This is a genomic window from Streptosporangium sp. NPDC004379 (assembly GCF_042873875.1).
In the GTDB taxonomy this organism is placed as follows: domain Bacteria; phylum Actinomycetota; class Actinomycetes; order Streptosporangiales; family Streptosporangiaceae; genus Streptosporangium.
In genome coordinates this window covers 305,259-362,443 of sequence record NZ_JBIAMC010000008.1, presented here as the reverse complement: position 1 = coordinate 362,443, position 57,185 = coordinate 305,259, and the positions used below count along the sequence as shown (strand labels likewise).

At 72.6% G+C, this 57,185-nt stretch carries 48 protein-coding genes (2 of these 48 cut by a window edge); 17 read left to right on the top strand and 31 right to left on the bottom strand.

Annotated elements, in window-relative coordinates:
- From ACFYSC_RS20140 to ACFYSC_RS20080, 13 genes are all read right to left on the bottom strand, one after another.
- Positions 1-34 carry the 5' end (the start) of a cytochrome P450 gene (locus ACFYSC_RS20140; RefSeq protein ID WP_389963541.1) on the bottom strand. It extends 1,412 nt beyond the left edge of the window, so 34 of the gene's 1,446 nt are visible here — the first part of the coding sequence; its start codon is at positions 32-34; its stop codon lies beyond the left edge, outside the window.
- The gene (locus tag ACFYSC_RS20135) at positions 31-570 is read right to left on the bottom strand and encodes a flavin reductase family protein (protein WP_389963538.1); all 540 of its coding nucleotides are present in this window, start codon (positions 568-570) and stop codon (positions 31-33) included. Before ACFYSC_RS20135 ends, ACFYSC_RS20140 begins: the two co-directional genes overlap by 4 nt.
- 21 nt (positions 571-591) lie before the next feature.
- Positions 592-1,026, bottom strand: a complete 435-nt coding sequence (locus tag ACFYSC_RS20130) for an acyl-CoA thioesterase (RefSeq protein WP_362941906.1) — start codon at positions 1,024-1,026, stop codon at positions 592-594.
- On the bottom strand, positions 1,023-6,881 hold the full coding sequence (locus ACFYSC_RS20125) for an SDR family NAD(P)-dependent oxidoreductase (RefSeq protein WP_389963535.1): 5,859 nt from the start codon (positions 6,879-6,881) through the stop codon (positions 1,023-1,025). The genes ACFYSC_RS20130 and ACFYSC_RS20125 overlap by 4 nt, the downstream gene beginning before the upstream one ends.
- Complete coding sequence (locus tag ACFYSC_RS20120; RefSeq protein ID WP_389963532.1) at positions 6,878-7,849, bottom strand: enediyne biosynthesis protein; 972 nt, start codon at positions 7,847-7,849, stop codon at positions 6,878-6,880. The genes ACFYSC_RS20125 and ACFYSC_RS20120 overlap by 4 nt, the downstream gene beginning before the upstream one ends.
- A gap of 4 nt (positions 7,850-7,853) precedes the next feature.
- Positions 7,854-9,812, bottom strand: a complete 1,959-nt coding sequence (locus ACFYSC_RS20115; protein WP_389963529.1) for a CRTAC1 family protein — start codon at positions 9,810-9,812, stop codon at positions 7,854-7,856.
- A complete protein-coding gene (locus ACFYSC_RS20110) occupies positions 9,809-10,780 on the bottom strand; it encodes a DUF1702 family protein (RefSeq protein WP_389963526.1) in 972 nt (323 codons plus the stop codon). The genes ACFYSC_RS20115 and ACFYSC_RS20110 overlap by 4 nt, the downstream gene beginning before the upstream one ends.
- A gap of 342 nt (positions 10,781-11,122) precedes the next feature.
- Entirely contained in the window at positions 11,123-12,112 is a 990-nt protein-coding gene (locus ACFYSC_RS20105; protein WP_389963523.1) for a DUF1702 family protein, read from the bottom strand.
- Between the two features lie 178 nt (positions 12,113-12,290).
- Positions 12,291-13,148, bottom strand: coding sequence for a hypothetical protein (locus ACFYSC_RS20100; RefSeq protein WP_389963520.1), 858 nt, complete (start codon positions 13,146-13,148; stop codon positions 12,291-12,293).
- Positions 13,149-13,305: 157 nt separating this feature from the next.
- A complete protein-coding gene (locus ACFYSC_RS20095) occupies positions 13,306-13,584 on the bottom strand; it encodes an acyl-CoA carboxylase epsilon subunit (RefSeq protein WP_389963517.1) in 279 nt (92 codons plus the stop codon).
- Between the two features lie 109 nt (positions 13,585-13,693).
- A complete protein-coding gene (locus tag ACFYSC_RS20090) occupies positions 13,694-16,477 on the bottom strand; it encodes an AAA family ATPase (protein ID WP_389963514.1) in 2,784 nt (927 codons plus the stop codon).
- Between the two features lie 85 nt (positions 16,478-16,562).
- Positions 16,563-18,434, bottom strand: coding sequence for a 2-isopropylmalate synthase (locus ACFYSC_RS20085; protein WP_389963511.1), 1,872 nt, complete (start codon positions 18,432-18,434; stop codon positions 16,563-16,565).
- Between the two features lie 54 nt (positions 18,435-18,488).
- Positions 18,489-18,827 (bottom strand): hydroxyisourate hydrolase, encoded by a 339-nt coding sequence (locus ACFYSC_RS20080; RefSeq protein ID WP_362941931.1) that lies wholly within the window; start codon positions 18,825-18,827, stop codon positions 18,489-18,491.
- Positions 18,828-19,136: 309 nt separating this feature from the next.
- Between ACFYSC_RS20080 and ACFYSC_RS20075 the strand changes: the two genes are divergently transcribed.
- The 3 genes from ACFYSC_RS20075 to ACFYSC_RS20065 all read left to right on the top strand — a co-directional run bounded on the left by ACFYSC_RS20075 (position 19,137) and on the right by ACFYSC_RS20065 (position 23,340).
- Entirely contained in the window at positions 19,137-19,406 is a 270-nt protein-coding gene (locus ACFYSC_RS20075) for a hypothetical protein (RefSeq protein ID WP_389963507.1), read from the top strand.
- Between the two features lie 365 nt (positions 19,407-19,771).
- The gene (locus ACFYSC_RS20070) at positions 19,772-22,855 is read left to right on the top strand and encodes a BTAD domain-containing putative transcriptional regulator (RefSeq protein ID WP_389963504.1); all 3,084 of its coding nucleotides are present in this window, start codon (positions 19,772-19,774) and stop codon (positions 22,853-22,855) included.
- A gap of 212 nt (positions 22,856-23,067) precedes the next feature.
- Positions 23,068-23,340, top strand: coding sequence for a phosphopantetheine-binding protein (locus tag ACFYSC_RS20065; protein ID WP_389963501.1), 273 nt, complete (start codon positions 23,068-23,070; stop codon positions 23,338-23,340).
- A 323-nt stretch (positions 23,341-23,663) separates the two neighbouring features.
- Here ACFYSC_RS20065 and ACFYSC_RS20060 read toward each other — a convergent pair whose 3' ends face one another.
- Together ACFYSC_RS20060 and ACFYSC_RS20055 are read right to left on the bottom strand one after the other, a co-directional pair.
- Positions 23,664-24,848, bottom strand: a complete 1,185-nt coding sequence (locus ACFYSC_RS20060; protein WP_389963498.1) for an acyl-CoA dehydrogenase family protein — start codon at positions 24,846-24,848, stop codon at positions 23,664-23,666.
- A 289-nt stretch (positions 24,849-25,137) separates the two neighbouring features.
- Complete coding sequence (locus ACFYSC_RS20055) at positions 25,138-26,139, bottom strand: prephenate dehydrogenase (RefSeq protein ID WP_389963495.1); 1,002 nt, start codon at positions 26,137-26,139, stop codon at positions 25,138-25,140.
- 554 nt (positions 26,140-26,693) lie between these two features.
- On the opposite strand from ACFYSC_RS20055, the gene ACFYSC_RS20050 reads away from it, so the two are divergent.
- Complete coding sequence (locus ACFYSC_RS20050) at positions 26,694-27,104, top strand: SgcJ/EcaC family oxidoreductase (RefSeq protein ID WP_362941950.1); 411 nt, start codon at positions 26,694-26,696, stop codon at positions 27,102-27,104.
- Positions 27,105-27,409: 305 nt separating this feature from the next.
- Here ACFYSC_RS20050 and ACFYSC_RS20045 read toward each other — a convergent pair whose 3' ends face one another.
- On the bottom strand, positions 27,410-28,435 hold the full coding sequence (locus ACFYSC_RS20045) for a glucose-1-phosphate thymidylyltransferase (RefSeq protein WP_389963490.1): 1,026 nt from the start codon (positions 28,433-28,435) through the stop codon (positions 27,410-27,412).
- Positions 28,436-28,628: 193 nt separating this feature from the next.
- Between ACFYSC_RS20045 and ACFYSC_RS20040 the strand changes: the two genes are divergently transcribed.
- Together ACFYSC_RS20040 and ACFYSC_RS20035 are read left to right on the top strand one after the other, a co-directional pair.
- Complete coding sequence (locus ACFYSC_RS20040; RefSeq protein ID WP_389963487.1) at positions 28,629-29,879, top strand: GNAT family N-acetyltransferase; 1,251 nt, start codon at positions 28,629-28,631, stop codon at positions 29,877-29,879.
- A gap of 542 nt (positions 29,880-30,421) precedes the next feature.
- Positions 30,422-31,228 (top strand): alpha/beta fold hydrolase, encoded by an 807-nt coding sequence (locus tag ACFYSC_RS20035; RefSeq protein WP_389963484.1) that lies wholly within the window; start codon positions 30,422-30,424, stop codon positions 31,226-31,228.
- Here the strand turns inward: ACFYSC_RS20035 and ACFYSC_RS20030 are convergent.
- A complete protein-coding gene (locus ACFYSC_RS20030; protein ID WP_389963481.1) occupies positions 31,211-32,446 on the bottom strand; it encodes an RNA-guided endonuclease InsQ/TnpB family protein in 1,236 nt (411 codons plus the stop codon). The two genes, ACFYSC_RS20035 and ACFYSC_RS20030, sit on opposite strands and share 18 nt — an antisense overlap.
- A 367-nt stretch (positions 32,447-32,813) precedes the next feature.
- On the opposite strand from ACFYSC_RS20030, the gene ACFYSC_RS20025 reads away from it, so the two are divergent.
- The 3 genes from ACFYSC_RS20025 to ACFYSC_RS20015 all read left to right on the top strand — a co-directional run bounded on the left by ACFYSC_RS20025 (position 32,814) and on the right by ACFYSC_RS20015 (position 35,828).
- On the top strand, positions 32,814-33,803 hold the full coding sequence (locus ACFYSC_RS20025; protein WP_389963478.1) for a CPBP family intramembrane glutamic endopeptidase: 990 nt from the start codon (positions 32,814-32,816) through the stop codon (positions 33,801-33,803).
- Between the two features lie 106 nt (positions 33,804-33,909).
- Positions 33,910-35,181: a sensor histidine kinase gene (locus tag ACFYSC_RS20020; RefSeq protein ID WP_389963475.1), complete on the top strand. Its 1,272-nt coding sequence runs from the start codon at positions 33,910-33,912 to the stop codon at positions 35,179-35,181.
- The gene (locus tag ACFYSC_RS20015; RefSeq protein WP_389963472.1) at positions 35,169-35,828 is read left to right on the top strand and encodes a response regulator; all 660 of its coding nucleotides are present in this window, start codon (positions 35,169-35,171) and stop codon (positions 35,826-35,828) included. Before ACFYSC_RS20020 ends, ACFYSC_RS20015 begins: the two co-directional genes overlap by 13 nt.
- A gap of 43 nt (positions 35,829-35,871) precedes the next feature.
- On the opposite strand, the gene ACFYSC_RS20010 is transcribed toward ACFYSC_RS20015, so the two are convergent.
- On the bottom strand, positions 35,872-36,705 hold the full coding sequence (locus ACFYSC_RS20010; RefSeq protein ID WP_389963470.1) for an MBL fold metallo-hydrolase: 834 nt from the start codon (positions 36,703-36,705) through the stop codon (positions 35,872-35,874).
- Positions 36,699-37,274 carry a dihydrofolate reductase family protein gene (locus ACFYSC_RS20005; protein WP_389963467.1) on the bottom strand — a complete coding sequence of 192 codons (576 nt, stop codon included), beginning with the start codon at positions 37,272-37,274 and terminating at the stop codon, positions 36,699-36,701. The genes ACFYSC_RS20010 and ACFYSC_RS20005 overlap by 7 nt, the downstream gene beginning before the upstream one ends.
- Positions 37,275-37,369: 95 nt before the next feature.
- Between ACFYSC_RS20005 and ACFYSC_RS20000 the strand changes: the two genes are divergently transcribed.
- The 3 genes from ACFYSC_RS20000 to ACFYSC_RS19990 all read left to right on the top strand — a co-directional run bounded on the left by ACFYSC_RS20000 (position 37,370) and on the right by ACFYSC_RS19990 (position 38,969).
- The gene (locus ACFYSC_RS20000; protein ID WP_389963464.1) at positions 37,370-37,885 is read left to right on the top strand and encodes a winged helix-turn-helix transcriptional regulator; all 516 of its coding nucleotides are present in this window, start codon (positions 37,370-37,372) and stop codon (positions 37,883-37,885) included.
- Positions 37,886-37,979: 94 nt separating this feature from the next.
- Entirely contained in the window at positions 37,980-38,420 is a 441-nt protein-coding gene (locus ACFYSC_RS19995; protein ID WP_389963461.1) for a GNAT family N-acetyltransferase, read from the top strand.
- Between the two features lie 261 nt (positions 38,421-38,681).
- Complete coding sequence (locus ACFYSC_RS19990; protein ID WP_389963458.1) at positions 38,682-38,969, top strand: DUF4287 domain-containing protein; 288 nt, start codon at positions 38,682-38,684, stop codon at positions 38,967-38,969.
- Positions 38,970-39,315: 346 nt separating this feature from the next.
- Here ACFYSC_RS19990 and ACFYSC_RS19985 read toward each other — a convergent pair whose 3' ends face one another.
- A complete protein-coding gene (locus ACFYSC_RS19985; protein ID WP_389963455.1) occupies positions 39,316-39,528 on the bottom strand; it encodes a DUF397 domain-containing protein in 213 nt (70 codons plus the stop codon).
- Positions 39,519-40,340 (bottom strand): Scr1 family TA system antitoxin-like transcriptional regulator, encoded by an 822-nt coding sequence (locus ACFYSC_RS19980; RefSeq protein ID WP_389963452.1) that lies wholly within the window; start codon positions 40,338-40,340, stop codon positions 39,519-39,521. Before ACFYSC_RS19980 ends, ACFYSC_RS19985 begins: the two co-directional genes overlap by 10 nt.
- A gap of 290 nt (positions 40,341-40,630) precedes the next feature.
- Between ACFYSC_RS19980 and ACFYSC_RS19975 the strand changes: the two genes are divergently transcribed.
- From ACFYSC_RS19975 to ACFYSC_RS19960, 4 genes are all read left to right on the top strand, one after another.
- The gene (locus tag ACFYSC_RS19975) at positions 40,631-41,530 is read left to right on the top strand and encodes an ATP-binding protein (protein ID WP_389963449.1); all 900 of its coding nucleotides are present in this window, start codon (positions 40,631-40,633) and stop codon (positions 41,528-41,530) included.
- A 246-nt stretch (positions 41,531-41,776) separates the two neighbouring features.
- Positions 41,777-42,196, top strand: a complete 420-nt coding sequence (locus tag ACFYSC_RS19970; RefSeq protein WP_389963446.1) for a hypothetical protein — start codon at positions 41,777-41,779, stop codon at positions 42,194-42,196.
- Between the two features lie 75 nt (positions 42,197-42,271).
- Complete coding sequence (locus ACFYSC_RS19965) at positions 42,272-42,598, top strand: VOC family protein (protein WP_389963443.1); 327 nt, start codon at positions 42,272-42,274, stop codon at positions 42,596-42,598.
- Between the two features lie 92 nt (positions 42,599-42,690).
- Entirely contained in the window at positions 42,691-43,491 is an 801-nt protein-coding gene (locus tag ACFYSC_RS19960) for a class I SAM-dependent methyltransferase (RefSeq protein ID WP_389963440.1), read from the top strand.
- Positions 43,492-43,568: 77 nt separating this feature from the next.
- Here the strand turns inward: ACFYSC_RS19960 and ACFYSC_RS19955 are convergent, their stop codons facing one another.
- The 4 genes from ACFYSC_RS19955 to ACFYSC_RS19940 form a co-directional block, all read right to left on the bottom strand.
- Complete coding sequence (locus ACFYSC_RS19955; RefSeq protein ID WP_389963437.1) at positions 43,569-44,099, bottom strand: GNAT family N-acetyltransferase; 531 nt, start codon at positions 44,097-44,099, stop codon at positions 43,569-43,571.
- A 272-nt stretch (positions 44,100-44,371) separates the two neighbouring features.
- A complete protein-coding gene (locus tag ACFYSC_RS19950; protein ID WP_389963434.1) occupies positions 44,372-45,748 on the bottom strand; it encodes a condensation domain-containing protein in 1,377 nt (458 codons plus the stop codon).
- Positions 45,745-47,523 (bottom strand): amino acid adenylation domain-containing protein, encoded by a 1,779-nt coding sequence (locus ACFYSC_RS19945; protein ID WP_389963431.1) that lies wholly within the window; start codon positions 47,521-47,523, stop codon positions 45,745-45,747. Before ACFYSC_RS19945 ends, ACFYSC_RS19950 begins: the two co-directional genes overlap by 4 nt.
- Positions 47,520-48,926, bottom strand: coding sequence for an FAD-dependent oxidoreductase (locus ACFYSC_RS19940; RefSeq protein ID WP_389963428.1), 1,407 nt, complete (start codon positions 48,924-48,926; stop codon positions 47,520-47,522). Before ACFYSC_RS19940 ends, ACFYSC_RS19945 begins: the two co-directional genes overlap by 4 nt.
- Positions 48,927-49,239: 313 nt before the next feature.
- Here ACFYSC_RS19940 and ACFYSC_RS19935 point away from each other — a divergent pair, with 313 nt between their 5' ends.
- Positions 49,240-49,992 (top strand): SDR family oxidoreductase, encoded by a 753-nt coding sequence (locus ACFYSC_RS19935; RefSeq protein WP_362940945.1) that lies wholly within the window; start codon positions 49,240-49,242, stop codon positions 49,990-49,992.
- 281 nt (positions 49,993-50,273) lie between these two features.
- Here ACFYSC_RS19935 and ACFYSC_RS19930 read toward each other — a convergent pair whose 3' ends face one another.
- The 6 genes in view from ACFYSC_RS19930 to ACFYSC_RS19905 are tightly spaced (each overlapping or abutting the next) and all read right to left on the bottom strand, a layout consistent with a single transcriptional unit that may run on beyond the window.
- Positions 50,274-51,491, bottom strand: coding sequence for an FAD-dependent monooxygenase (locus ACFYSC_RS19930; RefSeq protein WP_389963425.1), 1,218 nt, complete (start codon positions 51,489-51,491; stop codon positions 50,274-50,276).
- Positions 51,488-52,798 (bottom strand): acetyl-CoA carboxylase biotin carboxylase subunit family protein, encoded by a 1,311-nt coding sequence (locus ACFYSC_RS19925; RefSeq protein WP_389963422.1) that lies wholly within the window; start codon positions 52,796-52,798, stop codon positions 51,488-51,490. The genes ACFYSC_RS19930 and ACFYSC_RS19925 overlap by 4 nt, the downstream gene beginning before the upstream one ends.
- Positions 52,795-53,640: a hypothetical protein gene (locus tag ACFYSC_RS19920; protein ID WP_389963419.1), complete on the bottom strand. Its 846-nt coding sequence runs from the start codon at positions 53,638-53,640 to the stop codon at positions 52,795-52,797. Before ACFYSC_RS19920 ends, ACFYSC_RS19925 begins: the two co-directional genes overlap by 4 nt.
- On the bottom strand, positions 53,637-54,887 hold the full coding sequence (locus ACFYSC_RS19915) for an ATP-grasp domain-containing protein (protein WP_389963416.1): 1,251 nt from the start codon (positions 54,885-54,887) through the stop codon (positions 53,637-53,639). The genes ACFYSC_RS19920 and ACFYSC_RS19915 overlap by 4 nt, the downstream gene beginning before the upstream one ends.
- Complete coding sequence (locus ACFYSC_RS19910) at positions 54,884-56,464, bottom strand: MFS transporter (protein WP_389963413.1); 1,581 nt, start codon at positions 56,462-56,464, stop codon at positions 54,884-54,886. Before ACFYSC_RS19910 ends, ACFYSC_RS19915 begins: the two co-directional genes overlap by 4 nt.
- Positions 56,464-57,185, bottom strand: the final stretch of a protein-coding gene (locus tag ACFYSC_RS19905) for a dihydroorotase family protein (RefSeq protein WP_389963410.1). The gene runs 763 nt beyond the window's last position; only the last 722 of its 1,485 coding nucleotides appear in the window; its start codon lies off the right edge, out of view — the gene reads right to left on this strand; it ends in the stop codon at positions 56,464-56,466. The genes ACFYSC_RS19910 and ACFYSC_RS19905 overlap by 1 nt, the downstream gene beginning before the upstream one ends.

Below are 57,185 nucleotides of genomic sequence, written 5' to 3'. Positions count from 1 at the left end.
CGGCCGGCCGGGTGCGCTCCCCCAGCAGGCTCATGCCGGGACCTCCCGCCAGTAGGAGGTGACCTCCCGGAACTGGCCCCGGTAGACCAGCAGGCCGTCGCCGTCGGCCTGCTGCTCCATGCCCAGGACCTTCCCGATGAAGATCGTGTGATCGCCGCCGTCGTAGGAGCGCCACAGCTCGCACTCGAAGCGGGCGACCGTGCCGCCGATGAGCGGCACGCCGGTCAGCTCGCCGGGGAGCCACTCGACGGGGTCGAACTGCGCCATGCCCATCGGCCGGTAGCGGTTGGCGAAGTGCCGCGCCTCCTTCTCCTGGCGGGCGCCCAGCACCGAGACCCCGAAGACCCCCGTCATGCTGAGGCACTGGTGCATGACCGCTCCCCGGTCGATGCAGACCAGCACCAGCGGCGGGTCGAGCGAGACCGAGGTGAAGGAGTTGGCGGTCATGGCGTGCGGAACGGGCCCTCCCGTCGTCACCACGGTGACGCCGGTGGCGAAGGCTCCGAACGCCCGCCGCAACGCCTTGGCGTCATCCACCGTGGAAGACGTCGTAGATTGGTCGACTTTCACGCTGACCTCCTGGATCCGCGCCTAGTTGGCATACGGTTCGAGCGCCCGGACGAGCGGCTCGGGGACCCTGGCTGGTGCCGTGCGGGTGTTGGGCCCGCGCATGCAGGCCACCCGCTGCCTGCCGCGGGCGATGAGGGTCTCGCCCTCACCGTCGCCCTTGCCGAGCCGTACGTAGTCGAAGCCGAACTCCACCTGGGTCTGTCCCAGCTCCAGCAGGCGCATCCTGATGGACAGCTCGTCGAACGCGGTGATCTCGGCGAAGAACTCGCAGTCGACCTTGAGGGTGAACAGCTTCAGGTCGTCCTGCAGGTCGGCGAGGACCTCCGGGGCGCGTTCCTTGAGGAACATCTCCCGGCAGCGGCCCTGCCAGCGCAGGTAGTTGACGTAGTAGACGTTGCCCACGATGTTGGTCTCCTCGAAACCGACCGTGTGCAGGTATTCGTAGTACTTGCTCATTCCTGTGACCGCCCTTCTGGCTGCTCGCTCGCGACCGGCGTCCGTTCCGGGACGCAGATCGCGAAGACGACGGGGTCGGGGGCGTCCCGCAGGGTCGTGACGAGCGTCGCGACGCGCACGCCGTCGGCGGCGAACACGGCCCAGGCGCCGCTCCCCTCCCCCGTCAGGGTCAGGGACGACTCCTTCGGCAGGCCGGCCCGCGTCAGGGACGCGGCGGCCGCGGCGACGCGCGCGGCGGCGGTGTCGGGGCCGTCGCCGGTGACGGAGGCGACCCGTTCGGCGAGCGGGGTGTGCGGTCCCAGCAGGGCCGCCCACTCCGCGGGCGTCCGCGCGGCGGCCCCCGTGACGTCGCAGCCGAGCGTGCCGAGGGTGGCGACGCAGAGCGTCACGCCGGGACCGTGGGCGACGGAGACCGTCGCGCCGTCGATCTCGGCGCCGGCCTCGCCGCCGGTCCCCGGCGCGCCGGGTGCGACCGGACGGCCGAGCGCCCGGCCCAGCCCCACGGCCGCCCGCTCCCGGGCCGCCTCGCCGTCCTCCGCCCCGGCGGGACCGCCGGCGGCGTCGGCGGCGGTGAAGGGCTCGACGGCGACCGCGACCCGGACGCCGACGAGGTCCTCGACGGTCCGCTCCAGGTAGGAGCCGAGCAGCGGCGTCACCCAGGGGCCCCGCCCGTCCTTCTTCCGTACGGCCTGCAGCCGCAGGCCGTCCCAGCGCTCCACGACGTCGCCGGCCGGGGTGCGCACCGCGATGTCGTAGATGTACGTGTCGCCCTCGCGGCTGCGCTCGGTGGCGCAGTAGCGGAGCTCCCCGGCCTCGGCGAGCGCCGCGCCGCCGGCGTGCACCCGCTCGATCGCGGTGGGCAGCAGCGTGGCGTCCGGGACGCAGACCTGGTTGCCGTGCATGAGCGCGTCGCGCATGCCCGGGTCGCCCAGGAGCAGGTCCCCGGGGAGGTACCGGGCGAACCAGTCGCCGGACTCCAGCGCCGCGACGTCGGCGTCGACGTGGCGGGCCGCGGCCCGGTGGTAGCGGCGCAGCCGGTGGAAGCGCCGCCCCTGGAACAGCACGTCGCCGTACATCTCCGTCCCCGGGTCCAGCGGCACCGCGGGCAGGCCGTCGGCGACCTGTCCGGGCGGGCCCTGCGGCGCGGGCTCGCCGGTGTAGGCGAGCCGGGCGCGGAAGTGGTCCACGTCGAAGCCGGTCTCGGCGCTGCGGATCGTGACCGCGACGGTGTCGTCGTCGGTGACGGCCGCGGCGATCCGCAGCGTGGTGCTGCCGTCCGGCGGCACGATGATCGGCCGCAGGAACTCGGCGTGCTCGACGACCGGCGCGCCCTGCCGCCCGGTGGCGGCGTGGGCGACCTGGGCCATGGCCTCCATGCCGATCACCGCCGGGAACAGCAGGTTGCCGTCGAGGAGGTGGTCGGCGAGGTAGAGGTCGGTGCCGGGGTTGACCTCGACGTCGGTGACGAACTCGACGTCGTGGTAGCGGATCAGCGGCTTGCCGACGAAGCGCAGCAGCGGCAGCGGCGGCAGGTCGTAGCGGACGGTGTCGATGCCCTCGGTACGGCCGCTGATGACCACGACGGGCGGGACGTCGGGGTCGGCGACCAGGCGGCGCATGATCTGCACGCCCTGCTGCGGGGTGATCGGGGTGATGCCCTGGCGGGTCAGCCCCTCCACCACCGACAGCCGCTCGCCCATGCCGACGTCGGACCAGACCGACCACTCCATGCAGACGGCGCGGCAGCGGGGGTGCTTGTCGGCCACCTCCCTGGTGAGCTCGGCCAGCCACTCGTTGGCGGTGGCGTAGTGGGCCTCGCCGTGCAGCCCGGCGCGGCCGATGATGCTGCCGAAGGTGACGAGCAGGCGCAGCCCGGCGACGTCGACGGCGTCGAGCACGTTGCGCAGGCCGTCCACCTTGGGGGCGAAGGTGCGGGCGAAGGCGGCCATGTCGAGGCTGGTCAGCGCGGCCGGCTCGTTGCGGCCGGCGCCGTGCAGCACGGCGGTGACCGGCCCGAGCGCCGCCTGGGCCTCGGCGACGGCGCGGCGGACCTGCCCGGCGTCGGTGACGTCGGCGCGGGCGTAGTGGACGGCCACCCCGGCCTCGGTCATCCGGCGGAGGTTGGCCGCCAGCTCGGTGTCCTCCGCCGGGTCGGACCGGCCGAGCACGGCCAGCCTGGCGCCGCTGTCGGCGGCGACGGCCAGGGCGCACTCGGCGGTGATGCCCTTGCCGCCGCCGGTGACCAGCAGGACGTCCTCCGCGCCGAGCGGCTGCTCGGTGCGGGCCGGCCGTACCGGCAGGGCGCGCATGGTGGGCACCCGCCGCACGCCCGAGGCGTCGTAGTACGCCTCGGCGTAGCCGGTGGTGGCCGCGACCTCGTCTACCACCCAGCCGACGGCCTCGGCGGCCGCCGGTACGTGCACGATGGTGACGCGGAGCTGGGGGGTCTCCAGCTGGAGCGTCTTGGCCAGGCCGGCCGCGCCCCGGCCGTGCTGAACCAGCACGAACCGGGTGCCCGCGGGACCGGCGACGGCCGCCTTGGCGCCGAGCAGCGCCTGCTCCAGGTCTTCCCTCCGGCACTCCGGCGGTAGGCACACCAGGACACCTGATCCGACTCTCCCGTTCTCGAGGGCCTGGCGGAGCGGCTCGGCGATCGGGGAGCCGGCGCCGGCGAACAGCCGCCACTGGCCGCTCTCGCGCACCGCGGGCCGTTCCGGCAGCGGCATCTCGTCCAGGTCGAGCGCGAACGGCCGGGCCCACGCGGCGGCGCCGGCCACGATCTTCGCGGGCTGCGCCTGGGGGGCCTTGGCCAGGCCGTCGAGCGCCTCGCCCAGCTCCCGGAGGCTGGCGGTGGCGAGGTTCGTCGGGGCCTGCGCGGCGGGCACGCCCATCCGCTGGGTGGCCTGGTCGATGATGTGCATCACCGTGACCGAGCTGAGGTGCAGCTCGTCCAGCGGACGGCTGTCCTCGGTGACCATCTCCAGCGGCAGCTCGGCGCGCTCGGCGGCCAGGCGGCGCAGCAGGTCGATGGTCGTCTCGCCCTCCTGACCCGCCGCGGCGACGGACTGCCCGGCCTCGGCGGCCGGTGCGGCGGAGGGGGCGGCCTCCGTGACGCGGTGGGCCGCGCCGATCCCGATCTGCGGCGCCTGCTCGGTGGGGCTGGCGAAGAAGGAGAACTCCTCCCCCACCTCCAGCGGCCGGACGAGGCGGCCGTGGAACAGCTCCTCGTGCGCGATGGGCACGCCGGTGACGTAGGCGGCGCCGGCCACGCGGAGCAGCGAGGTCAGCGACTCGTCGTCGGTGTCCAGCGCGACCACCGGCACGTCGGTGATGTTCGCGGCCAGGCCGCTGAGCACCCGTCCCGGGCCGACCTCGACGAACAGGTCGACGCCGGGGGCGGCCTGCCGTACGGCCTGGGTGAACCGGACGGGCTCGGTGATCTGCCGCCGCAGCAGCGCCGGGACGTCGGTGTCCGGCGCCAGGTCCTCACCGGTGACGGTGGAGACGACGCGGCGGTCCGTCGGGGCGAAGTCCTCGTCCGCCAGGCGGGCGCCGAGGACCTCGGCCGCCGGGGCGACCAGCGGCGAGTGGAAGGCGTGCGACACCCGCAGCCGGGTCCAGGTCAGACCGGCCTCGGCGGCGCGGCGCCCGACCGTCTCGACCGCGTCGACGGGCCCGGCGACGACGGTCTGGCCGGGGCCGTTGTAGCCGGCGATGACGACGGGCAGGTCGCCGATCAGGCCGGTCACCGTGCCGGGGGTGGCGCGGACGCCGGCCATGGTGCCCGAGGCGCTGTGCTCGGTCATCGCCTGTCCCCGTACGGTCGCCACGCGCAGCAGGGTGTCCTCGTCCATCGCGCCGGCCCAGTGCAGGGCCGACAGCTCGCCCAGGCTGTGGCCGAGCGCGACGTCGGCGTCCACGCCCAGCAGGGCGAGGGCGCGCAGACCGGCCATGGAGCCGGTGACGATGCGCGGCTGGGCGACGGCGGTGGCCACCGTGTCGCCGCCCTCGGGCAGCGCGGCCCGCAGGTAGAGCTCCTCGACCTCGGCGAAGCGGCGGCGCAGCGCGCCCCCGCTGGTGCCGCGGCCCGACCCCTGGCCGGGGAAGAGGTAGCCGACCCTGGCCGGGCCGCCGGCCCGGCCGAGGAAGGCGCGGCCGTCCGGGGCGAGCACGGCGGTCTCGCCCGCCTCCAGCGCGGTGATCAGGCGCTGGAGCTGCCGCTCGGCGTCCTCCGGGGAGGTGACGACCACCGCGGCCCGGTACGGCAGGCCGCGCAGCTCCCGCTGGAGCGTCGCGGCCAGGTCGGCGAGCTGGGCGTAGGACACCTTCGGCACGAAGTCCGCCAGCTCGGTGAGCCGCTCGCGCAGCGCCTGCGGCGAGGCCGCGTCGGCCAGCAGCAGCTCGGCGTCCTGCAGCGAGGCGGCCAGGGCGCGGGCGCGGCCCGGCAGCGGGGAACGCCGCCGGGGGGCGGCGTTCTCCAGCACGACGTGCGTGTTGATGCCGCCGAAGCCCATGGCGGTGACGCCGGCCCGCAGCGGGGCGCCGTCCGGCCAGGGCTCGGCCTTGCGCAGCACGCGCAGGGCCGCCCCCTCCTCGGCCAGCACCGGGTGCGGGTCGACGCAGCCGACGGTGGGGGGCAGCATCTGCCCGTGCACCGCCATCACGGCCTTGATCAGGCCGGCCACGCCGGCCGCGGCCTTGGCGTGGCCGATCATGCCCTTGATCGAGCCGACCGCGGCGGGCGGCGCCGAGGGGTCGGCGGCGGAGCGGGCGCCCGACAGCGCCTTCAGCTCCGTCGCGTCGCCCAGGGCGGTGCCGGTGCCGTGGCCCTCGAACAGGGGGACGGTCTCGATGCCGAACCCGGCCCGCTCGTAGGCGCGGCGCAGGGCGAGCTGGTAGCCGCTGACCTCCGGCCGGGTCATGCCGCCCCGGCCGTCGGAGGAGATGCCCCAGCCGGCGACGGTGGCGTAGATCCGGTGCCCGGCGGCCAGCGCGTCGCTCTCCCGCATCAGCACGACCATGCCGCAGCCCTCGCCCGGCCAGAAGCCGTTGGAGTGGCGGTCGTAGAGGCGGAAGTCGTTCTTGGCCAGCGCCCCGGTCTTGGCGAACCCGACGATCTCGAACGGGTCGATGGACAGGTCCACCCCGCCGGCGACGGCGACGTCGATGTCGCCGTCGGCCAGCGCCTTGCCGGCGGTCACCACCGACAGCAGCGACGACGAGCAGGCGCCGTCCACGGTGTAGCCGCCGCCGTTGAGGTCGAAGTGGTTGCAGATCCGCCCGGCGATGGTGTTGGACAGGCCACCGGCGAGGGTGTCCTCGTCGATGGGCGGGAACGGGCTCTTGTAGGCGGCCTCGTAGTCGGCGAGGAACGCCTCCAGCCGCCCGTCGTCCCAGCCCTGCTCCTTCAGCGCCGCGGCGAGGGTCCGGCGCACGTACGGCCAGCGCAGCCGCAGCACGTTGGCCCGGGTGAACTCACCGGTGAGGGTGTTGCCCACCACCACGCCGGTGCGCTCGCGGGGCAGGCCCTCGGCGTCGGGGAAGCCGGCGTCGGCCAGCGCCCGGCCGGCCGTGTCGAGGGCGAGCCAGTGGGTCAGGTCGGTGGAGCGGTAGGTGCTGCCGGCGACGCGGTAGGCGAGCCGGTCGAACTCGTAGCCCTCGATGACCGCGGCGGTGCGGGCGTAGAAGCGGTCGGGGGCCGTGGGGTCGGGGTCCCAGTAGTCGTCGAGCCGCATCCGCACGTCGGGCAGCCGGCGGAAGGCCCGCCGCCCGGCGACGGCGTTCTCCCACAGCTCCCGCGGCGAGGTGGCATCCGGGTAACGGCATGCCATGCCGACGATGGCGAGCCTGGTCATACTTTCGCGACCTCTTTCCGGGCCGGGGCGAGGGCCTGCTCGGCCGCCGCGCTGACCTGGGCCGCGTCCCGCTCGCGGGCCTTGCCGACGATGTGCAGGGACCACAGGAAGGCGCCGCGGACCAGGCAGACGGTCGCGGTGGCGAAGAAGATGCCGTAGGGGATGCTCATGCCGGTCAGCAGGCCGTACACCAGGGCGACGCCGCCGCCGAAGGCGACCTGCGACAGCGGCTTGGACGGCGTGGTGCCCGGGTCGGTGATCATGTAGTTGGTGAACAGGACGAACGCCACGCCGGTCATCATGGCCAGGCCGCCGAGGAGGGCGACGTCGTCGAGGATGACGCTGCGCACGACGGCCTGCAGGGCGAAGCCGATCACCCAGGCGCCGATCAGCCACATGCGGTTGGTCAGCTTGGCGTTCAGCATGGTGCCGAAGACGATGATCACGCAGGGGATGATCCAGTCGATCGGGTTGGTGACGTTCTCGCTGAAGTGGTACGGCGGCGCGATGCTGGCCCACGGGAACAGCAGCAGGATGACGGCGATGCCGAAGTTGGAGGGGTTCATCACGTGGCGCAGCCGGCCGCGGACGGGGGCCCGGATGACCCACTTGGTGCCGACGGCGACGACGACGCCGAACATCATCACCAGGACCTGGTCGTTGACGTAGATCAGCATGTTCATCGCGATGCCGCTGATGTGCGCCGGGTAGAGGAACTCCATCACGCCGCGCGGGCCGTTGCCGCGGAAGCGCGGGGTGCGGCCCTCGACCCTGGCGCCGATCAGCTCCAGGACGATCTCGGTGGTGTAGGCGGTCGCCAGGGCGATGAGGGGCCACGTCCAGGGCTGCTCGAATCCGAGGACCGTGTAGCCGAGGATGTTGAAGACCGTGATCGAGAGGGCGAACCGGCGCAGGGCCGTGATGACCTTCGGGTCGTGCCGCGGAGGCGTCTTGGCTTTCTCGGCCATGTCGTCACTGCTCCTTCGCTTGCGAGCCGAGCTGCACGGTGTGCCGGCCCGGGGTCAGCTGAAGATCCTGCTCGTGGACCTGTCCGGTCCGGTCGCGCCAGGTCAGGTGCACCGGCAGCGGGCCGGTGACGTCCCGGCCGAGGCCGATGTGCACCTCGTGGCTGCGGCGGCCGGAGTGGCCGCTGCCGCCGTCGACCTTGCCGATGGCGACGCGGCCGCCGGGAAGGGTCACCTTCACCTCGGCGCCGATCGCGGGCGAGGCGGCGGACGGGGCGGCGCCGGCGGCGTTCTCGTGGTTCAGCCGCAGCTCCAGGAACGCGCCGGGGGACGGGCTCTGGTTGTGGTAGAAGACCGGGGCGTCCCACTGGCGGGCGACCGCGATGTCGAGCCGTCCGTCGCCGTCGGCGTCACCGGTGGCGATGCCGCGGGTGGGCACCGGGATGGCCATGCCGAGCTGCGGCGACAGGTCGGCGTAGCGGCCCGTCTTCGCGTCCTTGACGAAGAAGGCGAGCGTCTGGTTGCCGCCGATGTCGGCGCCCTCGTGGACGGTCGGCCAGGAGTGCGGGTTGCGCAGCACGCCGTCGTTGGCGGTGGCGAGCTCCTGCAGCTGCGGCCAGCGGTTGACGTCGCCCTTGACGAAGCCGGTGGCCTGGACGATCGCCGGGACACCGCCGTTGTCGAAGTCGTCGATCTTGACGTCCCAGCCCCAGCCGGACCACGCGGTGCGGCTCGGGGCGCTGCGGTCGGCGAACGGCGCGACGCCGCGCTTCAGCTCGGAGCCGACCTCGGCCCGGTCCTTGGCGGTGGACATGAACTGGAAGTTGCTCTCCTCGATGCCGAAGGAGGTCGTGATGTTGCTGACGAAGATGTCGTAGAGGCCGTCGCCGTCCAGGTCGCCGAAGTCGGAGCCCATGCCCTTGAACGAGTCGTGGCCCAGCACCTTGGACTTGGGCACGATCGGCGAGGACTTGCCCTCGACGAGGGAGAAGGCGATGCGGCCGGGGGTGGAGCGGTTGTACAGCAGCCGGTCCTTGCCGAAGTCGTTGTTCAGGAACAGCTCGGGCAGCTGGTCGCCGTCCAGGTCGGCGGTGCTGGCGCCGAGCTCCCAGCCCTTGGAGACGTTCACGGGCAGGACGTCGTCGAGCTTGGCGAAGCTGACCGTCGGCTGCTCGCCGGCGGTGGCGCCGGTCCAGCGGAAGAAGTAGTCCTCGCCGCCGTTGACGGCCGCCGACATGGAGTCGTTCATCTCCACGCCGCCGTTGACCTTCGGGTCCAGGACGGGGCCGTGGGGGAAGTAGTTGCCGATGAAGACGTCCAGGTGACCGTCGCCGTCGAAGTCGGCGGCGGTGGCGGTGTTGCTGTTCCACTGCGGCCCGGTGTACTTCGCCGTGCCGACGCCCGCCACCAGCTCGGTGGGCACGTAGGCGTCCGCGGAGAGCTGCGTGGCGCCGCTCTTGGCGAGGTAGACGATCGGCGTGCGGCCCCAGAAGTAGACCAGCAGGTCGGTGCGGCCGTCCTCGTTGTAGTCACCGGGCAGGCAGCCCATGGGCGCCATCGTGTCGCTCATCGGCAGCGAACCGGGGTTCAGCGCGAACGGCCGGTAGCGGTCGGCCTTCGCGCCGGGGGTGGGGGTCACCACGACCTGGTCGATCCGGGTGTCGGTGACGCACAGGTCGTTGGACAGGCCGTCCATGTCGAGGTCGTTCATGGCGATGCCGGCCCCGACCGAGGAGATCCAGGCGTCGATGTTGCTGTAGCGCTGGTTCACCTTGCGAACCGTCTTCTGCGTGTACCCGGCGGGCAGCGCGATGCTCATCGGCTCGAACGCGTAGGCGCTCGCCAGTCCGGCCTTCTCCTCCTCGGAGGCGAAGGACGGGCGGCCCGCCACGAAAAGGGCCGCCATCATGACGAGGGCGACGATTCCCGGCAGTTGCCTGCGCAGCCAGCCAGCTGTCGTGGTCACGGAGTAACACCTCCAGCAAATGCGAATTCATTGGCGATGCGGCGCCGCCACACCTCGTAGGCGGGCAGGTCGCCGGAGACGGGCCCGTCGGGGCGGGTCCGGCGGCTGGTCAGGGCGGCGTCCTCAGGCGTGGTGCCGCACAGCACCCGGGTCGCGACCTCGTTGTGCGGCACCAGCAGGCCGGCGCGGACCCGGGCCTCGGCCGCGAACGCGCTGCCCTGGGCGAGCTGCGGCCGGTGCGTCCCGGCCCGCTCGCGCAGCTCCAGCAGCTCGTCCTCGGGCGCGCCTCCCGCGTAGGTCGCGGCCAGGCCGACGCCGGCGTACAGGTCGGCCCGGCGCGAGGCGGGGAACCGCTCGACCAGCGAGACGACGTGTTCGACGTCGGTACCGCCGACGAACCACAGCGCGCGGCCGATGCCCTGGTCGATGGCGCGGGCGGCGTACGCCTCGGGCCCGCCGGCCGGCCAGGGGAAGCGCGTCTCGCGGTACTGCTCGTGCACGTACTTCCGGGTGTGGAAGTAGGCCTGGTGGAAGCCGTAGCCGTCGTGGACGAGCCACAGCAGCAGCGGGTCCAGCCCCCGGCTGTCCGGCCACAGGAAGCGCGGCAGCCGCGCCATGGCCCAGCCGATGCCGACGTAGATCATGTAGTTGTGGGCGTCACCCCGTCCGGCGAGGGAGTCGGCGGTACGGTGCCCGCCGCCCGGCGTCAGCCGGTCGAGGATCGCGAAGGCCATGCCCGCGCCCTCGTAGGCGAAGCCCCGGAAGCGCCGGGGGATCTCCTCCAGGCGTTCCTCGGCCTCGGCCGCGGAACGGGTCTCGGCCGCGAAGGCGTAGCCGGTGAGAAATGTCTCGCCGACCGTCTCCAGCAATTCCCGGGACGCGTCGTCCTTCACGTGGAAACCCCGGGTGGCAAGTTTCGTCTCTGATATGTCCGGCGTCAGGACACGACGCCTCAATGACCGGAACATGCTGGCCAACCCAACCCCTCCACCCCTCGTCAACAGGTGTCCTTTGATAGATTCACGCATATGCCGAGCTGGGCCCTCCACTTCGGAAGTGCTCATCCGGCACGCTTTCCGGCAGGGCGCGCGACATTTTCCGGCGATCGGAAAAACAGCCGGTCGGACCATTCATGAATGGCGCGATGAATTCACCGGGCGTCACGGCCGGGCGATGGGGCCCGGCGGACCGGCGCCCGGCGGCCGGGATCGCGGCGCCCCGGCGGTCCGGCGATCCCGGCCCGGTGGCCCGGATCCGGTGCTCCGGGCACGAGGGCCCGGGTGCGGTGCTCCGGGCCACCGGGCCCGGGTTCAGCGCCCGACGCGGTCCGGCGCGAAGCGGGCGTGGATCCGCCGCCGCCACACCTCGTACTGCGGAACCGGGCCGGAACCGTGGGGATCGACGGCGGTGTCGTCGGCGAGCGCGACGGCGTCGGCGACCGCCAGGCCGGTCAGCGCGGCGGTGGCGGCCGCGGTGTGCTCGGGGACGAACCCGGCGTGGTCCCGGGCCTTGACCGCGAAGACCGCGCCCAGGGCCAGCTCGGCCCGGTGCTCGCCGGCCTCCGCCCCCATCGCCGCCAGCGCCTCGGTCCCGCAGCCGCCGGCGAACGTCGCCGCCAGGCCGACGCCGCTCCACAGGTCGGCCTGGCGGCCGGCGGCGAAGCGGCGCACCGCGGCGGAGACGTCCGTCGTCCGCGCGCCGTGGATGAACCACAGGGCGCGGCCGATGCCCTGGTCGACGGCCCGGTTGAAGTAGCCGGGCGACCCCTCCCAGGCGTAGGGGGCGGGCACCCGCTGCTCGTCCACCCAGCGCCGGGTGTCGAAGTAGGCCCGGTCGAAGCCGTAGCCGTCCACCGCCAGCCAGCTCATCGTCGGGTGGTACGGCGTCTCGCCCAGGTCGGGGACGACCTTCTTCCACAGCGGCCGGGGCAGCCGCGCCATGGCGAAGCCGATGCCGATGTAGGTGAGGAAGATGTGCGGGCGGCCGGGCCCGAGCAGCAGGTCGCGGGTACGGTGGCCGCGGCCCCCGCCCATCGCGTCGAGGACGGTCAGCGCCATCGTGGCGCCCTCGTAGGCGAAACCGCGCAGCTCCACGTCGATCATGCCCAGCCGCCGCTCCACCTCCCACTGGTTCCGCGCGTCGATGCCCCACTCGAAGCCGCACACGACGGACTGCGGGATCGCCTCCAGCCGTTCGGCCGCCGGCGACGACGCGCCTGGGAAGCCGCGCACCGCGAACGTCACGTCCGCCAGGGACGGCGCCAGCAGCAACCGGCGGAACGAGCCGAAGAATGTCGACATGGCGCTCTCCTCAGACCACCCGGAGACCCGGGACCGCCGCCGCGGGCGTCCCGGCGTGCGGGGGAACGCCCCGCGCACACCACTCAGGATGCGACCGGCGGCCCGCTCGGGCTTTTCACAGAATGCGGGGCCCGCGGACGCGGGGACGGTCCGCACGGGCGGAGAAGGAGGAAGAGGGTCAGGAGGCGAGCATGTCGAGGATGCTCCCGGCGAAGAAGAGTGCGAAGGCCGCCTTCCGGAACCCGTGGAACGGCCGGGCGCTCCGCAGCGTGGCGGCGAGCCGCCGCAGCGCCCGCCCGAGGAACCACCGCCAGGCGGCGGCGACCGTCAGGCGCGACACGGTGGAGAGGGCGAGCAGGAGCAGGACGGCCGCGGTGAGCATCGCCGCGGCCGCCCACGGCACGGCCGCGGGGCTCGTCCTGAGGGCGACGACGACGGACACCAGCGTGACGAACACGGCGGCCAGGGCGGCCACGGCGCAGCCCTCGGCGCCGTCGGCCCGTTCCGCCTCGGCGAACAGCGCGCGGTCGGGGCCACCGAGGTGGTCCCCCAGGAACTCGGCGGCGCGGCGCTTCGCGTGCGTGTACTCGTTCTCGGTGTGGGCGGGCAGCTCGCCGATGACCGCGCGGTGGAAGCTTCGGTAGGTCTCCAGCGTGACGTCGAGTCCCTCGGGCACCCGGCCGGGAGGCGTGCGGTGGACGGAGAGGCCGCTGATCGGGCCGTTGATGTCGTCCGCCGACACCGACCACACGGTGACCATGTCCTCGGTGACGGCCTTGTGCAGCGCGGCCAGCCGTGCCACGTCGCGTCGGCGCCGGCCGCGGGCGAGGGTGCGCTCGGCGCGTTCTCCGCTCGCCTCGCCGCGCTCCCTGACCTTGTCGGGATCCAGCAGGTCCAGGCCGACGGAGAGTCCCGCGAGGAACAGGAGCCCCTTCCCGAACCGGCCGACCGCCAGCATCCTGATCCCGTACAGGTCCATGCCGGTGGTCGACTGCCCGTCCAGCCAGGCCGAGAGGACGGTCGCCAGATCGCTCATGGGGCGTATTCAACCGGAACGATCACAGATCGGACCGCGGATCGGGATTTTCCCATCGGAACGACCGGGCGCACCGGCCGGGGCCGCGGCAGCACGCGTGCATGGACCGACGTACGGGGACCGGCGTACGGGAGGACGGCGTACGAGGACCGGCGGGTCAGCGGGAGGCCGCGGCGGGCCGGACCGCCCCGGCGTTCCAGGCGGCCCAGACGCTCCAGGCGGAGCCGGCGTCCCAGATCGTCCCGGCGCTCCAGGCCGGTTCGGCGTTCCAGGCGCTCCGGGGACGGCCTGCCGTAGTGATCTCAGCGAGCTCGGCGAGCTCCGCGGCCGCCGCCGCCGCGGCCGCGGCCCGCGCGGTGAGGACCGCGACGACCACTGCGAGCTCCTCCGCCGTCGGGTTGCCCCGCACGACGGTCAGGACCGGGTTCTCCTCCACGGCACACCTCCGGCTACGACCGTCGCACCCGGCGACGGCGGCGCGCACCTTCGGGAGTGCCCTCCCGGGCCCGGCGGATTTCGGGGTCCGGACGGGCCCGGGAGGAGTCTCAGACGACGAGCTGGTCGCCGAACTCCAGGACGAGCGGCAGGTCGGCGCGGCGGCTGATGTTGAGCTTGCGGTAGGTGCGGGTGAGGTGCTGCTCGACCGTGCTGATCGTGATGTAGAGCTTCGCGGCGATCTCCCGGTTGGTGTATCCGGCCGCGGCCAGGGCGGCGACCCGCCGCTCGGCGTCGCTCAGCATGCCGATCATGTCCCCGGCGGGCAGGGCCGGCGGCGCGCCGGGGTCGTCGGCGCGCGACAGAGTCCTGGCCAGCGGCTGGGCGTGGCACTCCAGGGCCACGGCCCGCGCCCGCCCGGCGATCGTCTTGGCGCGGCGGTGCTCGCCGAGCGCCTCGTAGACCTCGACCAGGTCGAACAGCGCGCGGGCCAGCTCGTACCTGTCCCCCGCGGCCTGGAGGTACTCGGTCGCCTGGCGCAGCAGCGGGGGACGGCGGCGCAGCTCGGAGACGGCGGCCAGCAGCCGGAGCGCGGCGCCCCGGCCCCTGGTCGCGCCGGGGCCGCACAGGTCGAGCTGCGCCTGGACGAGCTGCCGGGCCTCGTCCGCCTGGCCCATCCGCAGGCACGCCTCGGCGGCGTCGGCCCGCCAGGGGATCAGGCCGGGCGTGTCGAGGTTCCAGGCGGCCATCAGGTCGCCGCACCGCTGGAAGTCGCGCAGCGCCAGCGCGAAGTAGTCGGTGGCCAGGCTGTGGCGGCCCCGGGCGTGCAGGTAGTGCAGGCCGTAGCGGGTCTGGAACATCGCCTCGGGCACCGGCCGGTCCAGGTACTCGCGCACCGCGTCGTACTTGCCCATCGCGGTGAGAGCGAGGATCAGGCTGCTCAGCGGCCCGCCGATGGCGACGCCCCAGCTGCTCACCGGGATGATGTCCAGGGCCAGGCGCGCGTGGTGCTCGGCGGCGGACATGTCGCCCTGGCGGACGGCGATCTCGGCGCGGATCGCGGCGAGGCGGGCCTGGCGGCTCGGCGCCTGCCGGGACGACGCCTCGACGCTGAACAGGTCGCACCAGGGGGCCACCCGCTCGCAGCGGCCCGCGTAGGTGAGGGCCAGCAGCGAGTTCTCGACGGTGTCGAGCGTCATCTCGTCCAGGCGGGAGTCCTCCAGGATCCGCTCGACGGCGTCCATGTCCTCCTCGCGCGGGCCCCGGGTGAGGACCTCGGCGAGCGCGAGCGCCGACTCCAGCCGCCGGCTGACCGACACCGAGACCATGGTCGCCAGGCCCCGGTCGCCGGCGAGGTGCCGCAGCCGGTCGAGGAAGGGCGGATGGGTGGCCCGCAGCCACAGCTGGCTCACCACCAGCTCGGCGACCGTCTCGGGGTCCGCCCCGGCGCCCGGCCGGTTGAGCTGTTCGAGCACGTCGCGCGCGTCGTCGAAGCGGCCGTACCACAGCAGCGCCCGGGCGAGCACGACGGCGTCGACGCCGCGCAGGCTGCCCCGGTTCATCGCCTCGGTCAGCTCGGCGAGATGCCCGGTCGGCGCGGCGGGGTTGATCCGCCACTCGGCGCGCACCAGCATCGTCATGATCTTCGCGCGCTGGGTCTCGTCGGCGCACTCGCGCCAGGCCATGCGCAGGTAGTCGACCGCCGTCTCCACCTGCCCGTTGCGCAGGGCGCTCCTGGCGGCCTCCTCCAGGATCGGCACGACCCAGGGGGCCTCGACCCGGCCGGCCAGCAGCAGGTGTCCCGCGATCACCGCCGGGGAGGAGCCCAGGTCGTAGCCCAGCTCCGCGGCCCGGCGGTGCAGGTCCGCCCGCTCCCGGGCGTCCGTCCCGGCGAGGACGGCCTCGCGGACGGCGTCGTGCCGGAACCTGCCGAGGGTGAGCAGCCCGGCGGCGCTCAGGGAGTGCAGTTCCCTGCCGACGTCGGGGCCGGGCAGGCCGAGCAGCCGGTCGAGCGTCTCGGGCTCACCGAGGATCGCCAGGCCCCGGGCCACCCGCATGGTCTGCTCGTGGCCGCGCTGCAGGCACGACAGCACGGCCTGGCCGTAGTGGTCGCCAGCGGTGATCCCGTCCGGCGGCTCCTCACCGGCGGACCGGGCGAGCTGCCGGTAGTCGTCGGCCAGGGCGGTGGTCAGCAGGGGGTTGCCGCCGCTGAGGGCGTACCACTCGTCGGCGAGCCGTTCGGCCGTCTCCCGGCCCGTCTCCTCCTCGACGAGGGCCGCCACCCCGGCCCGTGACAGCCGGGTGAGCTGGATGCGGCGGCAGTGCGGCTGGCGGACCAGCTCGGTCTGGAAGAAGCCGTCGGCCCAGCGGCCGTGGTCGGCGTGGCCGAACACCATCACGATGCGGGCGAGCCGTACCCGCCGCGCCAGGTACGCCAGGCAGAGCAGGGAGGCGCGGTCGGCGTGGTGCACGTCATCGACGATGATCATGAGCGGGTACCGCTCCGACAGCTCCAGCAGGACGGTGCACAGGACGTGGACGGTCTGGGCGTCGATCTGCCGGCCGCCGGTGTCCCCCGGCTCCTCCGCGAGCACGGTGCGCGCGCCCTCGCTCAGCAGCGCCAGCGCCCGGTCGCGCTCCTCGGGGACCAGCGGCGCGTCCTGGATGAGCTGGCCGAGCACGCCCAGGGGCAGGTCCCGCTCCATGCGGGAGCCCGTCGCGGTGACGGCCAGCGCGCCCCGCTCGATGGCCTGTTCGGCGAACACGTGCAGCAACGCGCTCTTGCCCGTCGCGACGGCGCCGCCGACCAGCGCCACCTTGCCCCTGCCCAGCACCGCGCTGTCGAGGAGGGCCTGCAGGCAGGCCAGCTCCTCCTCCCGCTCGACCAGTTTCATCTCCGTCTCCCTCCTCGTCTGAGCCCTCACCGGGGCTCTTGCGTCTCGTCGCGCCGTCATCCGGCCGGTCACCGCTCGCCGGTCGTCACCGTCCCGCCGTCGTCCGCGTGCTCCTCGCCCGCGTGCTCCTCGTCCGCGTGTTCCTCGTCCAGGTGAGCGTCGCCGCCTCCTCCGCGGGTGCCGCGGGTGTTGCGGGTGCCACGGCCTCCGGTGCGGGAGGCGCGGGAGGCGCGGCGGGGGACGCCGGGACCTCCGTACGGGACGCCCGTCCCCTCCGCGCCCTGGCGGCGGCGGAGGCGGCGGCCGACAGCGCGGCGGCCCGCAGGTCCGGTCCGGTCCCGGCCCCCCAGAAGACCGTCCCGCCCGCCTGGAGCTCGGCGTAGACCGTGACCCCGCCGACCCCGCCGGTCCCGCCCGCTGGACCGGTGTGGTGTACGGCGCGCACCCGCAGCCCCAGCCGGGCGAGCTCGGCGCGTACGGCCCGCACCGCGTCGGTCCGGTCCCGGCCGGCGTCGAACCCGCCGCCGTCGACGTGCAGGACGACGGCCGCCGGGACGCCGCCCGGGGCCGTGACGGAGACGGCGGCCCCGGCCGGGGCCGTCGCGCCGGGCCCGTCCGCCGCGCCGATGACGTACTCGCGCTCGAAGCACTCCCGCAGCCGGTCGGGGGCGATCTCCCCGCCCTCGGCGTCGGCCAGCGCCTGCACCGTCCGGGCGAACTCCACCCGCAGCCCGCGGGGCAGGTTCAGCCCGTGCCGGGCGCTCATGACGTAGGCCAGGCCGCCCTTGCCGGACTGGCTGTTGATCCGCACGATGGCCTCGTAGGTCCGCCCCACGTCCTGCGGGTCCAGCGGCAGGTACGGCAGGCGCCACGGCAGCCCGGCCGGCTCGGCGCCCGCCTCGGCGGCCTCCCGCTCCAGGGCGTCGAAGCCCTTGTTGATGGCGTCCTGGTGGGAGCCGGAGAAAGCGGTGTAGACGAGGTCGCCGCCGTAGGGGTGGCGGGGGTGGACCGGTATCCCGGTGCACCCCTCGACCGTGCGCCGGACGCGGTCGAGGTCGCGGAAGTCGACGCCGGGGTCGACGCCCTGGGTGAGCAGGTTCAGCCCGAGGGTCACCAGGCACACGTTGCCGGCCCGTTCCCCGTTGCCGAACAGGCAGCCCTCGATCCGCTGGGCCCCGGCCAGCACGGCCAGCTCGGCGGCGGCGACGCCGGTGCCCCGGTCGTTGTGCGGGTGGACCGAGAGGCACAGGTGCTCGCGCCGCGACAGGTTGCGGTGCATCCACTCGATCTGGTCGGCGAAGACGTTGGGGGTGGACCGCTCGACCGTCGTGGGGAAGTTCAGGATGATCTCCCGCCCCGGGCCGGGCTGCCACACGTCCATGACGGCCTCGCAGACCTCCAGCGAGAACTCCGGCTCGGTGTCGGCGAAGTGCTCGGGAGAGTACTGGAAGCCCAGGTCGCAGCCGTCCAGGAAGCGTTCGGCGTACTTCGTCACCAGCCGGGTGCCCCGTACGGCGAGGTCCTTGCACTCGTCGCGGTCCATGCCGAACACCCGGCTGCGGAACCACGGCGACGTCGCGTTGTAGAGGTGGACGGTGGCGCGCCGCGCCCCCGCCAGGCTCTCCGCGGTGCGTTCGATCAGCTCCTCGCGGGCCTGGACGAGCACCGAGACGCGGACGTCGTCGGGGACGAGGTCGTCCTCGATGAGCATCCGGACGAAGTCGTGGTCGTCGCGGCTGGCGGCGGGGAAGCCGACCTCGATCTCCTTGTATCCCATGCGCACCAGCAGGTCGAACATCGCCAGCTTGCGCGCCGGGGTCATGGGGGCCGCCAGCGCCTGGTTGCCGTCCCGCAGGTCGGTGGAGAGCCAGCGGGGCGCGGCGGTGACGGTGGCGTCCGGCCACCTGCGACCGTTCAGGGGAACCTGGGGGAATGCGGTGTATCGTCCGATATTCACTGTCGGAACCCTTACCTGCGTGAACCTGGTGTGCCTGGGGGGCGCTGACACCCGTCAGCCGGCCGAGCCGAAATACGCCGAATAGGAGTACGGCGAGAGCTGGACCTGGATCTGGTAGGAGTCGGTCTCGTCGTGCATGCGGAAGAGAACGACTATCTCCGAATAGGCGGCGGTGAGCCCGAGGCCGACGAAGTACCGGTCGCTTTCGAAGACGAGGCGGTAAACCCCGCGTTCGAAACGGCGGCCGCTCCAGTCCCGGATGCAGCCCTCGTGGTCGGTTTCGGCTTTGGCGTCGGGATTCCAGTGGCCGCCCTCGGAGCACTCCAGCCGGACCCTGACGCTGGCGGCCGGTCGGCCGTAGACACTGTCCAGTGTCTGAATAGCAATACCCATCTCACCGTCACCTGTCCAACGGGCCCGTCCACGGGCGGCCCGGTTCGGCGCTTTCGCCTTGGCCGCCCAGACGGCGCCGCTGCGAGCGCCGGCTCCGCCTGGGCTTCGTCCAAGATTCGCGGACCGCGCTATCGGTTCACCTTCGCCCGCTTATCGGCCCGTCATGCGTCCGCCATCCGCCCGCCATCCGGCCGCCGCGACTCCCGGCGGTGGATGGCCGGACCGGGGCCGGCCGGCAGCCCCGAACCGCTGACCCTAATCACCATTCGAGCACGCCGAAACCCCTTGAATACATCCTCAACTGGGGATATGCCTGACGCTAAGGGAAGCGATAGGGACTCGATGGCGGGCCGTGCGAGCGTCATCGGTGTCAGGAACGGCGTCTACGGCGACGCCGCCACGACCACGGAGGTAGAGATGAGCGGCAAGATCAGCAAGACCGTCGTGCGACTGGGTTTCTCGATCGTCATCGCCCTCGCGGGCGTCACCGTCACCGGCATGGCCGCGAACGCCTCCGACACCCCCGTCCCCCCGCCGCCCGTCACCCACCGCCCCCTGTGCTGCAACCCCTGGGGCTGACAGGCACACCATCTGACACGGAACGGCCGGGGACGCGAACCCCCGGCCGTTCCGTGTTTTTTCACCTGGTTGACAAGGGGAATTGCCGGAGAGCAGGCGGTTCGCCTGGCAACCTCCCATTCAGCGATGTACCATCCACTCACGAAACGGACAGAGCGTACAATCGCGAACAAGGTGGCGTTAGCGTGCCGATCTTGGAACACACCGCGCAGAACCCCTGGCGTTCCCGGACCATGCTTTACGTAAACTTCCTGTGACCAGGAAAGCCGGCCTCGGGAGGTCCGCCACTTCCCGTACTCCGCAAGGCGGTAAAGCGTGGAGGTTCCACCACGCCGGGGGACGGAAGTTTCTTCAAGGAGATGCGCGTGGAATTTCGCGTTCTGGGAGCGCTCGAAGTCACCGCCGGGGGGCGACGTGTGGACCTCGGTGGAGTCCGGCAGCAGACCGTTCTGGCGGTCCTCCTCCTGGACGCCAACCGTACGGTGGCCACGGGCCGGCTCATGGAGGCCATCTACGGGGACGACCCGCCCGCCACGTCACGGGCCCAGGTGCAGATCTGCATCTCGGCGCTGAGGCGGCTCTTCGCCGGCCACGGCGGCGAAGAGGTGATCGTGACGAGGTCGCAGGGGTACGCGCTGCGGGCCGACGACGAGCAGATAGACGCGTGCCGCTTCGAGAACCTCGTCCTGCGGGCCCGCCGCGCCCGTGACGACGGCGAGCCCGAGGAGGCCGTCAGGAACTACCGCGAGGCGCTCGCGCTGTGGCGGGGACCGGCTCTGGAGGGCATCGACAGCCGGCTGGTGCAGTCGGTCGCGACCCGCCTCGCCGAGCAGCGGATCACCTCCAACGAGGACTGCCTCCAGCTGGAGCTCGACCTCGGCCGCCACCACGAGCTGGTGGGCGAGCTCACCCGGCTCGTGGAGGAGTACCCGCTGCGCGAACGGCTCCTCGGCCAGCTCATGACGGCGCTGTACCGCTCGGGCCGGCAGGCCGAGGCGCTCCAGGTCTACCGCGACGCCCGGCGCACCATGATCGACGAGCTGGGCATCGAGCCCAACGAACGGCTGCAGCAGCTCGAACACGCGATCCTCACCTCCGACGAGAGCCTCGACGCCCCCCAGGCCCCCGTGCGGGCCACGGCCGAGCCGCAGGCCCCCGCCCCGGCGGTGCCGGGCATGCTCCCGGCCGGCATCGCCGACTTCGTCGGCCGCGCCGAGCAGGTGGAGGCCATCCGCAGGCGGCTGACCGTCGCCTCGGACGGCGCGGCGCGCTTCGCCGTACCCATCGTCGCGATCACCGGCCGGGCCGGGATCGGCAAGACCAGCGTCGCGGTCCACGCCGCGCACAGCGTCATGGAGCACTTCCCCGACGGCCAGCTCTTCGCCAACCTGCACAGCGGCGTGTCCCGCCCGGTCAGCCCGCTGCAGGTGCTCGAAAGGTTCCTGCGCGCCCTCGGCATACCCGGCACCGCCCTGCCCGACGGGCTGGAGGAGCGGGCCGAGACGTACCGGACGATGCTGGCCGACCGCAGGATGCTGATCGTGCTGGACGACGTGGGCAGCGAGAGCCAGGTCCTGCCGCTGCTGCCCGGCAACCCCGCGTCGGCCGTCATCATCACCAGCCGGAGCCGGCTCGCCGGGCTGGCCGGCGTCACCCACGTCGACGTGGACCTCTTCGACTCGGCCCATTCGGTGGACCTGCTCTCCCACGTGGCCGGGACCGACCGCGTGCGGTCCGAAGCCGACTCCGCCGCGGCGCTCGCCGAGCTGTGCGGGCACCTGCCGCTGGCGCTGCGCATCGCCGGCGCCCGCCTCGCCGCGCGCCCGCACTGGAGCGTCGGGCAGCTGGTGGGCCGGCTGCGTGACGAGACCCGCAGGCTCGACGAGCTGATGCACGGCGAGATGGGGATCCGCGCCAGCCTCTCCCTGACCTACGAGGGCATCAGCGAGGAGGCGCGCCGGCTGTTCCGGCGGCTGGCGATCCTCGACTCCCACGTCTTCTCGGGGTGGGCCGGCGCGGCCCTGCTGAAGCGGCCGCTCCTCGACGCGCAGGACCTGCTGGACGACCTGGCCGAGGCCCAGCTCGTCGAGGTCGTCGGCACCGGGCGGGGCGTGCACACCCAGTACCGCTTCCACGACCTCGTCCGGGTGTTCGCCCGGGAACGCCTCGCCGCCGAGGAGACGGCCGCCGAACGCAGCGCCGCCCTCGGCCGGCTGCTGAGCGGGCTGCTCCTCCTCGTCGACGCGGCCCGGTGCCGCGAGTTCGGGACCTGTCCGCTGATCTCCGACGAGACGGAGATCCCCCAGGTCCTGCCCGACGAGCTGGTCCGGCAGCTCGTCACCGAACCGATCGCGTGGTTCGAGCGCGAGCGCCCGCTCCTGGTGTACGGCATCCGCCAGGCGGCGCAGGCTGGTTTCGGGGAGCTGTGCTGGCGCATCGCGACGACCGCCGCCACGTTCTTCGAGTCGCGGGTCTACCTCGACGACTGGCGCGAGACCCACGAGATCGCCCTGGAGGCCGCCCGCGGCACCGGCGACAAGCGCGGCCAGGCGGAGATCCTGTACACCGCCGGCTCGCTGTCGTTCAACGAGCAGCGCTTCGGCGACGCGCGGCGCGAGTTCGAGGCGGCGGTCGAGCTCTTCCAGGCCGTCGGCGACGAGCGGCGGACCGCCCTGGCCGTCCGCAGCATCGCGACCATGGAACGTATGAACGGCCGCCTCGAGGCCGCCGAGGAGGACTACGAGAAGGCGCTGCAGATCTTCCGCTCCGTCGGCGACGACGCCGCCGCCGCGCAGACGATGCACAGCCTCGCCCAGATCCGCCTCGACTGCGACGACCCCGAGGGCGCGAAGAGGATGCTCGCCGAGGCCCTGACGCTCAGCAAGTCCGGGGGCGACCGCAGGGTGACCGCCCAGGTGCTGCACCGCATGGGCCTGGCCCACCTCCGGACGTCCGAGTTCGGCCTGGCGGCGGGCGCGTTCGAGGAGGCGCTGACGGTGGTGCGGGAGATCGGCGACTCCACGGGCGAGGCGTTCAGCCTGCACGGCCTGGGCATCGCCCGGCTGCGTCAGGGGCGCATCGCGGAGGCGGACGCCATGCTGAACCAGGCACTGGAACCGGCAGGCAGCTCCCGCCACCGGCTCGCCGAGGCGCAGGTGCTCGCCGGGCTGGGCGAGCTGGCCATGGTGGCCGGCGACCCGGAGCAGGCCGCCGTCCACCTGCGCAGGTCCGCCTCACTGTTCCGCGGGATGCAGATCCCCCTCCAGGAGGCCGAGGCGCTCGCCCTGCTGAGCGAGGCGTTGCGCGCCTCCGGCGCCGGCGTCGAGGCCGACGAGGCGCGGGCCAGGGCCCTGGAACTGGCCGAGCGGCTCGATGTGCCGGTCGGGCGGAGCATCCGCGAGCGACTGGGTGTGAAGCACCCGGGGGGCGCCGCGCGGACCCTCAGGTGATGCCGCCGGGCGTCTTCCCCGCTTCCCCGCTTTTCCGCTTCCCCGCTTTTCTCGTGACGCCGTCCGGGCCGTCTCGCTCGCATTCTCGGAGATGCGCCCGGATCGCCGCGCCGTGATGATGAGGAAACAGGAATCGACCTACGGACCTGCGCGGATCGCGGATCTGCTCACACGCCGCCATTGACGTTTGTCTGGCGATGGGAGGAACCCGGATGAATGGCAATCGTCCCGGCGAGCTCAGCCTCTCGGTCATCGAGGGCAGGGTCGCGGAGATCTGGAAGCACGTGCTCGACGTGCCGGACGGGATGGAGGACGCCACGTTCTTCGACCTCGAGGGGGAGTCGATCTCGGCGGTCCGCCTGGTGTCCCGGATCGAGGAGGAGCTCGGCGTCTCCGTCGACGTGGGCGACATCTTCGAGGAGGACCCCAACCTGGAGGCGCTGGTCCGGAAGGTCGCCGGCCAGGCCGAGGTCGCCGCGGTCTAGCGGTCCCGGGCACGGACACGGCGGAAGGCCGTTCCTTTCCGAGAACCCTTCGGAAAGGAACGGCCTTCGTCGTTCCCGGACTCACCGGTTCTCCGCCCGGTACGGGGAGCCGCTTCTCCCGTTTCCGGGGTTCTGCGGTTTCCCGGACGGGAGGCCGGCCGCGTTTCCCGGAATCCGGGATCCTCCGGCTCCCGGTTTTCCCGGCGAAGACCCCCGATTCCCTGGCGAGGCCCCTCGATTTCCCGGCGAGGGCCCCCGGACGCGGCGCGGCGCCCCGGCCCTGGGGCCGGGGCGCCGCGGACGAACCGGGGGCCGGACGTCTCTCAGATGTAGAAGGTGTCGGGCTCCAGGCCGCAGAGGATGCGGCCGTACAGCTCGGCGTTGGTGTTCGGGTGCATCAGGGCGTGCAGGTTCATGGCGCTGATGTCGCGGGCGATCCGCTGGATCGGCATGTGGCTGTAGATCGACGACCCTCCGCTGGCCGTGGCGTAGATGTCCACGGCCTCCTTGGCGAGGCGGCACACCGCCCCCATGTCCGCGCGGGCCTTGACCCGCTCCTCCAGCGTCCACTGCTCGCCGCTGACGCCCTTGCCGTCCACCAGGCCGGCCAGCCGGCCCGCGTGGAACTCGGCCTCGTCGACCTTCATGGCCGCCTCGGCGACCTGGAGGTGCGTCAGGGGCGCCTCACGCTGGCTGGCGTACCCGGTGTAGGTGATCTTCCGGTCGGGGAGCCGCTGGAAGAACGCCTCCTGGGCGGCCTTCGCCAGGCCGACCGCGGTGCCGACCGAGGAGGCCGAGGCGACCGGCAGCAGCGGGACGCGGTAGATCGGGGAGGCGGCGTTCAGCTCCGAGGCGTACTGCCCGGCGAGCACCGCGGGCAGGGGCAGGACGCGCTCGGCGGGAATGAAGACGTCCTTGGCGACGGTGCTGACGCTGCCGGTGCCCTTCAGGCCCGCGGTGTGCCAGTCGTCCACGATCTCCAGGTCCGACATCGGGACCAGCGCCATGATCGGCATCGGCTCGACGCCCGGACCGGCCTGGATGGCGACGATCTCCTGCCAGTGGCTGTGCAGGGCGCCGCTGACGAAGCCCCAGCGGCCGTTGACGACCACGCCGCCCTCCACCGGGGTGGCCATGGCGCTCGGGCTCAGCGTCCCGCACACCCGGACGTCGGGCGTGGAGAACACCTCGTCCTGGACCGCGTCGGGGAACATGCAGGTCATCCAGGTGGGGATCCAGTAGACGGACGCCGTCCACGCGGTGGAGCCGTCGGCCTTGGCCAGCTCGGCGGCGACCTCGACGAGGGTGCGGGTGTCGGCCTCGTAGCCGCCGTAGCGGGCGGGCACCCTCAGCTTGAAGACGCCGGCCTCGGCCAGGGCCTCGATCGACTCGTCGTGAAGCCGACGGTTCTCCTCCGACCAGGCCGCGTTCTTCCGCAGCACCGGCAGCAGTTCGGACGCGCGGCGAACGAGTTCTTCCCGCGCCGGGACATCGGTCGTCAGCACCATTTCCTCCTAGTCGTCGTCGACGAGCCCCGGAAGACCGCTCCCCGGCCTCCGGCTCGCGACGCGTACAAGGCCGGCACGCTCGTCCTGTCGTCCGGGAAGCTCCGGGAAACACGGACCGGGAGGCGCCCGCCGGTGATCTCCTCACGAATGTCGCATCCGCGTACGGCCGCGGCACCTTCATGAGTGCGGTTGTCGGCACCCGTGGAGCGAGGGGCGGTTCATCGGGTGGGATCACGGGAGCAGGGCCCCCTCCGGGAGGTGCGGAAATCGCGGGGAACAGGGAAACGGGTCAGGCCGCCGCCTTCGGCGCCGCGAGCTGCCTGCCCGCCGCCCCGGCCGGACGCGCGTCCGCGAGGAGGGCCCGGCCGCGGTTGCCCCGGACGAGCAGGTCGGCGAGCGCACCGGATATCCCGGGCGTACCGGATGCCATGATCACGCCGGATGTCCCGGATACACCGGACATCATGGTCGCATCGGACAGCTCCGGTGAGCCGGACGTCATGGCCGCGCCGGAGGACGCCTCCCGGAGCGCGGACGCGACCTCGGCCAGATCCCGGACCACCGCGTCGAGCACCTCGGCGATCGGTCCGGCGTTCTGCCGCAGGATGTCGCACCACAGGTCGGGGGAACCGCCCGCGATCCGGGTGACGTCCCGCAGGCCCTGGCCCGCCAGCGCGAGCGTGGTCTCGTCGGCCCCCGCGAACCTCGCCGCCAGCGCCGACGCCATCAGGTGCGGCACGTGGGAGACCGCGGCGGTGACCCGGTCGTGGGCGTCCGGGCGGATCAGCCGGTGCTCGGCCCCGCACAGCGCCACCATCTCCGTCACCAGGCGCACCGCCTCCGGCCGCGTCGCCGGATGCGGGCACAGCGCCCACCGGCGGCCGGCGAACAGGTCGGCGCGCGCCGCCCCCGGCCCCGACGACTCCCCGCCCGCCATCGGATGCCCCGGCACGTAGACGGAGACGTCGCAGCCGGCGGCCTCGGCCTCGGCGAGGATCCCGGCCTTCGTGCTCGCGACGTCGGTGTAGACCCGGCCCAGCCCGCGGTCCTGGGCCTCGCGCAGCACGCCGGGGACCGTGGACGGCGGGGTGGCGATGATCACCACGTCGGCGGGGCGGTCACCGTGGGCCGACGCCGTTCCCGCGCCCATCCGCTCGGCCTTGCGCACCGCGTACGGGTCGCGGTCGGACAGGGTGACGTGGACCCCCGTACGGCGCAGCGCGAGCGCCACCGATGCTCCGATCAGGCCGCAGCCGAGAACCGCGGCACGGCCGATCTCCGTCGAGATCATCAATCCTCCATGGGGTGCGCTCCGGCGCGGGGGCGGCCGGGATCGCCTCGGGAACGTCCGGGAACCGCCGCGGAGGCGCCGGGAGCGGCGCGGTCATCGGCCGCATCGGCGGCCCTGCGGCGTCGCACCCGGCGTTCCAGGCGCGGAGACGTCCGGAAGCGGACGTCATCGGCCGCATCGTCAGTCTTCCGGGGCCGCCCCCGGCGTTCCAGGGACGGAGCCCTCAGCAAGGTGCCGGTCACCGGCAACTTCCTGCCAGCGCCCCGAGCGGGCCGTCGAAGTCCTTTTCCCTTCTTTCCGGTTCTTCCGGGTTCCCGCCCCTGCCACCAGCGCGTTCCCGGCTCGCCGGAGTTCCCCGTCCACGGCCGTCGCCGCCTTTCCGGTCACCGCGAAGACGCCCGGAAAGCGGACACCGCACGCCGAAAGGTGCGCCTTCCGGCACCGGGCGACCACGATGCGAATGTGCGGGCCCGCGAGGTCGCGGGGCGATCCCCTTCCCTCCGCCGACCCGCCGGGCCTGCCCTGCCCCAGCCATCGAGTGAGGGAACGCCAGCATGAGCGCATCACCGACCATCACCGACGACATCACGGCCGTCAGCGAGGTGCCCAAGCGCATCATCGCCGCGTGGGCCGCCAACGACGCCGACGCCTTCGCCGAGGTCTTCACCGAGGACGCCACCATGGTCCTGCCCGGGGTCTTCGTCTCCGGCCGCGATGGGATCCGCGGCTACATGGCCGGGGCCTACGCCGGTCCCCTCCGGGGCACCCGGGTGGCCGGCGAGCCGATCTCGGTGCGGTTCACCGGCGCCGACGGCGCCATCCTCGTGACGCGGGGCGGCGCCCTGGTGGGCGATGAGACCCAGCCCGCGCCGGAGCGCGCGGTCCACGCCACGTGGGTCCTGGCCAAGCAGGACGGCCGGTGGCTGCTCACCGCCTATCACAACGCCCCGGCGAACGCCGTCTGACCACCGCCCGGCCGCCGTCGCCGCCTGACCGCGGACGGCGGGCGGCCCGGACGCCGGATGAGAAGGGGGACCTCCCCGTGGAGGTCCCCTTTCTCCATGCCCGGCCCTTCGCGTCTTCCCGGTATCGGCGTCTTTCCGGTGTCTGTGTCCTCCCGGTGTCTGTGTCCTCCCGGTATCGGCGTCTTCCCGGCGTCCGTGTCCTCCCGGCGTCCGGGAGACCGGCCGCCGGACCGCCTTCCCGCCGCCTCCCCGCCCGTCGTACGGTCGCCGCCCGCCGTACGGTCGCCGCCCGCCGTACCGGGCCGTCAGGCGACCAGTTCGACCCGCGTGTGATCGCCGACCAGCAGCCGGTGCTGGACCTTCTCCCGGTCGGCCGGCATGACGACGGCCGAACGCCCGATCATCGACCCGTACAGGCCCGGGACCTCGGAGATCGTCGCGCCGTCCAGCACGATCGAGTCGGCCAGCCGCGTACGGCGCAGCACGCAGTCCTGGCCGATGGAGACGTCGGGCCCGAGGTGGCAGTCCTCGATCAGGGTGTTCGCCCCGATGATGGCCGGTCCCTCGATCACCGACCGCACCACCCGCGCCCCGGGACCCAGCACGACCCTGTCGCCCAGCTCGGCGAGCAGCCGCCGGTTGCACTCCAGCACGTCCTCGGCCCGGCCGGTGTCCTTCCAGTAGCCCCGGTACTCGCTGGCCCTGACCGTCGAGCCCTGGTCGACCAGCCACTGGATCGCGTCGGTGATCTCCAGCTCGCCGCGGGCCCCGGGCCGGATCGCGGCGACCGCCTCGTGGATCCGGGCGGTGAAGAAGTAGACGCCGATCATGGCCAGGTCGCTGCGGGGCTGCGAGGGTTTCTCCACCAGCCGCCGGACCTCGCCGTCCCGGTCCATCTCCACGACCCCGAAGGCCCGCGGGTCGGCGACCCGGTGCACCGCGACCTGCGCCGCGGGCCGGCCGGCCCGGAACTCCGCGGCGATGGCCTCCACGCCGTCGGGCAGCATGTTGTCGCCGAGGTACATCACGAAGTCGTCGTCGCCGAGGAACGGACGGGCCAGCGCCACGCAGTGCGCCAGGCCCAGCGGCCGGTCCTGCCGGATGTAGGTGACGCGCACCCCCAGTCTCGACCCGTCGCCGATCACTCCGGCGATCTCGGCCGCCCAGCCTCCGACGATGACGCCGACCTCGGTGACGCCGAGGTCGCGGATGTTCTCCAGCACGTGCTCCAGGACCGGCTTGTTCGCGATCGGGATGAGCTGCTTCGGCATGGAGTAACTGAAAGGACGCAGGCGGGTGCCAGACCCGCCGGACAGCACCAGGGCCTTCATGCGGCTCATTCTTACAGCCCCCGGGTAAACGCCCTTCTCTGCTTTTGCCGACTTCCCCCGCGGGCGCCGGCGGGCCGGTGGTCCCGCATTTCAGGAGATGTTCCGCCCATGAGGCGGTGTGAGGATACGAGGGCGAACGCCGTTCACCGTAATCCGGTCGAAAACCCGAGTGTGGCAATCCGGAGGCTACTAAATGAAGAGCAACGACCTTGGGGAAGCCGTGGCCGACGACATCACGATCGAGGTCCCGACCCACGAGGACTGGGACGACATCTACGCGACGTTCTCCGCGGGCATCAACATCGACGGCGACCCGCAGAGCCGCGAGACCGAGCGCGAGCTCTTCGAGCCCGACCGTTCGCTGGTCGCGCGGAGCGGCGGCCGGGTCGTCGGCACGCTGGGGTGCAACACCCGGCAGATCGCCGTCCCCGGAGCGGTCATCCCCGCCGCCCACGGCTGCCGCGGCGCCGTCTCCGCCGGCGCCCGCCGTCAGGGCCTGCTGACCAAGATGATGCGCCGGCACTTCGAGGACGCCCGTGCCCTCGGCGAGGCCATCACCCTGTGCTGGGCCAGTGAGGCGCGCATCTACCACCGCTTCGGCTACGGCCTGTCGATCCGCCGGATCGGGCTCAACGTGAACTCCCGCGAGGTCACCCTGCCGCCCGGCAAGGGTCAGGGCAGGATCGTCGAGGGCACTCCGGCCGACCTGCGTGAGGCCCTCGTCAAGGTCTACGACCAGGTGTACGCCGAGCAGCCCGGCTGGTCGGAGCGGACCGAGGCCCACTGGGACTACCGGCTGGCCGACACCATGTCGATGCGGGCCGGCGCCTCGGCGCTGCGGGTCGTCCTGCACGAGGGCGACGGCGGCGTCGACGGCTACGCCCTGTGGCGGGTGCGCAGCAACTGGACCGGCAACGGCCCGATCGGGCAGGTCGAGCTGGTGGAGCAGGTCTCCACGACCCCCGAGGCGTACGACGCGCTGTGGCGGTTCCTGCTCACGGTGGACCTCACCCGCTCGGTCACGACGTGGTCGTGCTCGGTCGACGAGCCGCTGTTCTACTGGGTCGGCGAGCCGCGGCAGCTCGCGGCGCACCTGTGCGACGCGCTGTGGATCCGCGTCGTGGACGTCGCCAAGGCCCTGGAGTCGCGCCGGTACGCCGCGCCCGTGGACGTCGTGATCGACGTGACCGACGAGTTCATGCCGGTCAACACCGGCCGGTGGCGGCTGACCGGCTCGCCGGACTCGGCCACCTGCGTCCCCACCTCCGACCCCGCCGACCTGGCCTGCGACATCCGCGCGCTGGGCGCCCTCTACATGGGCGGGACGTCGATCCGGACGCTGGCGGGTACCGGGCTGGTCCGGGAGCTGACCCCGGGCGCGCTGGCCGCCGCCGGTCCGGCCTTCGGCTGGCACCGCTCCCCCTCCGCCTTCGAGCTCTTCTGATCGGGCTCGGCGGGCTCGGCGGGCTCGCTGATCGGCTGCTCGGCCGCTCAGCGGGTTCGCGTGGCGGGCGTACGGCGGGCGGGCGCACGGCGCCGGCCCGCCGTACGGGCATGAGGGGCCGGTTCCGGCCCGTCGTACGCGCGCGGCGGGATCCGGGGCGCCTCGCCGTACGGATGCGTCAGGAGCCGGGCCGTCCACGCCGTGCGGGCGCGGGTCCGCGCCGTGAAACCACGCCAAAATACGCGATCGATACATAAATTCACATAAGGCGATAAATGCCTTAAAAATGTTATCAGTGGTTGAAAGGTCTCGGATTCGGGAAACGCGGTGGAGCGCCCGGAGCGGCCGTTCTCCGGCCGGACCGCGGAATTGTCGGTCCGCCGGAATAGCATCCTCGGAGATGCCAGCCGGGTCACGGGTGGTGCAGGTTGGTTCCACCGGGTCTGCCTTTTCCCGCGGGGCCGGCGCAGGTCGCCGTCGCGCGAGACCCGGTGGGGCACGACCGAACAACTGTCCATATCCACTACACAGAGAGATTCACCATGGACGTAACGTCAGCAGACGGCACCACCATCGCTTTCGACCGGTCCGGTGAAGGGCCCGCGGTCATCCTGGTGCAGGGTGGGTTCAGCGACCGCTCCCACCCGATCTGGACGGGTATGGCCGACGCTCTCGCCCCCGCTGGTTTCACCGTGTACAACTACGACCGCCGGGGACGCGGCGGCAGCGGCGACACGCAGCCGTACGCGGTCGAGCGGGAGATCGAGGACCTCGAGGCGATCATCAAGCACGCCGGCGGCGAGGCGATGGTGTTCGGCGGCTCCTCCGGCGGGGCGCTCGCCCTGGAGGCCGCGGCCCACGGGCTCGCGATCACCAAGCTCGCCGTGTACGAGCCGCCCTACATCGTCGACGAGAGCCGCGCGCCGGTCCCCCAGGACTTCGAGGCCCAGCTCGCCTCCCTCATCTCGGAGGGCCGTCGCGGCGACGTGGTCGCGCGCTTCATGACCGAGGCCGCCGAGGTCCCCGCCGAGATGGTGGACCAGATGCGCCAGTCCCCCTACTGGGAGGGCATGGAGGCCGTCGCGCACACCCTCGTCTACGAGGCCGCGGTCGTCGGCCCGGGCAACCAGCTGCCCGCCGAGCGGCTGTCCGGCGTCGACACCCCCACGCTCGTCCTGACCGGTGAGAACAGCGCCCCCTGGATGGGCAAGGCCGGCGCCGCCGTCGCCGACAAGCTGTCCAACGGCGAGCACCGCATCCTGGAGGGCCAGGCGCACGACGCCTCCCCCGAGGTCCTCGCCCCCGCGGTCGCGGAGTTCTTCAAGGCCAGGTCAACGACCCAGGGCTGATGCCCTGGGCTTGCGCCTCTCGCGCCTGCCTGGCTGGCAGGCGCGGGACGCACTGACCCCGCTTTCCACGGCGGGATCGTTGGGCGCGTTGACGAACACCCACGCCACCCCGGCCCGTCGTGCGACGTTGAGGGCGGCGATGTGATCGGCGGGCCCAGCGAACCCGCACGACCGACAAGAGAAGGCGTCCCGGGTGGGACGGTTGCCCCGGCAGACAGACCCGCACCAGGGCACCGGACACGTCTGGGAGGTGTAGGCCGGATCCACCGCCGTGTACGGCACGCCTGCGCGGCGGCCCTTGTAGGACAGGAACTCGCCCATCTGGTGGAACGGCCAGGACGAGAGCGTGGCCCGCTGGGATGGCCAGAACCGTACCCGCTCACGGATCCCCGCCAGATCTTCGACGGCGATGCCGCGCCCGGTGCGTTGCGCATCGGCCACGATCTCGTCGGCGATCTTGTGATTTACCTGGGCGGCGTGCCGGGATTCCCGCCCGGCGCGCCGCTTGAGCTTGCGCCGCGCGGACTTGGTGCCCTTGGCCTGCAGTTCGGCCCGGAGGCGGGCCATGCGCCGCCGGTAGCGGTTCAGCTCTCGGCCGCTGTGGTTGACGCCGTCGCTGGTGGTCGCCAGGTTCACGATGCCTCGGTCCACCCCGATCCACCCGGCCGGGGTGGTGTTGAGCGGCGCTTCGGGCACCTCACAGGTGGCGATCAGGAACCACATGCCGCCCCGGCACACCAGATCCGACTCACCCCGCCGGTGGGCGGCGAGCGTCGTGAGCTGGGCGGTCGAGCCGGTGAAGGCGAGGTCCTTGATCCGGCCGTGCACCGTCCAGATAGAGATGGTGCGGGCGTCGATGCGCCAGGACAGGCACCGGTCGTCAAAGGGGTGGGCGGCCTCGGGCCGGAACGCGATGGGTGTGCTCTCGGCCTTGCTCGGGCGCTTACCCTTCAGCCGTCCGGTGCGGATCAGGCCGCGCAGGGCGGCATAGGCGTCGGTGACCTTCTTGATGACGTGCTGGGCGGTCTGCGCCGACAGCCCATCGGCGCGCAGGTCGCCGTAAGTGCGTCGGCGCAGGTCGTAGACACCGAACGTGCTCGTCCGATGCGCAGTGCGGGAGACGGCGGTGGCGGCGGCGTTGACCGCGTGCAGGGTCGCCGCCAGGGCCGCCGCCTGCGCGGGCGTCGGCAGGAGCTTGACCTGCACCACCAGCTTCACCTCGAACACAGTAGCGACCGGCCCCTGCCCGCGTCCGGGAAAAGCTCGATGCCAGACCCGGCCGGATCCGGCCAGAGCGCGGCGATTCCTCCCGCGTGTGAACGCCCGGGGCTCCTCACTAGATAGCGCTGAACACCGGTCCCCCACGGCCCAGCCGCCGCGATCAGGGGGTTCACCGTGACGGCCGCCGGGAAGGCGTTTCCTCCCGGCGGCCGTCGTCATGCCCGGCCCCCGCTCCGACCTGGCCGTCGTCTCCCTCGGTACCCCAGGCTGTACCCCCATTGGGGTGCACGCGGGAGCGACCGGGAGGGCCCCCGGCTGATGTGCTGATCACTGTCAGTCAAACGCTCTTCCAGGAGAAAGTGAAATGACAGTCGACAGCCGGCCTGAGGCCGCGCGCTCCACCGGTGAGAGCGGGCTCCGGGGCTTCATCCGCCGCCATCCGTTGATCAGCTTTTTCACACTGGCCAACCTGATGAGCTGGGTGGCCTGGGTGCCCTACATCCTCTCGGCGACCGGCCTCGGAGTCTGGAACTTCCGCTTCCCGGAGGTGCTCGGCACCTCGCAGCTCACCGGGATGCTCCCCGGCGCCTATCTCGGCCCCATCTTCTCCGCCTACATCGTGACCAGGGTCACGGGCGGCAGGGAAGGCGTCCGCCGGTGGATACGGAGGATGACCAAGTGGCGGGTCAGCTGGGTCTGGTATCTCATCTCGGTCCTCGCCGTCCCCGTCGCCCTCATCGTCGCCGCCTCGGCCCTCTACGGCGAGGACGTCCGCATGCCACCCGTCGCCGTGCTGATCGCCTACGTGCCCGGCCTGCTGCTCCAGATGGTCACCACCGGTCTGGCCGAGGAGCCCGGCTGGCGTGACTTCGCGCTGCCCCGCATGCAGCGCAGGTTCGGCCCGCTGGGCGCCACCGCCCTCCTCGGCCCGCTGTGGGGCGTCTGGCATCTGCCGCTTTATCTGAGCGAGTGGGGCGGATGGCCGGACGTCACCCTGATGAGAGTCGGCGAGTTCATCGCCTTCTGCTGCACCTTCAGCGTGGTCGTCACCTGGGTGTTCAACCGGACCGGACAGAGCCTGCCTCTGGTCATGCTGCTGCACGTCAGCGTCAACAACTTCATGTCGATGGTCTACGGGGCGATGTTCCCGTCGATCGACACCGCCGAGCAGGGGAGCCGCGTCACCCTGCTCGCGGCCGCCACGGCGGCGATCGTACTGCTCGCCGCGACCCGTGGCCGCCTCGGTTACCGTCCGGCCGAGGAGCCCACGCCGGAGCCCGCCGACGGAGCCGGAGACTCCTTGGCCGTCGATCCGACCGGCGCGGGGCACGTCGTCCACGGCCCCGGCCGTTGACGGTCCGGCCGTCGGGTCGTCAACGGCACGGTAGGCGGCAGTCCGCACCGGCCACCGCCCCGAAGGATCAAATGTCCTAAAATCTCTGGCCCAAGGGGGTGGCACGATGGCGGCGCACCAGCCGGAACCGGGCGGCACCCGGCGGGACGGCCGGAGGGGCGCCGCCGCACGCGTCCGTGACGTCTCCGTCGCGTTCGGACACCTCGTCGGCGGCCTCGGCACCGCGCTGCTGGCGCTCGCCGCCCTGGCATGGCTCGTCGTGGCCGGGCTCACCTGTGTGATCGGTGTGGGCCTGCTCCTGCTGCCCACCGTGCCGCGTGCCGTACGGGCCGTCGCCGAGCGGGAGCGTGACCGCCTGTCCCGCTGGGGACCGGAGATCGTCGGCATGGGGCCCGCACCGTCCGGCGCGCGCGCCGCGCTCGCCGACCCGGTCGTCCGGCGGGAGTTGGGCTGGCTCCTCGCGCACGGCACGCTGGGCCTGTTCCTCGGCCTGGCCGGGATGACCATGGTGCTGGACGCCGTGCAGAACATCACGTATCCGCTGTGGTGGCGGGCGCTGCCCGCGGAGGACCGCACCCCGACCCCGGTGTTCTGGGACGTGCGTGACGACGCCGACGCCATGGCGGTCGCGGCGCTCGGCGTGGCGATGGCCGTCTGCTTCCTGCTGCTGGGGCCGGGGATGGCCCGGTTGCAGGGGTGGCCGGGGCGCCGGCTTCTGACGCCCACCGCCGACGTCGACCTGTCGCTGCGGATCGCGCAGCTGTCGGCCACCCGCGCGGCGGCGCTGGACGCCCACGCCGCGGAGCTGCGGCGGATCGAACGCTCGCTGCACGACGGGGCGCAGAACCGGCTGGTCGCGGTCACCGTGCTGCTCGGCGCGGCCCGCCGCGCGCTGGCCCGGAACCGGCCGGACGCGGAGGACATGCTCGAACGCGCCCAGGAGACCGCCGAGCAGGCGCTGTCCGAACTCCGTACGGCCGTCCGCGGCATCCTGCCGCCCGTACTGGCCGACCGGGGGCTCGCCGGCGCGCTCGCCGGGCTCGCGGCGAACTGCGGTGTGCCCTGCCGAGTGGACGTCGACGCGCTCGGCAGGTGCCCCGCCTCCATCGAGGCCACCGCCTACTTCGTGACCGCCGAGGCGCTCACCAACGTCTCCAGGCACAGCCGGGCCCGGCACGCCACGGTGACCGTACGGCGTGCGGGCGACCGGCTGTCCCTGCGGATCGAGGACGACGGCGTCGGTGGCGCGGACGAACGGCGCGGCTCCGGGCTCCCCGGCATCCGCAGCCGGGTCGAGGCGCACGACGGCCGCCTCACCCTGACCAGCCCGCCCGGTGGGCCGACCGCGCTCGAAGTGGGGTTGCCGTGCGGATCGTGATAGCCGAGGACGACCCGCTGCTGCGCGAGGGGGTCGCGCTGCTGCTGCGCGCCGAGTCCCTCGACGTGGTGGCCACGACCGACCACCCGGACGCCTTCCTGGCGGCCGTCGCCGCCCACCGGCCCGACGTGGCCATCGTCGACGTCCGGATGCCCCCGACCCACACCGACGAGGGCATCACCGCGGCCGTCGAGGCCAGACGCCTTCAGCCCGGCCTGGCGGTGCTCGTGTTGTCCGCCTACGTCGAGGAGACGTTCGCCACCGAACTGCTCGCCGGCGGAACCGACCGGCTCGGATACCTGCTCAAGGAGAGGGTCGGCCGTGTCGACCAGTTCCTCGACGCCCTGCACCGGGTGGCCGCCGGGGGCACGGCCATCGACCCCGAGGTCGTCGCGCAGCTGCTCACCCGCACCCGCACCGACAGCGGGCTGGAACGGCTGACCGCCCGGGAGCACGACGTGCTCGCCGTGATGGCCGAGGGACTGGGCAACACCGCCATCTCCGAACGGCTCTTCATCAGCGAAGGCGCCGTCCACAAGCACATCCGCAGCATCTTCGCCAAACTCGACCTGGCGCCCGCCGACCGGGCGGACCGGAGGGTCACGGCCGTCCTGCGCTACCTGGAGGAGACCCGGCGCCGCGGCTGACGCCGTGCTGAGGTCCCGGCTCCGAGGCCGCACGAGCCCGGCGCTAGCGGGGCGTCCCGTCGTGCTCGCCTCCGCGGGCGAGACGCCGGAGTTGATATTCATGCACGTCGCTCACCCACTCCCAGCCGGGCTCGGCCGATGGGCCGATCCGCGGGTCGGCGGGGACCCGGCCGTCCCGCAGCGCGAGCACGTACGCCCGGTCCAGGTCGATCCGCGCCCGTATCTGATCGGCTCCGCCGACGGACCCGTGGCCGGGGACGACGACGTCGGCACCGCCCGCCATCTCCTCGATCAGGTCCAGCGCGGCGAGATGGTCCTCGACCGGGTCGGCGGCGTCCGGGTCGAGCATCGGAACCAGGACGTCGGAGAGCATGTCTCCGGCGACGAGGACCCCGCGCTCCTCGATCAGCAGGGCCGCATGGCCCGGGGCGTGCGCCTGATGCTCGATGATCCGGATCCTGGGGCCGTCCCAGGAGATCTCTGTGGTTTCGGCGGGCAGGCCGGTGATGCGGCCGAGGAGGTCGAGCGGCACCTGCCCGGCGACCTCCGTCTCCAGCAGGTGGTCGGCGACGCGGTCTTTCGCACCCGCGTCCGACAGCTGATCCCGTACGGTGGCCGCGCAGCGCGCCGTGCCGTACCGGGGGACCTCGCCGAGCCGTTCGTGCCAGAGCAGGTGGTCCCAGTCCGGATGCGTGGAGAACCCCGCCACGACGGATAGGCCCGCCTCACGGAGGTCGTCCGCGAGGCATTCGATCTCGGCGCCGGTCACCCCGGGGTCGATGAGCAGCACCCCGTCCCGGCCCCGCACGACGACGGCGTTGCTCCGCACGAACTCGCTCTGGTGGACCCACACGCCCTCCGCGACCCGCGTCAGCATGCGCTCATCTCCTTCGTGTCCCGGACGGCGTAGTGGTGCATCGTGACGCCGTGGGCGAACGATCGCTGCTCCAGGAGGTCGAGATCGATGGGCCGGTCGTAGTCGTCGAACAGCGGCCTGCCGAAGCCGAGGATCGAGGGATGGGTGAAGAGCAACAGCTCGTCGAGCAGACCGGCGCGGAGCAGCTGCGTCGCGAGCATCGCTCCGCCCACCCCGATGGTGCCGTCGGTCCGGGCACGCAGAGCGGCGAGCTGCTCGATCGCGTCGTCCCCGCCGATGACCCGGGTGCCGTGACCGGCGTCGCGGCGGGTGCGGGAGACGAGCACCTTGGGCGTCGTGGTCCAGATCTCGCCGTATTCACGCAGGACGTCAGGCAGCGACGCGTCCTCGCGTGCCCGCGGCCAGTACTCCTCCATGGTCTCGTACATGACCCGGCCCTGGACCATCATCGCGAGCGCCCGTGCCCGCGCGTTGAACTCGCGGTGCAGGTCCTCGTCGATGCGAAGCCACTCGCCGGCGCCGTCGTCCCCCGGGACCTGCTCGATCCGCAGGTCGAGGGACACGTTCATCCAATACAGGAAACGGCCCATCATCTCCCCATCCCCATAGTGATTGCATTTCGCAACCACTATATTGGGGGCGAAACGCCTGTCAAGGAGGAGTCGTGGAACCACGGTCCGGATGCCCGGTCAACGCCGCCGTCGAGATACTCGGAGATCGCTGGTCGCTGCTCGTGCTGCGCGACGTCATCTTCGGTGACCGCCGGCACTTCCGTGCGCTGCTCACCGGATCGATCGAGGGCATCGCCTCGAACATCCTCGCCGACCGCCTCAAACGGCTCATCGACGCGGGGATCCTCACCCGCGGCACCGCGGCCCGCGGACAGCGCGCACGCTTCAGCCTCACCGAGGCCGGCATCCAGACCCTGCCGATCATCTACGCCCTCGGCAACTGGGGCCTCGACTGGAGATCCGGCAGCGCCGAGCTCCGAATCCGGCAGCAGATCATGCGCGACGAGGGCCCGGCGTTCGTCGAGGAGCTCATGGACGAGCTCCGCGTCCGCCACCTCGACGCCCCACCGAAACCGCACGACGGTCCGGGCGCGTTCGAGCGACTCGACGCCGCCTACACCGCCACCGCGGGGCGGACAGGCGAGGACCCGGCCGCACCTCATCCATGATCATCACGACTTCGATCGGCGTAGCCGGGGAGGCCTCCCCGGCTACGCTTGACGCGTCGCTTCATGCCGGGAACATCAAGGAGACCCGTAATTGGTGATCATCGCTCAGGAGACGTCGTTCGACGAGGCCGAGGTGCGTGAGCTCTACGACTCGGTCGGCTGGCACCCGTGGACGCGCGACGTCGCCCGGGTGTGCCGGAGCCTGGCCGGCTCGCACCTGGTCGTCACCGCCAGGGACGAGTCGGGCCGCCTGCTCGGCCTGGCACGGACGGTGTCCGACGACGAGGTCGTCTGCTATGTGCAGGAACTGCTGGTCAACGCCCGGTACCACGGCAAGGGCGTCGGCCGCCGGTTGCTGGAGCACCTCAAGGACCGGTACGCGCACTGCCGCTACTTCGTCCTCACCACCGACCACGAATCCACCCCCGAAGGCCCCGCCAATCACGCCTTCTACCGGCGCCTCGGACTGATCGAGCACCACGAGCAGGGCCTGTCGGCCTTCGGCCTGCGGGTACGCGACCCGAAGAGCCTCTGAAGCAGCCCTTGGGCGGGCGCGGAGGTCACCTTCCTCTCGCCATGGCAGGCGCGTCACAGGGCCACAGCGGGACGTCGCCTTGCTCGGGGCCGTGAGCGGGCCGCTGTCTCTTCGTGAAGGAACACGGCCCGTGACGGCGAACGGCCGAATCGACGGCTTCACCCGGAACGATATGAAAGAACTCCGGTCATGGACCCGCCCATCGGACAAACCGCTATCAGCGGGCTAGCATGGGGCGCTGCACCATAGAACGGAGAAATCATGTCATTTCAGGCATACCTTGACAATATTGAGGAAAAGACCGGGCTGACGCCGCGCGAGTTCATCACCCTGGCGAAGGAACGCGGCTTCGACGCCCCGGCCACGAAGGCCGGAGTGATCATCGATTGGCTGAAGCAGGACTACGATCTCGGCCGTGGACACGCGATGGCGCTGGTACACGTGATCAAGAAGGGGCCGCAGATCGACGCCAAGCACGTCGGCAGTTCGGGTTCCCACCGCGACGAATCCGACGTGCTGTGGCTGGACGGCAAGAACAACCGGCCCTGACGAGCCGGCCCGCCCCGGCCTCCGGACGACCGGACCGGTGACCGCCGGTACGGGCTCCGGGCCTTTTCCGAAGGCACGAAGCGTCCGAGGTCACGGACCTCTTCAAGGACCGAATGCCCGGCGCCCCTCCCCCGCGCCACGGACCGCCCGCCGTACGGCCTGCTTCCGCGTACGGCCCGGCCGCGACGACCGGGAGGACCACGACGGCCCCCAGGAAGGCTCCTCCTGGGGGCCGTCGTCATGCCCGGCCCTTGGATTCCCCCACGAACGACACCATGTCCCGCCTCATGGTTCCCAGCGGATGCGGCGCACACGGCCACACCGGGGCCTCCCTCGCGTTCGAGGGTCAGAAGTCGAACTCGCCCTTCTTCGCGCCGTCGATGAACGCGTCCCACACACTCGCGCTCACCACGAACGGCGCCCGCCCCGGAGCCTCGGTGTCACGCAACCCGACCCGCCCACCGGACAACGGAGCCACCTCCAGGCAGTTGCCCTGGTTGGACCCGCTCTTGGTGGCCTTGCGCCAGGCGGCGGTCTTCAGCTCGTCGCTCAGCTCCACAGTTTCTCCGCCTCTCTGATCAGGGTGAGGGACACGTGCCGGGGCTGCGCCTCGGCACGCAGGATGTCGTATCTGCTGCGCACAGCATCGACGTCCTCCGGGCGGCTTGTCACGTGCCCGTTGATCGTCGATTCGATGTACGCCGCGTCCGAGTCCTCCGGAAGCTGCGCGATCACGAAGCCGCCGAGAATGCCCGTCGTCACCCCCAGGGTCAGGGGAATGACCTGGACGCCGATCCGCGGCGACTCTACCGCCTCCAGAATCGCCTGGAGTTGACGGCGCATGGCTTTCCTCCCGCCGATCAGGCGGTGAAGGACTCCTTCGTCGATGATCGCCCGGAAAAGCGGCGGCTTGGTCCGGTTGAAGATCTGCTGCCTTTCCATTCGGGCGGCGACGGCCTTTTCCACCTGCTCATCGGATATGCCCGGCTCGCCGCGAATGACGGCCCGCGCGTACTCCTCGGTCTGCAGCAGGCCGGGGAAGACCAGGGGCTCCCAGGTGTGCAGGGTGTGCGCGTCCTGCTCGATGTCCAGCCAGCCGCGGAACCACCGGGGACTGGCGTCCCGGGTGATCTGCGACCAGAGCCGGATGAGGTTCCCGTTCGCGTCCAGGGCATCGTCGCAGCGTTGGGCCAGGTTACGGCTGGGGGTGCGCTCGCCCCGCTCGATGAAGCTCAGCAGGCTCCGGCTGAACTGCGTCGCCTCGGCGAGCGCCTGCTGGGTGAACCCGGCTCGCTTGCGGTGCTTGCACAGCTCGTTGCCGAAGAACATCCACGGCTTTAGGGGGAGGCCGGCTTTGGAGTATTCCGACATCTTTCCTCCATCGGGAAAAGGGGGGTATATCCCGGCGCGCGGACGTCACAGCAATGACACAAAGTGTCACGGGTGTGTGCCTGGGGTTCCATACCCAAAGTAGTGGCCCGAGGGCACCCTGTGAAGGGAAACGTCTCGCGTGAGATCCCACGTGGAGGCCCTTTCGCCTCTCTAGAAGAGTCGCCTTCTGGATCTCCGAGAGAACCGGCGGAAATGTCAGGAAAAAGGAGGAACTAATGGCCGTCGAAAGAGCGGATCCGACCGGTCCGGGCGATCGACCCGGCCGTTCCGTGGGCACGGGTTTATCACCTTCCGGCAACCCCCACGCGAGCGAGCCGGACCACCCCGAACCGCCCTCCGCACCCGCGCCTCAGGGTGCCTCCGCACCCCCGCACCAGAGTGACCGTCTCCGGCCGGAGCGCCCCGAGCCGTCCGCTCCACCCCCGGCCCGGCGCGGACGGCACCGGCACGGCGCACCCGTCACGGCGGCCCGGCCTCACCCCTGGGACGGCGCCCACCGCGACTCCGCCCGGCGCCTGGACGAGGCCGAGCCCGCCTGGACCGTCTGGTACGGCGTCGGCACCCGCCGCTTCTACGCCGTCGCCGCCTGGCCCGCCCCGGAACCGCTGATCGTGCACGCCGCAGGGACCGACGGACTGCGCCGCCTGATGCGCGGCGCCGAACGCGCCGCCGGACCGTACCCCTCCCTCGCCGCTCCGGCCGGTCCGAATGGGGGCCGGACCACTCCCCTGTCGGCACCCGTCCCGCCGTCACTCCCGGAAGACGCCATGCCCGTGACGCCGTACGGCCCGCGCGCCGCGCAGTGGACGCTCCCCCACGACCTGTCGGTCATCGGCAAGACGCGCGGGCTGGTGCAGGAGATGCTCACCGCCTGGGGCCTCGGCCGCCTCGCCGACGACGTGGTCCTGGCGGCCGGCGAACTGCTGGCCAACACCATCTCCTATGGCGAGCCGCTGGTCCGGCTCACCCTCCGTGCGGAGGACGGGACGCTGTGGATCGAGGTGGCCGACCGCGGCCCCGAACTACCTCGCCGCCTGAACCTCGGACCCGACGCCGTCCACGGCCGCGGCCTGATCATCGTCGAAGCCCTCTCCGACGCCTTCGGCGTCACCCCACTCCCCGACACCCCCGGCAAAACCGTCTGGGCCCGCTGGGACCTTCCGCGGTGAAGAGCCCCGGTAGGGGTGATACCGCGCCGGCTGTCCAGAGTGGTGCCCGTCCATCGATCCGCCTCCATGACGGACCGCGCACCGGCACTTCCAGCGGCGGAAAGAATCCGGCTCAGGCGTCGAGAAGGTGATCCGTCATGGAACGTTCAATTCGAGTCGGCCGTCCAACCGATCATGAAACTTCGACATCCGAAGCGCTCGCTCGCTCTGCTGTGTGCTCTGGCGGCGCCGGTGTTGTACGCCGGAGTGACCCTGATCGCACTCCAGTCGGCCGTCCGGGCGGGGCTCGACTCCATGTACGAAAATCCACTGCTGCCGAGCCAGCTGGACGGGGAGATCGCGTCGGCGCGGAGAATGTTGCTCGGCATCGCTCTCATCCTCGCCGTCGAGGCGGCCGTATTGGCCGTATCGGGTGGCCGGCTGAACCGTCGATCCACCGTCGGGGGCCTCGTGCTGTGCACGGCCGTCGGCACGGCATACCTGTTCACTCTCGTGCTGGCTCTGTTGAGCACTTACGTGATCTTGTTTTATTTCGCCCTCGACGTCGTTCTCGGGTCTCTTTTCCCAGGCTGGTACTTTCCCGTGCTGATCGCCATCGCCGTCATGGCCGTCACCGCGCTGGCCGTCTGGTTGTCCGCCGCGGTCAGGAGGTTCCCCGCCTCCTGACCCTCACCGGCCGCCTCCGGTCGTACCGCGTCGTGCATGACGCGCCGGCGAACGGGCAGTCGGTGAGGCATGGCCATGACTCGACTGCTCGCGCAGATGACGATCGTCGACCTCGAACGCGCCATCGGATGGTATGCGAAGCTGTTCGGCAGGGACGCCGACGCCCGGCCCATGGACGGCATGGCCGAGTGGCATCTGGCTCCGAACTTCGGCGTGCAGCTGTGGGAGGACGCCGAACGCGCCGGACGTTCGACGATGGTCGTGGACGAGTCCGACCTGGACGCCCTCGCCGACAGGCTGACACGTGAGGGTATAGATCACGGAGTCCGGCAGGTCACCGCCTCACGCATCCTCGTCGTGACCGACCCCGACGGCAACGGCATCGTGTTCTCGGGGGCATGACCCCGGCGACATGAGGTGCGCCCGGAGTGTCAGGTGACGCGACGGAGGACAAACCGTTTGCCCGGGGCGAACGGGGCACAGCATGATCGAGTATGGCTGTGACGAGGGAACTGCTGCTCGCCTACTACGGGCAGGACAGGGAGGACGGCCGGCTTCGTACGGGGCACGGCCGGCTGGAGCTCTGGCGGACGCAGGACGTGCTGCGCCGTACGCTGCCCCCGGCTCCGGCCCGGGTGCTGGACGTGGGCGGCGGCACCGGGGTGCACGCCGAGTGGCTGGCCGCCGACGGCTACGACGTCGAACTGCTGGACCCGGTGCCCCTGCACGTGGAGCGGGCCTCGAAGCTGGCCGGGGTGACGGCGCGGCCGGGTGACGCGCGGGAACTGCCGGTGCCGGACGCGAGCGTGGACGCGGTGCTGCTCCTGGGCCCGCTCTACCACCTGACCGAACGCGCCGACCGGGTGCGGGCGCTGGCAGAGGCCCGGCGCGCGGTACGGCCCGGCGGCACGGTGGCCGCCGCGACCATCAACCGCCACTCGGCCGTGCACGACATGGTCCTCACCGGCTTCTACGCCCAGGAGCAGCCGCGGGAGACGGCGCACGCGGCGGTGCGGGACGGGCACATCGTCTCCCCCGGCCACGGTTTCCCCGCCTACCTCCACGACCCCGAGGACATTCCCGGAGAGTTCGCCGACGCGGGTCTCCCGGGCGCCGAGCGGTACGGGCTGGAAGGCGCCTTCTGGCTGTACGGAGACGTCGACGACTGGCTCGATGACCCGGAACGTCGTCGGCTCCTGCTCGACGCCCAGCGGTCGATGGAGTCGGTGCCCTCGCTCCTGGGGGTCAGCGCCCACCTGCTGACCGTCGCCCGGCGTCCCCGGGCCGACGCCTGACCGTACGGGCCGGGTTTCCGTGCGCCGAGGCGGTCACCCGGTCTGCTCGTCACAGACCGGGCTAGGCGCGGTCTGCGTCACAGACCGGGGCCGGGCACGGTTCGCACGAGCTCCATGAGGGCGATCGGAGGACCCTCGCCGAAGTCGTGGTCGTGTCGCCTGCCGGTCTCGCCGAAACCGTGCTTGGCGTAGAAACGGCGCGCCTGGGGTGAATCCCGGAGCGTCCACAGGTGCACGCGGTCGTAGCCGCCCTCCCTCAGCCGGCCCAGTGTGGCGACCAGCAGGGCCGCCGCGAGACCGCTGCCCCAGACGTCCGGGTGGGCGAAGAAGGTGTGGATCTCCGCGAGACCGGGATCGGAGGAGGCCCCGAAGCGGGCGAAGGCTCCCGGGCGACCGTCCATGACCGCGATCAGGATCGTGTCCTCGTCCTCCGCCCTGTCCTCGGCCAGGATGGCGTTCCACTTGGTGCGCCGCTCCTGGACACCGGCGGCGGCGACCTCCGGCGTGCACAGCGGGCCGTGCGAGACGCCCCAGGAGGTCGCGTGGATCTCGCCGAGGACGTCCCCGTCGCCGGGCCCCGCCTCACGGATCTTGATCATGCCCTTCATGGAGGAGACCCTACGCGGTGGGGTCGAGGGATGGGCTTCGCCCTTCGGGTCACCGGGGGTACGGTCAGCGGCCGGTCACGCCTCCGGCCTACCGCACGCCGGGCCGGCCGGTCGATCTCGTGGGGAAGCCGGGCGCGCGGACGCGCCGGGGCCGTCGTATGGACGGCCCCGGCGCGGTGTGCCGGAGTGCGGAGGGCGGGATCGGTCCTCCTCGGCGGGGGCGCGGAGGGCGGGGGTCTGCCCTCCTCACCGGAAGGCGGGGCGGGCCGGGGTCAGCCCTCTTCGCCGGAGGGGAGGACCAGGCGGCGCAGCGCGGCGCCGAACGACGTCACCATGTCGTCGATGGTGGCGGGGTCGAAGAGGTTGCTGTTGTAGGCCATGGAACCGACGATCTCACCGCCGGGTTCGAGCTCCAGGTGCCACATCGCGCCGTCCGGGATGTCGCCGCCCACCGGCTGCGACAGCAGCCGCCTGCGGATCACCGAGTACTCCAGATCCCCGGCGGTGCCGCGCTCGGAGGGGAACGGCGACCGGAACACCTGGAAGGCGACCAGGGCCATGTCGTCCTGCATCACCGGCAGCATGAGCTCCGGGGCCTGCTGGAGGACCTGGCCGAACGGGATGTCGTGGGAGTAGGCCTGGACGCAGCTCGTCCGGACCCGGGTGACGACGTCGCGGAAGTCGTCGCAGCCGGTCAGGTCCGTCCGCAGCGGCATGAAGTTGAAGAACGACCCCACGGTCTCGTGGAACCGCGCCGGGCCCCGGCCGGAGGAGAAGGTCGGGATGACGACGTCGTCGGTCCCGGTCTTCTCCTGGAGGAACCGCACGTAGGCGGCGAGCAGCACCATGAACGGCGAGCAGCGGGTCTCCTTGCCGATCCGCTGGACGGCCGAGGTGACGTCTGCGGGAAAGGTGAAGCGCCGCCAGCCGGTCAGCTTGGGCAGGCCGGCCGAGTGGGGGTGGTCGGTCCTCGTGCCCAGCATGTGGGCGCCGTCCAACTTCTCCCGCCAGTACGCCTGCGCCTTGCCCAGCCACTGCGGGTCCACGCCGGAGCGCTCCCAGGCGACGTAGTCGCGGTACTGCGGCACATCGGGCAGTTCGGCGTCGTGCCCGCTCCGGACCGCGTACCGGGCGGCCAGGTCGCGCATGAGGACCCGCATCGACCACTCGTCGACGGCGGTGTGGTGGGCCATCAGCGCGAGCACCGCGTCGCGCTCGTCGAACCGGCCGACCACGGCGCGCAGCAGCGGCAGGTCGCTCATCGGGTACGGCTCGGCCTCGACCTCGTTGAGCAGCTGCTCGGCGGCCAGCTCGCGGTCGGCGAGGGCGAGGCCGGACAGGTCGCGGACGTCGAGCCGCGCCAGGCCGGGCGGGGCGATCAGCTGGTGGCCGTCCTCGCCTCGGCGGATCTCGGTGCGCAGGGCCTCGTGCCGGGCGACGACGTCGTGCAGGGCCCGCTGCAGGGCGGCCGGGTCGAGGGGCCCGGTGAGCCGCCAGCCGCAGACGATGGTGTAGCGGGGGCCGAACGGCCCCTCCTCGTCTCCCTTGTCGAACGCGCGCAGGAACTCCTGGTTGAACGACAGGGGGACGCGGTCCGGCCCGTCGCTCGTGATGTCGGCGGTCAGGCTTGGCACCTCGGAAACGCTCATTGCTCCTGGCTCCTCATGCCGGCGTGCTGCTTGCTTCGTGGGGTGGGGGTTGCGTCGTCGGGCCGGGGTCTCGCCGTCGGCCCAGGGCCGGGCGCGGGCGGTTCGGGGATCGCCGCCAGGCGGCGCAGCGTGTCGCGGTCCGCCTTGCCGCCGGCAGTGCGCGGCAGGCGGCCGACGACGGTGAAGGTCACGGGCGGCGTGGCCCGGCCGAACCACCGGCGCAGGGCGGCCCGCCAGGCGGCCGGCGTCGCGTCGCCGGCCGCGGGGTCGCGCGGCACGATGTAGGCGGCCAGGCCGGCGACCTGCCGGTGTCTGCCGGGAACGGCCACCACCGCGCACTCGGCCACCGAGTCGTGCGCGGCCAGCGCCGACTCGACGTCGCCGAGTTCGAGGCGGACGCCGTTGACCTTCACCTGGTGGTCGCGGCGGCCGTGGAACTCCAGCAGCCCGTCCTCGGTGCGGCGTCCCCGGTCGCCGGTGCGGTAGAAGCGGTCCGGCCCGTGCGCGCCCGGCGGCGGCCGGAAGCCCGACAGGTCCCCGGCCGCCGCGCCGACGTATCCCGGCGTGACGTACGGGCTGCGGACGACCAGGTCGCCGACGGCTCCGTCGGGGCAGGGCCGGTCCCGGCCGTCCAGCACCAGGATGTCCCGGCCGGGGATGGGCCGGCCGATCGGGACGCGGTCGCCCTCCGTCCCGGTCACCTCGTGCCAGGCCGCCAGGATCGACTCGGTGGGGCCGTACAGGTTGACCAGCCGTACGGCGGGCAGCGCCGCGCGGACGCCGTCCGCCAGCTCGCCGGTCAGCGCCTCCCCGGCCAGCAGGAGGCAGCCGAGCGAGGCGGGCGGCCGCGCGCCGGGGGCGGTGACGGCCTCCAGCAGGCGGCGGGCGAAGCTCGGGACCGTCTGCAGGTGCGTGACGCCCTCGGAGGCGAGCCAGGCGGCGAGCTTCTCCGGGTTGGCCCGCAGCTTCGCCGGGACCGGGCAGAGGGTCGCGCCCGAGGTGAGCGGGGCGAACATCTCCACCAGGCTCGCGTCGTAGCCGGGCGCCGCCCACTGGGCCACCCTGGCTCCGGGGCCGATCCGGAATTCCGCGGCGAACCAGTCCATGAACTGGGCGAAGCCACGGTGGGTCTGGGGGATGCCCTTGGGACGGCCGGTGGAGCCGGAGGTGTAGGTGACGTACATCCACCCGTCCAGCCGGTCGTCCGCCCGCCCGTCCGGGTGGCCGCCCGCCGCGTCCGCCGTCTCCGGGGTCTCCCCCGCCACGAGGTCCGCGTCCGCACCGGTCCGGACATCCCCGCCTGTTCCCGGTGACGGCACGGGTGACGCCGCGGAGCCCGGGGACGGCCCGGCGTCCAGGACCGTTCCGCCCAGGGCGTCGCGGTACCAGGTCAGGAGGTCGTCCCCGGCCGGGGCGGCCCCGTCGAGCAGCAGGAACGCCGGCCGCAGGTCCTCAAGGACCGCCCTGCTGCGCCCGCCCGCCTCGGAGGTGTCGAGGCAGAGCAGGTGGCCGCCGGCGGCGAGGACGCCGAGCGCCGCCGCCGCCAGGCCGGGTCCCGGGTCCATCCGCACCGCCACCGGCAGGCCGCGCACCCCGCCGGCGTCCCGCAGGACGCCGGCGACCGCGTCGGCCCGCCGCAGCAGGTCGCGGTAGGAGACTCCTCGTCCCTCCCCGGTGACGGCGACCGCGTCGGGGGTCGCCCGGGCGTGCCGCCGTACCAGCTCATGGACCGGCCGCCCGGTGAAGACGGCGGCCGTCACCGGGGAGGCGGTCACGACACCGACGCCTTGGGCTTCTCCGCCGGCGTGGACGGGCTGCGGCGCGGCTGCGCGGCCGGCTTGCCCCAGGGCAGGGCGTTCCACAGGATGCGGGCGAGCATCTTCGGCCGCATCAGCGCCTCGGGACCGTCGATCAGGCCGGCGCCGCGCATGTAGGCGGCGGCGACCACGCCGTCGCGGGTGGCGGCGGTCTGCACCAGGTTCAGGAACGCCTGGGCCGCGCGGAGCTGCGGGGTGCGCTGCCCCTCGACGCCGGGGAAGCTGAGGTCCACGGTGTGGGTCATCTCCCACGGCTGGTCGATGACGTTGCGCGACAGGTCGGAGAAGTACTGGAAGGGGTCGGGGGCCGCGCCGGTGTGCAGGTGCTGGCGGATGACCAGCGCGCTGAGCGCGGCGACGGTCATGCCCTGGGCGTACACCGGGTTGAAGCAGCACACCGCGTCGCCGGTGACCAGCAGGCCGTCGGGGAAGCGGGTCATCTTCTCGTAGTGGCGGCGCAGGGTCGTGGGGAAGCGGAACGCCACCGGCTCGTCCAGCGGCTCGGCGTGCTGCAGGGCGTCGTAGATGTCGGGCACCGCGAGCGACTTGATCCACTCGTACAGGCCCTCCTGGGTGGTCGGCGGGTGGTCGCCCAGGATGCCGTAGGTGGTCAGCTCGACCCGGTCGCCGTCGGTCTTGGTGAAGATGGCGCCGCGGGGCAGCTCGGGCGAGGCGACCGGGTTGATGGACAGGTCGCCGTGGTAGGGGTCGGCGGTCAGGCGGTAGTGCTGGGTGACGTAGCCCAGACCGATCTTCGTCCGCTCCTCCTCGACCCGGGCGTAGCCCAGGGCCTCCAGCCAGATGGGGGTGCGCGAGCCACGGCCGGTGGCGTCGACCACGAGGTCGGCGTCGATGACCTTCTCGCCGGCGCCCTCCTCCTCCAGCGGCTGCACCCGCACGCCGGTGACCCGGCTGTTGTCGGGCGTGGTCTCCAGGCCGAGGATGTCGTGCCGCTCGGCGAAGGCGATGTTGGTCAGCGCCCGGGTCCGCTCACGGATGTGGTGCTCCAGCTTGGGACGGCTGGCGGCCACGCACACCAGGCCGGCGTGCTGCTGCTTGATGGGCTTGCCGTGGAAGTACCAGCGGACGTTCCCGGCGAGGTCGCCGGTGGGCACGCCGTCGGCGAACAGCTCCTCGGTGATCCCCGGGTACAGCTCCTCCATGACCTGCTGGCCGCGGGCCAGCAGTCCGTTGATGTGGCGGCTCTGCGGGCAACCCCGGCGCGGCCCCTCCACTCCGATCAGGACGTCGCGGTCGACGATGAGCACCTCGTCATAGGCGTCGGCGAGCACCCGGGCCGCGAACAGCCCAGCGAGGCTTCCACCGAGCACCACCGCACGGGTCTTTGCCACATCACCCATTGGAGCGCCTCCTCGGCTCAAGATTTCCTTCAGCGATCCGTCGTCGCCCGCCGGTCCCGTACGGCCGGCCGGGGCGCCCGCCCTTCTCCGTGAGACGGGCGGTCCGCTGCTCTATCCGCTACAGCGTCACATCCGGAATTACACCGGGCATCTTCTGGAATGCTGCCTGGCGGACCCGGAAGGACGGGGATCCGGCGGACCGGAAAGGAGGCGCGGCATGCCGCCGTAAAGACGATCGAGAAAGGCGCTCCGGAAGAAGGAGGAGCGCAATTCCGAGGATGTCGCGGAAGCACCCGCGTGTGATTCTGACCGCATGACGGAGTTTGCGAACAGAACAGTTCTCATCACCGGTGGCGGCAGCGGCATGGGCCTCGCCACGGCGCAGAAGCTCCTGGCGGCGGGCGCGCAGGTCGTGATCGCCGGTCGCAGCCAGGAGCGCCTGGACAAGGCGGTCGAGGAGCTCGGCGCGGGTGACCGCGTCCTGGCCGTGGCGGCCGACGTCTCCCGCACCGAGGACCTCGACCGGCTCTTCTCCCTCATCGGGGAGCGGTTCGGCCGGCTGGACGGCGTCTTCGCCAACGCGGGGATCGCCGACTTCGCCCCCAGCGCCGGTGTCACCGAGGAGGGCTTCGACGCCCTGGTGGGCGTCAACTTCAAGGGCGTGTACTTCACCATCGCCAAGGCGGCGGCCCTGATGGGCGACGGCGGCGCGATCGTGATCAACGGCTCCTGGCTGGCCCACCGCGGCCTGGCGTTCACCTCGGTGTACGCGGCGACCAAGGCCGCGGTCATCAACCTGGTCCGCACCCTCTCCCCCGACCTGGCGGCCAAGGGCATCCGGGTCAACGCGATCAGCCCCGGCTACATCGTGACCGAGATGTTCGAGGGGATCTCCAACACCCCCGAGGCGCAGGAGGCGTGCCGCGCGCAGGTGGCGCTGGGCCGGCTGGGCGCGGCCGAGGACGTCGCGGACGCCGCGCTGTTCCTGCTGTCGCCCCGCTCCTCCTACATCACCGGCCAGGAGCTCGCGGTGGACGGCGGTCTCACGACCTCCGTCCCCATGTGATCCGCCGAAGAACCGCTTCGAGCCGTTCCGCGAGGACCGTCGGGCGTTTCCGGGGAGGCGGCGGCGCCCGCCGTCTCCCCGCACTCTCCGCGAAATCCGTGAAATCTGTGCAGCCCGCGAAAGCTGTGCAATCGGTGAAGCGGCCGGACATGACGTCCGGCCGCTTTCTCGTGCGTCACGTTTCCGTGTGCCGCATCCGCCGCATCCGCCGCATCCGCCGTTTCGGATGACGGATGACATGTGCGGCACGCATGAGGCGCGTGCCGCACATGTCACGCGCGTCACACCGGGACGGACTCGGCGACGGGCTCGGAAACAGGTTCGGCGACGGGCCCGACGTGGCCCGGGGGCCGCCACCCGAACAGCGTCATGGGCCCCTCGTCCTGGGTGCTGAAGTCCCGGGGTGCGCCCGACGCCTCGCCCGCGCCCGACTCCCTGTCCACGCGTCCCGTGCGCCGTGACCGCAGCACCACGTCCGCCGCGCGGGGCGCGCGGGCCGCCGAGTACGCCTCCAGCGCGGCCGGCACGTCGGGGCACGTCCGCAGGTGATGGGCGAGGACCGCCGCGTCCTCCAGCGCCATGCCGGCGCCCTGCCCGACCCCGGGGGTCATCGGGTGGGCGGCGTCGCCGAGCAGTGCCACCCGGCCCGAGGTCCAGCACGGGATGGGGTCGCGGTCCACGATGTCGGTCACCACGATCCCGTCGGCGTCGGCGTCGCGGATGATCTCCACGATGGAGTCGTGCCACCCGTCGAGCAGGTCCAGGAGGGCCGGCATCGCGGCCGCCGGGCCCATCGCGGGCCACACCCCGGACGGCGCGACGATCTTGGCCGCCCAGTACAGGTGCCCGCCGCCGATCGGTCCGGCGAACAGGTCGACGCCGTCGCCGCTGGCGATGAACCCGTTGGGGTGGGCGCCGCACCCTCTCGTCCTGCCCCGCACCGAGGTGTAGCCGCGGTAGAGGAGCGGGCTGTCGCCGAACAGGCGCCGGCGGACGCCGGAGCGGACGCCGTCCGCGCCGACGAGGACGTCCGCGGTCAGGACGGAGCCGTCGGACAGGATCACGTCGACGTGCCCGCCGCGGTCGGCGTGGTCCTCGACGCGGACGCCCGTACGGAGGTCGACGCCGCAGGCCAGGGCCTCGTCCAGCAGCGCGTGCTGCAGTGCCGAGCGCAGCAGGGTCACCTGCGGGGCGCCGAAGCGGCGGGTGAGCTCCCCGATCGCGTCGATGGCCAGCGTCGTGCCGCCGGAGGTCAGCGTCGGCCTGGTGTCGCCGGGGACGGCCTCGTGCCCGGCCGCGCGCACGGCACGGCCCAGGCGGGGGCTGATGGCGTCCAGGGCGGTGATCGCGTTGGGGTAGAGCACCATGCCGGAGCCGGCCTCGGCGATGCGCGCCGTACGCTCGACGACCGTCACGCCGAGCCCGGCGCCGCGCAGGGCGACGGCCAGGGCGAGCCCGCCGATGCCACCGCCGGCCACCACCACGCTCGGGCCCGTCACGACCGGCTCCGGCTCGTCTCCGGGACGGCAGGGGTCCCGTCCTCGGGCAGATCCTCCAGTTCCTCCAGGACGAGCCCGTCCAGGAACCAGTCCTCCAGCTCCTGGAGCCGGTCCTGGACGGTCGCCCGGTCCGGTCCGGAGACGAGGAAGCAGCACATGACGTCGGCGGAGTAGCGGGAGACCCGCATGACCTCCCCGCGCTCGACGGAGATCTTGTACTCCTCGACCCAGGGGAACGGCGGCTCCCCCGGGAGCTCGACGACCTTGCCCGGCCGGCGCGACAGGAGCAGCTGCCCGGTCATCTTGACCGGCTCGGGCCGTTCGGGGCCGATGTCGATCGGCAGCGGCAGGCCGGCCTCCGCGCGCACCCAGCACTCGTTCAGCTCGGCGCCGAAGATGGTCTTGATGACGCCCCGCGTCTGGGCGCCCCCGGTACGGCAGGCGATCTCGCACAGGACGAGCCGGTCGTCGGGGGTGTGGAACACCTCCGCGTGGAAGGTGAAGTTGCGCGGGGAGGGCAGGGCGTCCAGCACCCGGTCGGTGAAGTCGAGCAGCCGCCGCGCCAGCGGGTCGTCGCGGTCGAGCGTGACGTCGTGCCTGCCGCCGCGCAGTTCCTTGAAGGACGCCAGCGTGAACAGGTACTGCGACGGCCAGGCGAGGGCGACGCGGCCGTCCACGACGAGCCCGTCGACGTGGCACATCGCGCCGGGCACGAACGCCTCCACCATCAGGTTCGACTGGAGCGGCCCGTAGACGTCGAGCCTCTCGGCGACGAACGCGTCGAGCTCCTCGGGTGAGCGGAGCACCGTGACGCCGATGGAGCCCGCCCCGTCGCGGGGTTTGACGACCACGGGGAAGCCGTGCTCCCGCGCGAAGGAGACGAGGTCCCCGGCGCACTCGACGCCGCGGTGCGCCGCGACCTCGATGCCGGCGGCCTGGACGGTCTCCTTCATCAGGAGCTTGTTGCGGAACGGCAGCGCGCTGGAGAACGTCTGGCCGGGCAGGCCGAGGATCTCGCGGAGCTGGGCGGCCCGCTCCAGGTCGTGCTCCTGGCAGGTGAACAGGCGGGTCACGCCGTACTGTCTGGCGAGGTCGAGGACGCGGGCCTCCAGCACGCCGCCGACCTCGTAGTCGTCCAGGGCCTCCATGTGGCTGTAGCCGGTCTCCCCGGTGGGCAGCTCCTCGCCGACCCAGCCGAGGTGCTCCTTGGACGCCAGCAGCAGGACGTCCCCCTCGTAGTCGGAGAGCCACCTGTCGTAGGCGTGGGCGGCGAGGGTGCCGCGGTGGTGCATGATCAGGACGCTCATCGGATCATCTCCAGGTTGTCGGGGACGAGCCCTGCCTGCACCCGGACCGCCGCGCGGCGGTCGTCGCCGTCGGCGTCCACGGGGATGTCCACGGCGACGGTGTCGACCAGCCACCGCCCGTCGCCGTCGCGGACCGCCTCGACGAGGTACGGGCAGCCGTCCGTCGTCGGCAGCGCCGCCAGCGCGGCATCCACGACGGCCGCCAGGCCGGGGGTCTCGGAGCCGCACGCCGTGCCGCCGGTGACGACGAGGCGGCGGCGTTCGCCGTCCGTCATCGGCTCGGCCATCAGGGCGGGCACGGACACCAGGTCGGGGGCCAGGCCGCCGCGGGTGTAGGCGCGCACGTCCGCTTCGTCGCGCAGGACCGCGGTCGTGGGCCAGCCGGACGTCTTGCGCTCCCGGACCCGCACCGGGTACCCCCAGCGGTGGGCGTGCCAGTAGAGGTCGGAGATCCGGTTCACGGCTTCGCGCCCGACGGCGGGGACACCCGCCTCGGCCAGGAGCCGCCGGGTCGTCACGGGGTCGGCGAACGCCAGGGCGTCGTCCCTGCCCTGCCCGGCGACGCCCAGGCACTCCCGCAGGGCGCCGGCCCTGACGAGGTCCTCGGTGGCGGTCGCCACGAGCGCCGCGACGGCGGTGCTTTCGGCGAGGCCGAGCACGAACCTGTCCGCCTCGGTGGACGTCGCGTAGCCGGGGAGGCATTCCACCTGTTCGTAGTCGCCGGCGGGGACCTCCGCCAGGGATCGTCCGGTCAGCAGGACGAGCGGCCGGCCGCTGTCGCGCAGCCAGTCCGCGTACGGCGGGAGCGGGCCGACGGCCCGGTCCAGGATGACAATGCTCACGGGTTCACCACCTGCACGTTCAGGGTGTTCTCCAGCAGTTCCTCGCACAGCTTGACGGCGGCGTCGCCGTCGGGGCCGGTCGCGGCGACCAGGCCGAGCCGGTCGTTGTTGTCGAGCACCGGCCCGACGACGTCGCCGACCTTCACGAACACGTCGGCGGCGATGACGTCGGGGCGGGAGCGCAGCTCGTCCAGGCCGTCGACGGCCGTCACCCGGCCCGGTCCGGCGTCCAGGAACCGCACGGCCGCGCCGCCGCGGGGCGTGGGCCGTCCGGCCGGTTCCTCGACCAGTCCGAAGGGGTGGCCGACGGCGTAGGCGATCAGGTCGATCCCGTACACCGCCTCCACGAGGTCGGTGATCCGGTCGCCGCCGATCCGGTTGTGCGACTCGATGACGATCGGGCCGCGCGGCCCGATCCGGATCTCGGTGTGGCTGGGCCCGTCGGTGAGCCCCATCGCGTCGAGGAAGCCGGTCGCGGCGGCCGCGACCAGGTCCTCCTCGGCGGAGGTGATCCGGGCGGGGACGGTGTGGCCCAGCTCCGCGAAGTGGGCGTCGGAGGTGAGCTTCTCGGTGACGGCGACCACGACGTGGCGGCCGGAGAAGCTGAACGCCTCGACGCTGAACTCGGGGCCGTCGACGTACTCCTCCATGATGAAGCCGGTGAGCGGGAACAGGTAGCCGCAGCCGCGGTCCACCCCGGTCTCCCGCAGGCCGAGCACTCGCCGCCACGCCGCGTCCACCCCGTCCGGGCCGTCGGGGCCGTCGACGCGGAAGACGCCGATGCCGGCCGCCGCGTCGGTGGGCTTGACGATGAACGGGTAGCCGTACCGGTCGCCGAAGGAGGTCAGGTCCTCCCGGCTCTCCAGCGGCTCGGCGCCGATCGTCGGCGCGCCGTGGGCCGCCAGCCGCCGGCGCATCTCGTACTTGTCCCGGAATCTCCGGCAGACCTCGTAGCCGGTGCCGCCGAGGCCGAACAGGTCGTTGACCCGGCCCAGGGCGTCCAGCGCCGGGTCGGTCAGGGCGAGCGCGGCCGTGACGCCCCAGTGTTCGCGCGCGACCTGCGCCAGGGGCCGCACCGCGGACCAGTCGGTGTAGTCGGCGACGAACGTCACGTCGGCGAGCGCGGCCTGTTCGGCCTCGAACTTGTTCGGGTGCTGGAGGAGGACGACGCCGAGGCCGAACTCCTTCGCCGTCCGGAGTGCGCGCGTGGTGGCGCCGATGAACAGCAGCGTCCTGTCCTGGGTCATCGCCTGCTCCCTGATGTCGCGTGTCGGGTGTGCGGTTCCCCCGCGTCGCCGTCCGCCTGCGGTACGGCCTCGGCCCGGTCGCCGTCCTCGCCCGCCGCGGCCTCCCCCGCCTCGCCGTCCGTGCGCGATGCGGTCTCCGCCCGGTCTCCGGTCGCGTGCGGTACGGCCTCGGCCCGGTCTCCGGTCGCGTGCGGTACGGCCTCCGGCCGCGCGCCCGCGGCCCGTGCCCGCAGCACCGACAGGATCAGCAGGCACGACGCGGCGCCGAAGACCCCGTACAGAACGCTCATCGCGGCCGGGGGGACGAAGGTGCCGAGCGTCACGCACAGCGAGCCGGCCACCGCGGCGAGCCGGAACTGCAGCTGGTAGACGGCCATGTACATGCTGCGCGCGTCGGGATGGACCACGTCGGCCAGCAGCGCCTGGCGCGTCGGGGAGGTCATGATCTCCCCGAGCGCGAACACCACCGTCGCGGTGATCAGCACCCCGGGGTCGTTGCTCACCGCCAGCACCATGTATCCGGCGGTGACGACGATGGTGCCCCCGCCGATCCGCTGCCCGTCGGTGAGCCGCCTGAAGATCGTCGTCGCGGACAGCGCGAGGCAGACGACGACGAAGGTGCTGATGGCCCGCAGGATGCCGAACATGTTGACCCCGTCGACGTCCAGCGCCCACGGGCCGACGTCGAAGAGCCGCTGCGGCGGGAACTCCTGGCTGAGCCGTACCCCGATGTAGTTGGCGAGCTGCACCTGGATGCAGGTGAACAGGAGGATCGAGAGGAAGAAGCGGGCGAAGACGCGGTCGCGCAGGACGGCGGCGTAGCCCCGCAGCAGCGGCAGCAGCCAGCCGGACCGCCCGGTCCCCGGCCCGCCCGCGGCCCCGGCGGCGGTCTCCCCGGTGGTTTCGCCCGCGGTTCCGGCGGTGGTCCCGGCGTCCGTCCCTCCGGCCGTCCCTCCGCCGGCCCCGGTGACGGTCTCCCCGGCGGTCCCGGCGGTCCCGGCGGGGACCGGTCTGGTCTCGGAGATCCAGCGCCAGGTGACCACGGCGACCCCGCCGGAGAGCACGGCCGCCGCGGCCAGGATGAGGAAGAAGTGCCCGCCGTAGAGGAAACCGGCGAGCAGGGAGCCCACCACGAACGCCACGTTCGTCGCCCAGTAGTTGACCGCGTAGATCCTGGGCCGCGTCTCCGGGGTGGACACGTCGATGATCATGGCGTCGCTGGCCGGCCGGACCACGCTGATCAGGGCCGTGTTGACCAGGTAGAAGAGGTACGTGGCGATGCCCGACTCCCACCACGGGGAGTTGGCGAGCGCCAGGCACACGGCCGCGACGAAGCAGCCCACCTCGCTGACGAGCATCGTGCGGCGGCGCCCGCGCGCGTCGGACAGGTAGCCACCGAGGAAGGTGCACGCGATCGCGACTCCGGCGGCCACCACGGTCATCAGGCCGGCGGTGGCCGGGCCGTACAGGGCGGAGAAGTGGATGATCATCAGCGGGATGAGCATCATGTCCAGCAGGCGCTGGACGAATCCGATGCCGATGCGGAGCTTGATGTTCGGGTGTATCCCCTTGAGCATCACGCGGAGGTCACCTCCCGCTCCCCCGCCTCGCGGGACGGCTCCCGTGTCACGACCTCCGTACGCGGCGGGTCCTGTGCGGCGGCGGACAGCCAGCGTCCCCCGGGGCGGCCGAAGACGCCCCGTTCGGCGTCCCAGGCCACCTGCCCGCCCCTGATCGTGGTGAGCACCCGGCCGGTCATCGTCCACCCCTCGTACGCCGACCAGCCGCATTTGGACCGCACATCGTGCGCGGAGAGCATCCAGGGCGCGGCGGGGTCGAAGACCACCAGGTCCGCGTCGGCGCCCGGTTCCAGCCGGCCCTTGCCCGGCAGCCGGAACAGCTCGGCCGGCTTGGCGGAGAGGTGCTCGGCCAGGCGCATGACGGCCACGTCGGGGTCCTCGTCCGGCCGGCGCCGCCGCATGCCGGTCCACACGGCCACGGCGAGCTCCTGCACGCCGGGCAGCCCGGGAGGGGCGTCCGCGACCGGCCGGGTCTTCTCCTCGACGGTGTGCGGGGCGTGGTCGCTGCCGAGGCAGGCGACCTCGCCCCCCAGCAGCGCCTCCCACAGCCTGTCCTGGTCCGTCTGGGCGCGAATGGCCGGTGACAGCCGGATCCTGGCGCCCAGCCGGCTCGTGTCGGCGTCGGTGAACGACAGGTGGTGGCCGGTCACCTCGAACGTGACCGGCAGCCCGGCGGCCCGCGCCGCGGTGACCAGGTCGGCCTCCTCGGCGCTGGACA

Coding starts and splice junctions, on each gene's coding strand:
- ACFYSC_RS20130 (WP_362941906.1), bottom strand. CDS start 1,026: ATGAGCAAGTACTACGAATACCTGCACACGGTCGGTTTCGAGGAGACC.
- ACFYSC_RS20125 (WP_389963535.1), bottom strand. CDS start 6,881: ATGACCAGGCTCGCCATCGTCGGCATGGCATGCCGTTACCCGGATGCC.
- ACFYSC_RS20120 (WP_389963532.1), bottom strand. CDS start 7,849: ATGGCCGAGAAAGCCAAGACGCCTCCGCGGCACGACCCGAAGGTCATC.
- ACFYSC_RS20110 (WP_389963526.1), bottom strand. CDS start 10,780: ATGTTCCGGTCATTGAGGCGTCGTGTCCTGACGCCGGACATATCAGAG.
- ACFYSC_RS20105 (WP_389963523.1), bottom strand. CDS start 12,112: ATGTCGACATTCTTCGGCTCGTTCCGCCGGTTGCTGCTGGCGCCGTCC.
- ACFYSC_RS20100 (WP_389963520.1), bottom strand. CDS start 13,148: ATGAGCGATCTGGCGACCGTCCTCTCGGCCTGGCTGGACGGGCAGTCG.
- ACFYSC_RS20090 (WP_389963514.1), bottom strand. CDS start 16,477: ATGAAACTGGTCGAGCGGGAGGAGGAGCTGGCCTGCCTGCAGGCCCTC.
- ACFYSC_RS20080 (WP_362941931.1), bottom strand. CDS start 18,827: ATGGGTATTGCTATTCAGACACTGGACAGTGTCTACGGCCGACCGGCC.
- ACFYSC_RS20075 (WP_389963507.1), top strand. CDS start 19,137: ATGCCTGACGCTAAGGGAAGCGATAGGGACTCGATGGCGGGCCGTGCG.
- ACFYSC_RS20065 (WP_389963501.1), top strand. CDS start 23,068: ATGAATGGCAATCGTCCCGGCGAGCTCAGCCTCTCGGTCATCGAGGGC.
- ACFYSC_RS20060 (WP_389963498.1), bottom strand. CDS start 24,848: ATGGTGCTGACGACCGATGTCCCGGCGCGGGAAGAACTCGTTCGCCGC.
- ACFYSC_RS20055 (WP_389963495.1), bottom strand. CDS start 26,139: ATGATCTCGACGGAGATCGGCCGTGCCGCGGTTCTCGGCTGCGGCCTG.
- ACFYSC_RS20050 (WP_362941950.1), top strand. CDS start 26,694: ATGAGCGCATCACCGACCATCACCGACGACATCACGGCCGTCAGCGAG.
- ACFYSC_RS20045 (WP_389963490.1), bottom strand. CDS start 28,435: ATGAAGGCCCTGGTGCTGTCCGGCGGGTCTGGCACCCGCCTGCGTCCT.
- ACFYSC_RS20040 (WP_389963487.1), top strand. CDS start 28,629: ATGAAGAGCAACGACCTTGGGGAAGCCGTGGCCGACGACATCACGATC.
- ACFYSC_RS20035 (WP_389963484.1), top strand. CDS start 30,422: ATGGACGTAACGTCAGCAGACGGCACCACCATCGCTTTCGACCGGTCC.
- ACFYSC_RS20025 (WP_389963478.1), top strand. CDS start 32,814: ATGACAGTCGACAGCCGGCCTGAGGCCGCGCGCTCCACCGGTGAGAGC.
- ACFYSC_RS20020 (WP_389963475.1), top strand. CDS start 33,910: ATGGCGGCGCACCAGCCGGAACCGGGCGGCACCCGGCGGGACGGCCGG.
- ACFYSC_RS20010 (WP_389963470.1), bottom strand. CDS start 36,705: ATGCTGACGCGGGTCGCGGAGGGCGTGTGGGTCCACCAGAGCGAGTTC.
- ACFYSC_RS20005 (WP_389963467.1), bottom strand. CDS start 37,274: ATGAACGTGTCCCTCGACCTGCGGATCGAGCAGGTCCCGGGGGACGAC.
- ACFYSC_RS19990 (WP_389963458.1), top strand. CDS start 38,682: ATGTCATTTCAGGCATACCTTGACAATATTGAGGAAAAGACCGGGCTG.
- ACFYSC_RS19980 (WP_389963452.1), bottom strand. CDS start 40,340: ATGTCGGAATACTCCAAAGCCGGCCTCCCCCTAAAGCCGTGGATGTTC.
- ACFYSC_RS19965 (WP_389963443.1), top strand. CDS start 42,272: ATGACTCGACTGCTCGCGCAGATGACGATCGTCGACCTCGAACGCGCC.
- ACFYSC_RS19960 (WP_389963440.1), top strand. CDS start 42,691: ATGGCTGTGACGAGGGAACTGCTGCTCGCCTACTACGGGCAGGACAGG.
- ACFYSC_RS19955 (WP_389963437.1), bottom strand. CDS start 44,099: ATGAAGGGCATGATCAAGATCCGTGAGGCGGGGCCCGGCGACGGGGAC.
- ACFYSC_RS19950 (WP_389963434.1), bottom strand. CDS start 45,748: ATGAGCGTTTCCGAGGTGCCAAGCCTGACCGCCGACATCACGAGCGAC.
- ACFYSC_RS19940 (WP_389963428.1), bottom strand. CDS start 48,926: ATGGGTGATGTGGCAAAGACCCGTGCGGTGGTGCTCGGTGGAAGCCTC.
- ACFYSC_RS19935 (WP_362940945.1), top strand. CDS start 49,240: ATGACGGAGTTTGCGAACAGAACAGTTCTCATCACCGGTGGCGGCAGC.
- ACFYSC_RS19925 (WP_389963422.1), bottom strand. CDS start 52,798: ATGAGCGTCCTGATCATGCACCACCGCGGCACCCTCGCCGCCCACGCC.
- ACFYSC_RS19915 (WP_389963416.1), bottom strand. CDS start 54,887: ATGACCCAGGACAGGACGCTGCTGTTCATCGGCGCCACCACGCGCGCA.
- ACFYSC_RS19910 (WP_389963413.1), bottom strand. CDS start 56,464: ATGCTCAAGGGGATACACCCGAACATCAAGCTCCGCATCGGCATCGGA.